The 56,390-nt window shown below is 59.2% G+C and carries 52 protein-coding genes and 2 pseudogenes (2 of these 54 running past the window's edge); 22 read left to right on the forward strand and 32 right to left on the reverse strand.

Annotation, left to right across the window (positions count from 1 at the left end):
- Nucleotides 1–771, forward strand: the 3' portion of a protein-coding gene (gene yghX / locus AACY07_RS14400) for a YghX family hydrolase (protein ID WP_339475552.1). The gene continues 114 nt to the left of window position 1, outside the view; the window shows 771 of its 885 coding nt (coding positions 115–885); its start codon lies off the left edge, out of view; the stop codon is at nucleotides 769–771.
- A gap of 4 nt (nucleotides 772–775) precedes the next feature.
- Here the strand turns inward: yghX and AACY07_RS14405 are convergent, their stop codons facing one another.
- Nucleotides 776–958, reverse strand: a complete 183-nt coding sequence (locus tag AACY07_RS14405; protein WP_048361010.1) for a DUF1289 domain-containing protein — start codon at nucleotides 956–958, stop codon at nucleotides 776–778.
- Between the two features lie 3 nt (nucleotides 959–961).
- Nucleotides 962–1,333, reverse strand: a complete 372-nt coding sequence (locus AACY07_RS14410; protein WP_133077635.1) for a hypothetical protein — start codon at nucleotides 1,331–1,333, stop codon at nucleotides 962–964.
- Between the two features lie 421 nt (nucleotides 1,334–1,754).
- Between AACY07_RS14410 and mqo the strand changes: the two genes are divergently transcribed.
- On the forward strand, nucleotides 1,755–3,401 hold the full coding sequence (mqo, locus tag AACY07_RS14415; RefSeq protein WP_133077636.1) for a malate dehydrogenase (quinone): 1,647 nt from the start codon (nucleotides 1,755–1,757) through the stop codon (nucleotides 3,399–3,401).
- A 101-nt stretch (nucleotides 3,402–3,502) separates the two neighbouring features.
- On the opposite strand, the gene AACY07_RS14420 is transcribed toward mqo, so the two are convergent.
- The 7 genes from AACY07_RS14420 to AACY07_RS14450 form a co-directional block, all read right to left on the reverse strand.
- On the reverse strand, nucleotides 3,503–4,354 hold the full coding sequence (locus tag AACY07_RS14420; protein ID WP_219261261.1) for a CAP domain-containing protein: 852 nt from the start codon (nucleotides 4,352–4,354) through the stop codon (nucleotides 3,503–3,505).
- A gap of 49 nt (nucleotides 4,355–4,403) precedes the next feature.
- The gene (locus AACY07_RS14425; RefSeq protein ID WP_339475493.1) at nucleotides 4,404–5,084 is read right to left on the reverse strand and encodes a GNAT family N-acetyltransferase; all 681 of its coding nucleotides are present in this window, start codon (nucleotides 5,082–5,084) and stop codon (nucleotides 4,404–4,406) included.
- A gap of 112 nt (nucleotides 5,085–5,196) precedes the next feature.
- The gene (locus tag AACY07_RS14430; RefSeq protein WP_219263166.1) at nucleotides 5,197–5,751 is read right to left on the reverse strand and encodes a UPF0149 family protein; all 555 of its coding nucleotides are present in this window, start codon (nucleotides 5,749–5,751) and stop codon (nucleotides 5,197–5,199) included.
- Between the two features lie 61 nt (nucleotides 5,752–5,812).
- Nucleotides 5,813–6,157: a hypothetical protein gene (locus AACY07_RS14435; protein WP_133077640.1), complete on the reverse strand. Its 345-nt coding sequence runs from the start codon at nucleotides 6,155–6,157 to the stop codon at nucleotides 5,813–5,815.
- Nucleotides 6,158–6,282: 125 nt separating this feature from the next.
- Entirely contained in the window at nucleotides 6,283–6,684 is a 402-nt protein-coding gene (locus tag AACY07_RS14440; protein ID WP_133077641.1) for a hypothetical protein, read from the reverse strand.
- A 26-nt stretch (nucleotides 6,685–6,710) separates the two neighbouring features.
- Nucleotides 6,711–7,166, reverse strand: coding sequence for a GNAT family N-acetyltransferase (locus AACY07_RS14445; protein ID WP_339475496.1), 456 nt, complete (start codon nucleotides 7,164–7,166; stop codon nucleotides 6,711–6,713).
- 23 nt (nucleotides 7,167–7,189) lie between these two features.
- A complete protein-coding gene (locus AACY07_RS14450) occupies nucleotides 7,190–8,161 on the reverse strand; it encodes a threonine dehydratase (protein WP_339475498.1) in 972 nt (323 codons plus the stop codon).
- Nucleotides 8,162–8,246: 85 nt separating this feature from the next.
- Between AACY07_RS14450 and AACY07_RS14455 the strand changes: the two genes are divergently transcribed.
- The gene (locus AACY07_RS14455) at nucleotides 8,247–9,584 is read left to right on the forward strand and encodes an aminotransferase-like domain-containing protein (protein ID WP_339475500.1); all 1,338 of its coding nucleotides are present in this window, start codon (nucleotides 8,247–8,249) and stop codon (nucleotides 9,582–9,584) included.
- Nucleotides 9,585–10,200: 616 nt separating this feature from the next.
- On the opposite strand, the gene AACY07_RS14460 is transcribed toward AACY07_RS14455, so the two are convergent.
- Nucleotides 10,201–10,425 carry a DUF7683 domain-containing protein gene (locus tag AACY07_RS14460; protein ID WP_133077645.1) on the reverse strand — a complete coding sequence of 75 codons (225 nt, stop codon included), beginning with the start codon at nucleotides 10,423–10,425 and terminating at the stop codon, nucleotides 10,201–10,203.
- Nucleotides 10,422–10,614 (reverse strand): annotated as a pseudogene (locus tag AACY07_RS14465) (colicin E3/pyocin S6 family cytotoxin). The gene AACY07_RS14460 and the pseudogene AACY07_RS14465 overlap by 4 nt, the downstream one beginning before the upstream one ends.
- 97 nt (nucleotides 10,615–10,711) lie before the next feature.
- Between AACY07_RS14465 and AACY07_RS14470 the strand changes: the two are divergent.
- Together AACY07_RS14470 and AACY07_RS14475 are read left to right on the forward strand one after the other, a co-directional pair.
- A complete protein-coding gene (locus AACY07_RS14470; RefSeq protein WP_339475501.1) occupies nucleotides 10,712–10,936 on the forward strand; it encodes a hypothetical protein in 225 nt (74 codons plus the stop codon).
- A 108-nt stretch (nucleotides 10,937–11,044) separates the two neighbouring features.
- On the forward strand, nucleotides 11,045–11,647 hold the full coding sequence (locus AACY07_RS14475; RefSeq protein ID WP_133077647.1) for a hypothetical protein: 603 nt from the start codon (nucleotides 11,045–11,047) through the stop codon (nucleotides 11,645–11,647).
- Nucleotides 11,648–11,692: 45 nt separating this feature from the next.
- Here the strand turns inward: AACY07_RS14475 and AACY07_RS14480 are convergent, their stop codons facing one another.
- From AACY07_RS14480 to AACY07_RS14500, 5 genes are all read right to left on the reverse strand, one after another.
- Nucleotides 11,693–12,370 (reverse strand): RES domain-containing protein, encoded by a 678-nt coding sequence (locus tag AACY07_RS14480; protein ID WP_133077648.1) that lies wholly within the window; start codon nucleotides 12,368–12,370, stop codon nucleotides 11,693–11,695.
- Nucleotides 12,370–12,771 carry an antitoxin Xre/MbcA/ParS toxin-binding domain-containing protein gene (locus AACY07_RS14485; protein WP_133077649.1) on the reverse strand — a complete coding sequence of 134 codons (402 nt, stop codon included), beginning with the start codon at nucleotides 12,769–12,771 and terminating at the stop codon, nucleotides 12,370–12,372. The genes AACY07_RS14480 and AACY07_RS14485 overlap by 1 nt, the downstream gene beginning before the upstream one ends.
- Before the next feature lie 151 nt (nucleotides 12,772–12,922).
- On the reverse strand, nucleotides 12,923–14,617 hold the full coding sequence (locus tag AACY07_RS14490; RefSeq protein ID WP_339475503.1) for a DUF262 domain-containing protein: 1,695 nt from the start codon (nucleotides 14,615–14,617) through the stop codon (nucleotides 12,923–12,925).
- A 57-nt stretch (nucleotides 14,618–14,674) separates the two neighbouring features.
- The gene (locus AACY07_RS14495; RefSeq protein WP_133077666.1) at nucleotides 14,675–15,751 is read right to left on the reverse strand and encodes a DUF1615 family protein; all 1,077 of its coding nucleotides are present in this window, start codon (nucleotides 15,749–15,751) and stop codon (nucleotides 14,675–14,677) included.
- Between the two features lie 65 nt (nucleotides 15,752–15,816).
- Nucleotides 15,817–16,158 carry an FKBP-type peptidyl-prolyl cis-trans isomerase gene (locus tag AACY07_RS14500; protein ID WP_133077650.1) on the reverse strand — a complete coding sequence of 114 codons (342 nt, stop codon included), beginning with the start codon at nucleotides 16,156–16,158 and terminating at the stop codon, nucleotides 15,817–15,819.
- A gap of 305 nt (nucleotides 16,159–16,463) precedes the next feature.
- Between AACY07_RS14500 and AACY07_RS14505 the strand changes: the two genes are divergently transcribed.
- The 4 genes from AACY07_RS14505 to AACY07_RS14520 all read left to right on the forward strand — a co-directional run bounded on the left by AACY07_RS14505 (nucleotide 16,464) and on the right by AACY07_RS14520 (nucleotide 21,016).
- The gene (locus tag AACY07_RS14505; RefSeq protein ID WP_339475505.1) at nucleotides 16,464–18,722 is read left to right on the forward strand and encodes a FepA family TonB-dependent siderophore receptor; all 2,259 of its coding nucleotides are present in this window, start codon (nucleotides 16,464–16,466) and stop codon (nucleotides 18,720–18,722) included.
- 128 nt (nucleotides 18,723–18,850) lie between these two features.
- Nucleotides 18,851–19,141, forward strand: coding sequence for an iron transporter (locus AACY07_RS14510; protein ID WP_133077652.1), 291 nt, complete (start codon nucleotides 18,851–18,853; stop codon nucleotides 19,139–19,141).
- Nucleotides 19,138–20,676 (forward strand): PepSY domain-containing protein, encoded by a 1,539-nt coding sequence (locus tag AACY07_RS14515; RefSeq protein ID WP_133077653.1) that lies wholly within the window; start codon nucleotides 19,138–19,140, stop codon nucleotides 20,674–20,676. Before AACY07_RS14510 ends, AACY07_RS14515 begins: the two co-directional genes overlap by 4 nt.
- 1 nt (nucleotide 20,677) lies before the next feature.
- Nucleotides 20,678–21,016, forward strand: coding sequence for a DUF3325 domain-containing protein (locus AACY07_RS14520; RefSeq protein WP_326427070.1), 339 nt, complete (start codon nucleotides 20,678–20,680; stop codon nucleotides 21,014–21,016).
- Between the two features lie 253 nt (nucleotides 21,017–21,269).
- Here the strand turns inward: AACY07_RS14520 and AACY07_RS14525 are convergent, their stop codons facing one another.
- The 8 genes from AACY07_RS14525 to AACY07_RS14560 all read right to left on the reverse strand — a co-directional run bounded on the left by AACY07_RS14525 (nucleotide 21,270) and on the right by AACY07_RS14560 (nucleotide 30,338).
- Nucleotides 21,270–21,938 carry an amino acid ABC transporter permease gene (locus AACY07_RS14525; protein WP_339475510.1) on the reverse strand — a complete coding sequence of 223 codons (669 nt, stop codon included), beginning with the start codon at nucleotides 21,936–21,938 and terminating at the stop codon, nucleotides 21,270–21,272.
- A gap of 3 nt (nucleotides 21,939–21,941) precedes the next feature.
- Nucleotides 21,942–22,670 carry an amino acid ABC transporter permease gene (locus AACY07_RS14530; protein WP_219263190.1) on the reverse strand — a complete coding sequence of 243 codons (729 nt, stop codon included), beginning with the start codon at nucleotides 22,668–22,670 and terminating at the stop codon, nucleotides 21,942–21,944.
- A 71-nt stretch (nucleotides 22,671–22,741) separates the two neighbouring features.
- Entirely contained in the window at nucleotides 22,742–23,548 is an 807-nt protein-coding gene (locus AACY07_RS14535; protein WP_133077657.1) for an ABC transporter substrate-binding protein, read from the reverse strand.
- Between the two features lie 706 nt (nucleotides 23,549–24,254).
- Entirely contained in the window at nucleotides 24,255–25,277 is a 1,023-nt protein-coding gene (locus AACY07_RS14540; RefSeq protein WP_339475516.1) for an ABC transporter permease, read from the reverse strand.
- Complete coding sequence (locus AACY07_RS14545; RefSeq protein ID WP_133078470.1) at nucleotides 25,277–26,347, reverse strand: microcin C ABC transporter permease YejB; 1,071 nt, start codon at nucleotides 26,345–26,347, stop codon at nucleotides 25,277–25,279. The genes AACY07_RS14540 and AACY07_RS14545 overlap by 1 nt, the downstream gene beginning before the upstream one ends.
- Before the next feature lies 1 nt (nucleotide 26,348).
- Complete coding sequence (locus tag AACY07_RS14550; protein ID WP_339475520.1) at nucleotides 26,349–28,223, reverse strand: extracellular solute-binding protein; 1,875 nt, start codon at nucleotides 28,221–28,223, stop codon at nucleotides 26,349–26,351.
- 65 nt (nucleotides 28,224–28,288) lie between these two features.
- Nucleotides 28,289–29,677, reverse strand: coding sequence for a sensor histidine kinase (locus AACY07_RS14555; RefSeq protein WP_339475522.1), 1,389 nt, complete (start codon nucleotides 29,675–29,677; stop codon nucleotides 28,289–28,291).
- Nucleotides 29,655–30,338, reverse strand: a complete 684-nt coding sequence (locus tag AACY07_RS14560; protein ID WP_133078473.1) for a winged helix-turn-helix domain-containing protein — start codon at nucleotides 30,336–30,338, stop codon at nucleotides 29,655–29,657. Before AACY07_RS14560 ends, AACY07_RS14555 begins: the two co-directional genes overlap by 23 nt.
- A 218-nt stretch (nucleotides 30,339–30,556) precedes the next feature.
- On the opposite strand from AACY07_RS14560, the gene AACY07_RS14565 reads away from it, so the two are divergent.
- Complete coding sequence (locus AACY07_RS14565) at nucleotides 30,557–31,912, forward strand: MATE family efflux transporter (RefSeq protein ID WP_339475525.1); 1,356 nt, start codon at nucleotides 30,557–30,559, stop codon at nucleotides 31,910–31,912.
- Between the two features lie 101 nt (nucleotides 31,913–32,013).
- Here the strand turns inward: AACY07_RS14565 and AACY07_RS14570 are convergent, their stop codons facing one another.
- The 3 genes and pseudogenes from AACY07_RS14570 to AACY07_RS24295 all read right to left on the reverse strand — a co-directional run.
- Nucleotides 32,014–32,913, reverse strand: a complete 900-nt coding sequence (locus AACY07_RS14570; RefSeq protein ID WP_339475526.1) for a hypothetical protein — start codon at nucleotides 32,911–32,913, stop codon at nucleotides 32,014–32,016.
- A 106-nt stretch (nucleotides 32,914–33,019) separates the two neighbouring features.
- On the reverse strand, nucleotides 33,020–35,083 hold the full coding sequence (locus AACY07_RS14575; RefSeq protein WP_339475529.1) for a YadA family autotransporter adhesin: 2,064 nt from the start codon (nucleotides 35,081–35,083) through the stop codon (nucleotides 33,020–33,022).
- A gap of 84 nt (nucleotides 35,084–35,167) precedes the next feature.
- A pseudogene (locus AACY07_RS24295) lies at nucleotides 35,168–35,290 on the reverse strand (ESPR-type extended signal peptide-containing protein); the annotation flags it as partial.
- 1,468 nt (nucleotides 35,291–36,758) lie between these two features.
- On the opposite strand from AACY07_RS24295, the gene AACY07_RS14580 reads away from it, so the two are divergent.
- The 8 genes from AACY07_RS14580 (at nucleotide 36,759) to AACY07_RS14615 (ending at nucleotide 46,844) form a co-directional block, all read left to right on the forward strand.
- Nucleotides 36,759–37,739 (forward strand): WD40/YVTN/BNR-like repeat-containing protein, encoded by a 981-nt coding sequence (locus AACY07_RS14580; RefSeq protein WP_339475532.1) that lies wholly within the window; start codon nucleotides 36,759–36,761, stop codon nucleotides 37,737–37,739.
- A complete protein-coding gene (locus AACY07_RS14585; RefSeq protein ID WP_339475533.1) occupies nucleotides 37,736–40,162 on the forward strand; it encodes an efflux RND transporter permease subunit in 2,427 nt (808 codons plus the stop codon). The genes AACY07_RS14580 and AACY07_RS14585 overlap by 4 nt, the downstream gene beginning before the upstream one ends.
- A gap of 157 nt (nucleotides 40,163–40,319) precedes the next feature.
- Complete coding sequence (locus tag AACY07_RS14590) at nucleotides 40,320–41,564, forward strand: helix-turn-helix transcriptional regulator (RefSeq protein ID WP_339475535.1); 1,245 nt, start codon at nucleotides 40,320–40,322, stop codon at nucleotides 41,562–41,564.
- 93 nt (nucleotides 41,565–41,657) lie between these two features.
- Nucleotides 41,658–42,425 carry an SDR family oxidoreductase gene (locus tag AACY07_RS14595; RefSeq protein ID WP_339475536.1) on the forward strand — a complete coding sequence of 256 codons (768 nt, stop codon included), beginning with the start codon at nucleotides 41,658–41,660 and terminating at the stop codon, nucleotides 42,423–42,425.
- 16 nt (nucleotides 42,426–42,441) lie between these two features.
- Nucleotides 42,442–43,275 carry an SDR family NAD(P)-dependent oxidoreductase gene (locus AACY07_RS14600; RefSeq protein ID WP_339475538.1) on the forward strand — a complete coding sequence of 278 codons (834 nt, stop codon included), beginning with the start codon at nucleotides 42,442–42,444 and terminating at the stop codon, nucleotides 43,273–43,275.
- A gap of 232 nt (nucleotides 43,276–43,507) precedes the next feature.
- On the forward strand, nucleotides 43,508–44,545 hold the full coding sequence (locus AACY07_RS14605) for a Rieske 2Fe-2S domain-containing protein (RefSeq protein WP_339475540.1): 1,038 nt from the start codon (nucleotides 43,508–43,510) through the stop codon (nucleotides 44,543–44,545).
- A 28-nt stretch (nucleotides 44,546–44,573) separates the two neighbouring features.
- Nucleotides 44,574–45,749 (forward strand): MFS transporter, encoded by a 1,176-nt coding sequence (locus AACY07_RS14610; RefSeq protein ID WP_133078481.1) that lies wholly within the window; start codon nucleotides 44,574–44,576, stop codon nucleotides 45,747–45,749.
- Nucleotides 45,750–45,830: 81 nt separating this feature from the next.
- Nucleotides 45,831–46,844: an AraC family transcriptional regulator ligand-binding domain-containing protein gene (locus AACY07_RS14615; RefSeq protein ID WP_133078482.1), complete on the forward strand. Its 1,014-nt coding sequence runs from the start codon at nucleotides 45,831–45,833 to the stop codon at nucleotides 46,842–46,844.
- Here the strand turns inward: AACY07_RS14615 and AACY07_RS14620 are convergent.
- The 3 genes from AACY07_RS14620 to AACY07_RS14630 form a co-directional block, all read right to left on the reverse strand.
- Complete coding sequence (locus AACY07_RS14620; protein WP_133078483.1) at nucleotides 46,830–48,359, reverse strand: SulP family inorganic anion transporter; 1,530 nt, start codon at nucleotides 48,357–48,359, stop codon at nucleotides 46,830–46,832. The genes AACY07_RS14615 and AACY07_RS14620 overlap by 15 nt on opposite strands.
- Nucleotides 48,360–48,441: 82 nt before the next feature.
- Entirely contained in the window at nucleotides 48,442–49,170 is a 729-nt protein-coding gene (locus AACY07_RS14625) for a carbonic anhydrase (RefSeq protein WP_219263203.1), read from the reverse strand.
- A gap of 1,526 nt (nucleotides 49,171–50,696) precedes the next feature.
- Nucleotides 50,697–51,473: an IclR family transcriptional regulator gene (locus AACY07_RS14630; protein ID WP_133078488.1), complete on the reverse strand. Its 777-nt coding sequence runs from the start codon at nucleotides 51,471–51,473 to the stop codon at nucleotides 50,697–50,699.
- 169 nt (nucleotides 51,474–51,642) lie between these two features.
- Between AACY07_RS14630 and AACY07_RS14635 the strand changes: the two genes are divergently transcribed.
- From AACY07_RS14635 to AACY07_RS14645, 3 genes are read left to right on the forward strand one after another with little or no spacing between them, the layout of a single operon-like run.
- The gene (locus AACY07_RS14635) at nucleotides 51,643–52,404 is read left to right on the forward strand and encodes an ABC transporter substrate-binding protein (RefSeq protein ID WP_133078489.1); all 762 of its coding nucleotides are present in this window, start codon (nucleotides 51,643–51,645) and stop codon (nucleotides 52,402–52,404) included.
- A 59-nt stretch (nucleotides 52,405–52,463) separates the two neighbouring features.
- Nucleotides 52,464–53,120 (forward strand): amino acid ABC transporter permease, encoded by a 657-nt coding sequence (locus AACY07_RS14640; RefSeq protein WP_133078490.1) that lies wholly within the window; start codon nucleotides 52,464–52,466, stop codon nucleotides 53,118–53,120.
- A complete protein-coding gene (locus AACY07_RS14645; protein WP_339475541.1) occupies nucleotides 53,117–54,409 on the forward strand; it encodes an NAD(P)/FAD-dependent oxidoreductase in 1,293 nt (430 codons plus the stop codon). The genes AACY07_RS14640 and AACY07_RS14645 overlap by 4 nt, the downstream gene beginning before the upstream one ends.
- 21 nt (nucleotides 54,410–54,430) lie before the next feature.
- Here AACY07_RS14645 and AACY07_RS14650 read toward each other — a convergent pair whose 3' ends face one another.
- The gene (locus AACY07_RS14650) at nucleotides 54,431–54,652 is read right to left on the reverse strand and encodes a YgdI/YgdR family lipoprotein (protein ID WP_133078492.1); all 222 of its coding nucleotides are present in this window, start codon (nucleotides 54,650–54,652) and stop codon (nucleotides 54,431–54,433) included.
- Nucleotides 54,649–55,587 (reverse strand): LysR substrate-binding domain-containing protein, encoded by a 939-nt coding sequence (locus tag AACY07_RS14655; protein WP_339475542.1) that lies wholly within the window; start codon nucleotides 55,585–55,587, stop codon nucleotides 54,649–54,651. The genes AACY07_RS14650 and AACY07_RS14655 overlap by 4 nt, the downstream gene beginning before the upstream one ends.
- A 137-nt stretch (nucleotides 55,588–55,724) precedes the next feature.
- Between AACY07_RS14655 and AACY07_RS14660 the strand changes: the two genes are divergently transcribed.
- Nucleotides 55,725–56,390, forward strand: the 5' portion of a protein-coding gene (locus AACY07_RS14660; RefSeq protein WP_339475543.1) for a DMT family transporter. Its footprint extends 273 nt past the window's final position; the window shows 666 of its 939 coding nt (coding positions 1–666); its start codon is at nucleotides 55,725–55,727; the stop codon falls past the right edge of the window.

A 56,390-nucleotide genomic window follows, 5' to 3' on the forward strand; every position in this document is an offset into this window, starting at 1 on the left:
CTCGGCGGGACGGCGCTTTCCGTGCTCACGGCCCTGAGCCCCAACTACGCGCTCGCCGAACAGGTTTCTTTTACCGACCCGGATATCGTGGCCGAGTACGTCATGTACCCTTCGCCCAAGGGCAACGGCCAGGTTCGCGGCTATCTCGTGCGCCCCGCCAAGGCGCAGGGCAAGTTGCCCGCCGTGGTGGTGGTTCATGAGAATCGCGGGCTCAATCCGTATATCGAAGATGTGGCCAGGCGCTTGGGCAAAGCGGGCTACATCGCCCTCGCGCCCGATGGCCTGACGTCAGTGGGCGGCTATCCCGGCAACGACGCGCAAGGCCTGGCGCTGCAACAAACGGTCGATCCGACCAAGTTGATGAACGACTTTTTTGCGGCGGTGGAATGGCTGATGCAGCACGACGCCAGTACCGGCAAAGTGGGGATTACCGGGTTCTGCTATGGCGGCGGGGTGGCCAATGCGGCTGCAGTGGCCTACCCGGAACTGGGGGCGGCGGTGTCGTTTTACGGACGCCAGCCCGCAGCCGATGAGGTCAGCCGTATCAAGGCACCGCTCATGCTGCAGTACGCCGGGCTGGATACGCGAATCAACGAAGGCTGGCCGGCCTTCGAGCAGGCGCTGAAGGCCAACGGCAAACGCTATGAGGCGCATATCTACCCGGGGGTCAATCACGGCTTTCATAACGACTCGACGCCGCGCTACGACGAAGCAGCGGCGACGCTGGCCTGGAACAGGACGCTGGACTGGTTTGGCAAGTACCTGGCGTAAGGGCTCAGCTGTTCTTTTTGCGCAAACTCTTGAGCCGCGTGCTGGCGCGTTGCACGGCGGCCATTTTTTCCGGGCGCTTCATGCTCCGCCACTTGCGGATGTCTTCCTTGGTACGGCCGCAACTCACGCAGAGCTCGCCACTTAACTGACAAACTGCAATGCACGGGTTTTCAATGTCTTTTGCCACAGATCAGCCACGCCCCGTTTGCTTCTGGGCCAGGCGTTTTGGCCAGTTTCCACCACAGCTGCGCTGGCATTCTTCTTCGGAATCGAAAAACACGTGGGCCGATCCATTGCGTACCTTCACCTGGGCATCCGCCAATGCCCGGGCCGTCAGTTCACCCATGAAGCTGGCCTCGCCATCTGCCAGGGCGAAGTCTTTGCTGGCTTGCGTGTCGAATACCCAGACCACTTTCAGGCTGGCCGGGAAGGCCTCGTAGTCGACCACGTGAGTCAGCCAGACAAACCCCGGGATCTGTGTTTTGGCTGTTTCACAGGCCTCGGTCAGGGTGGTGATCAGGCGACGTTCGATCTGTGCCTGGGTGCGCTTGCTTAAAGACATGGGTGAATCCTGTTGATGGGCGGAGCAAAAGCGCGATTATACCTGACACGGGCGCTTGGCCACTGCAACGACTGCCGCTTCGCCCAAAGTGCCACCTGAGGTAGAATGACGCGGTTAGTCGGCTGGCCGCAGTGGATCGTCGTGTCCACACCAGTTCCCCGGAAGGAGCTGCGAGCAGGTCGGACATCAAGGAGCCGCAAGTGCTGCACAAAAAATGTTACCCAAGTAGCTGAAGCCAAAACCAACAAGAGATCAGCGCCCAAGGTGCATAAAGTGAGGTCTGTAACGTGCACAGGCCTTATATATCTGCCCGTTCAAGGTTTGAGGGTCGGCTCGATTGCAGGCGACAAGCCTGTGGTGAGTCGAAGAATTTCATGCTCTGCGTGTCGGGTAGATGGCGTTTTATCTTAGGTACTACAACATGTTTAAAAAAGTGAACAAGGGGCTACTGGGCCTGGCGCTGACCATGGGGATTACCTCCGTGCACGCTGCCGAGCCTAAACACGTGGATGTACTGCTGATTGGCGGCGGCATCATGAGCGCTACTCTGGGTGTCTGGCTCAATGAGCTGGAGCCTGGCATGTCCATGGAGATGATCGAGCGTCTCGATGGCGTTGCCCTCGAAAGCTCCAATGGCTGGAACAACGCCGGTACCGGCCACTCTGCCCTGGCCGAGCTGAACTACACGCCAGAAGACAAGAACGGCAACGTTGAAATCCCGAAAGCCATTGAAATCAATGAAGCTTTCCAGGTTTCGCGTCAGTTCTGGTCGTGGCAGGTCAAGAACGGCGTATTGAAAGATCCGCGTTCGTTCATCAACTCCACTCCGCACATGAGCTTTGTGTGGGGCGATGACAACATCAAGTTCCTGAAGAAGCGCTACGAAGCCCTGCAGGCCAGCCCTCTGTTCGCCGGCATGGAGTACTCCGAAGACCCGGTGCAGATCAAGAAGTGGGTTCCGCTGATGATGGAAGGGCGTGACCCGGCTCAAAAAGTCGCGGCCACCTGGTCCCCTATCGGTACTGACGTAAACTTCGGCGAAATCACGCGCCAGTTCACGGCTTACCTGCAAACCAAGCCTAACTTCTCGCTCAAACTGTCGAGCGAAGTTGAAGACATCAAGCGCAATGAAGATGGTTCATGGCGTGTGGTGTACAAAAACCTGAAAGACGGCACTAAAACCGAGACTGATGCCAAGTTCGTATTCATCGGCGCAGGCGGCGGTGCACTGCACCTGCTGCAGAAGTCCGGCATTCCTGAAGCCAAGGAATACGCAGGCTTCCCGGTTGGCGGCTCGTTCCTGGTCACCGAAAACCCTACCGTTGCGCAGCAGCACCTGGCCAAGGCCTACGGTAAAGCTTCGGTTGGCGCACCACCGATGTCGGTTCCGCACCTGGACACCCGCGTACTGGATGGCAAGCGCGTAATCCTGTTTGGCCCGTTCGCGACCTTCTCCACCAAGTTCCTGAAGGAAGGCTCGTACTTCGACCTGCTGACCAGCACCACGACCCACAACATCTGGCCAATGACCAAAGTCGGCATCGAACAGTACCCACTGGTTGAGTACCTGGCCGGCCAACTGATGTTGTCTGATGAAGATCGCTTCAATGCGCTGAAAGAGTACTTCCCGAACGCAAAATCTGAAGACTGGCGCCTGTGGCAGGCCGGTCAGCGTGTTCAGATCATCAAGCGTGACGAAGAGAAAGGCGGCGTGCTGAAACTCGGTACCGAGATTGTCAGCGCCAAAGATGGCAGCATCGCAGGTCTGCTGGGCGCATCGCCTGGTGCATCCACCGCGGCGCCAATCATGCTGACCGTGCTCGAAACCGTGTTCAAGGACAAGGTTGCGACGCCAGAGTGGCAAGCCAAGCTGCACCAGATCGTGCCGAGCTATGGCACCAAGCTGAACGGTGATCCTGATCGCGTTGCTCAAGAGTGGGCCTACACGGCTGAAGTCCTGCAATTGACTCCGCCGCCGGCGATCCCGGCTGCAACTCACACGGCAACACCTGCTGCCGCGCCGGCCAAGCCTGCGCCAAGCAACCCAGCGGCTGACATGGCGCTGTAAAAAAAACGGCCCCACCCGACACTGTTCGGGTGGGGCTGCTTTACCTCGCTACACCCCCCCTAGAACATCCTCCCCACAGCCTCTTACTGCGTGTCGTGCTCTTACTGAGTACCGAACAGGGCCGTCCAGTAAATCCCTGCGTCACTTTTCGGGTCTACTGCATAGGCTGCGCCCAACTCGCGAAACTCCGGGTTCATCACATTGGCGCAATGGCCAGGACTGGCCAGCCAGCCGTCGACCAGCTTGCGCGTGGTGTCTTGTCCAGCCGCGATATTTTCGCCGATCTGCTGGGCGATATAGCCCGCCAGTTCTGCGCGATCGCCCGGGGTTGAACCGTCGCGACCCTTGTGGTCGAAATAATTGTTGTTGGCCATATCCCGCGAGTGGGTCTGGGCTGCGGTTGCCAGGGTGGCGTTCCAGGTCAGTGGCGCGGCGGGGCCAAAGGCCTGCGTGCCGCACTGACGGGGTTGGTTGCGGGCGCTGTTGAGCATCTCCAGGACTTTCTGCCCTTCGGCCTGCCAGTCGCCCAGGCGTGCTGTGAGCAGGGGGCGGGCCAGTACGATGCGCCATTCACGCTGGTCATGGCTGACGCCGATATCGACAAACTGGGGGTCCAGTACCACGCGGCAGAAGCTTTCCTGCACGGCTTTCATGGCGGCCTGCGCATCACGGGGGCCGGAGAGATTGATCGCCTGTACGTTGACCATCGGGTATGCCGCCCGCCCGAGCGCTTCCTGCAAGTCACCAAAGCTGCTGGCGGGCAATACCAGCCGGGTGTCAGCGGACAGCGGCGGCAGCTCTTGCGAGGCTTGCCCCGCACACCGCTGGATCTGGCTGCGATACGCGTTGATCGAGTCGATCAGCTGCGACTCTTCGCTGGCGAGGGCCGAAACGCTGAACGCCAGCCCCAGGGTCAAGGCGCCAGCACGGGCCAGGGTAAAGTGAGTACGCATACAGGTTCCCTCTCAACGTAAGGCGCCCATGATGCGTTATTTCAGCGACTTAGTCTTTTGCCTGGGCCACAAAGGCTTTTGCCCTGGCGGTCAGTTGATCGATCTGGCGATCGCGTTTCTTCTCGGCGTCCAGCATTGCCTTCTTGCCGTTGCGTTGCAGCAGGTAGGTGTGAATCTGGCGCACTTCGGTGGAGCTGTAGATCGCTGCAACATCGAGCACGCCCATCAGGCCGTCGGTGCTGTGATCGAGGGTATTCATCAACACTTGCGGGCCACGGGTGCCGATGACTTGCAGGCCCATCGCTGCAAATTCCCCCACCTTGGCCACGCTGCAGGTCAGCTCGGTATGGGGATGGCGCCGCACGACTTCCCCGACCAGTGCCCGGGTGACACCCAGGTGACGATGGCTGGCCAATTCGGCCATGTAGGCGATGCCGCAGGCTTGCGGATCATCCTTGACGGGCAGATACAGGGCGAAGCCGGTCACTTTTTCCGGGTCTTGAGCGTCAGTCGCCACAATCAGCTCAACCGCAATCCCCTTGGATCCGTCGAGTGCTTGCAGGTAAAGGTGCACTTCAAAGCCAATGGCATATTGGTAAATGCTGTACAGAAGATTGCTGGGCGCGATCTCCATGGCGCTGATGTCGGTGAGGTGGTCGACGACGATCTGCAGAATCTGGCTGTTGATCGGCTCGCTGACCGGAGTATCGAAATGGGTGAGGGTGGTCATGGGCGTCAAGTCTCTGTAGTCGCTGACGAGGAACGAGGGCTGCGAGCTTTTAAAAATCAAAAGCTCGCAGCCCTCGTTCCTCGTCAGCGACTACATGGGCAGTAGGTAGAATTCAGCGCTGGCTCAACCAGAAGTCATGCAGTGCACGCGCCGCCGGTGCAATGGCGGCAACGCTGTGCTGATGAGCCGCCACGTCCAGGTCTTCAGGCAGTTCAAAGTTGTCCTGCTCGGCGCACTCGGCAATGGCTTGCAGCAGGCTGGCCTGTGGCAGGGGCAATGCTGGCCAGTTGCAAATGGCAACGGCACGGGTGTAACCGAAGCACCATTCTTCAGCCAGCGTCACGTCTTGCCCCAGGTGCTCGGTCTGCTCGAAACGCGGTGCAAATGCAGCACTGTCTTCAGCCAGTTGCCGTGCCAGGGTGTTGATGTGGCGAACGCTCAGCTCGATGAACTGCTTGGCTTCTTCAGGGGTTTGCCAGGCCGGGTTCTGGCCGCCCCAGATTGCCGGGAACCATTCGGCGATGTCCACCCGAGTCGGACTTGAAACCAGAGCCGTGAAGTAGCCGTCCAGTTCTGAAGGGTTGAGCACTGAGTGATCGTCGCCGTATTTGAGCAGCGTGTTCTCGATCACTTCAAAGTCGCTGGCGTTCAGGGGTTGCGATTGCATGTACGGGCTCCTTGGATGGGGCGCTAAAGCGGGCGGTCAATGACTGACCGCCAGTGCGAAGTCAGTCCACTGAAACGATAGACTCAAGCTCGAAGTATTTGAAGCCAGCTTTGGCCAGGGCTTTTTTGGCCTCTTGCTCTGCGTTGAACCGGCTCAAATCCTTGGAATCGTGCACAAACTTTGTTTCATCACCGTCAAACACCTTGGTCACGCGCATGGTGACGCGAAGAATCGGGCCACTGCGCTTTTTCGGCGCAGGTGACTGAGCCTTTGCAGGTGCCGGGGCTTTCTTCACAGTGGGGGTGGTTTTTGCAGGGGCAGGTTCAACTTCAGGTTGAACAGGGGCAGCAGGTAGATCAAGGCCGAGCGCTCTGCGCATGTCGTCCTCGGTGAATCCGGCACTCATTGATAAGACTCTTGTAATATAAAAGACGCGCTTATAGGACAGCGATTCGGGTTATGGCAAGCAAATTTGTTCATAGGCTGAATATTATGGCCTTTTAATGGCTAAAAGTCCTTATCTGAACCGATTCAGGTGTCACGCAGCAAGTCGTGACCATCCAGTAGTTTGTAGGCAATTTCCGGTCGTTTTTCCAGGGCACGGCGGATGGCAGCCGGGATTGCCTGCCGGGTTTTTCGACACAAACCCGGTTGTTCGGCAAGGCGGATAGCAATGCCGCGCATGGTGCGAACCTCGGTAAACCCCGGGTCGATCTGCACTTCAATCCCCAGTTGCTCGCGCAGGCGGCGCTGCATGTGCTCCAGGTCACTGAGGCTCTGGATATTCTCCAGCCGTTCCAGCAGAACTTTCTCGGCCTGGCGGGTCAGGTTGAAGATGCGCAGGTCGCTGTCGGGGGTTGCCAACAGCTGTTCCCGCTCGCAGATGCAGGCGCCGGGTGGGCAGGGTGAGCGGGTCGCTGCTGTAGGAGTCATGGGGTTCAGCATAGCTGCGCTACGATTCAAGCGTCCAGACGCAGCGCCATGATCACCGTGTGTTCGGGGCCGTTAAATTCATCGCGCACTTTGTGAAAACCCAACTGCGCGTAGAACGATTCGGCTGTCAGCGAGGAGGGCACTCTCAACTCGTCGATCTGGGCGACAAGGGCGGCGTCCATGAGCCGTGCCATCAATTGCTGGCCGATACCGCGCCCCTGATGGCGCGGGCTCACGAAAACGCTGCGCACCACCGCCCGGTCCAGGCTGGCAGTGCCGACCACGTGTTGCTCAACCACGGCCACATACATCTGGCGTTGTTTCATCAACGCCAGGATCGAGTCCGGGCAGAAATTCTGTTCTACCTGGGCGATCACTTCAGGCGGATAGTCCCGGGCGTTGGATTCTTGCAGGGCGCCATTCACCACCTTGCTGATGGCGTGTGCATCGACCGGCATGGCACGACGAATCTGACACTGCATACAGGCTCCTTGCTCTTCCAGGGTCAGGCTGAGGGATCAGGGCCTTCGGCCAGAATCCCCGCATACAGCTGACGATCAATATTGGCCCCGCTCAGAATGAGCGCAACCCGACGACCTTGCTGGCTGGATTGCTCGCTGATCAACCCGGCCAGCGCGGCAGCTCCCGCACCTTCGGCGGTGTTGTGGGTGGTTTCATGGTAGACCCGAATGGCGTGTGAGATCTGCTGGTCAGATACCCGAATGACCCGTGCCGCACCTTTGGCGATAATGGCCAAAGCCTCGGGCTGCGGCTGACGACAGGCCAGACCGTCGGCGAAGGTGTGGGCCGAGTCTGTGCACACCACGCGGCCTTGCTCAACGCTTTGCGCATAGGCATCGGCATGGGATGACACGACCCCCACGATTTCTGTGTCCAGGCCCAGCAGATCACGGGTCTGGATCAGCCCGCAAATCCCCGAACCCATGCCGATGGGTACATACACCGTGTCCAGTTCCTCGATGGCTTCAAGCAGCTCAAGCGCATAAGTGGCGACCCCGCGAATCAGGTCGTGATGGAAGGCGGGGACCAGATGCCATTGATGGGTTGCGGCCAGTGTGGCGGCTTCGGCCCGCGCTTCATCGAAGTCCTTGCCGCATTCAATGACGGTTGCACCCAGCGCCCGCATGGCCGCGTTTTTTTCCAGGGAATTGCCTTCAGGCACCACGATACGGATTGGCAGCCCCATGCTCCGGGCCGCCAGGGTAAGGCTTTGCCCATGATTACCGCGGGTGGCCGTGACCAGGCCTCTGGTGTTCGGTTCCCGTGCCAGCAAGCCCTGCACATACAACAACCCCCCGCGCACTTTGAACGCGCCGGTGGGCATGTGGTTTTCATGCTTGACCCACACCGTGCAACCCAGGCGCTGAGTCAACAAGGGCCAGGCCAGTTGCGGTGTTGGCGCCAGGGTCTGGTATACGGTTTGTGCTGCAAGGCGAAGGTCGTTCAAGTCAAACATGGCGCACCGTCATCGAGGGGTTTGACTCGATTCTAGGCACAACGCATTGTATGGGCCGATCCTTATATTGCATGGCCAACAATAAATGTGGATACCGACGCTCAACGACACGGACCAGCCGCGCTACCTGGCGCTGGTCGATGCCATCACCCAGGCCATCGCCTGTGGCGAACTGCAACCCGGCGCACGCTTGCCGCCACAGCGGCGACTTGCCTGGGCATTGGGCTGGAACCCCAGCACGACCATGCAGGCCTATCGCGAGGCGGCGCGTCGGCATCTGGTCTCGGGCGAGGTGGGCCGTGGCACCTACGTGCTGGCGAGCAGTCAGGAAGCGACCCTGTTCAGGCTGCAGCACGCCGATGAGCACGCGCAACGCATCGACCTGCGAACCAACGTGCCCGCCATTGATCACGTGGGTGAGCATGATGGGCAGGCGTTGTCATGGGTACTCGACAGTCGCCAGGCCATCCGCTTGCAAGGCTACTTGAGTGCGGCGGACTTACTGCTGACGCGGGCTCAGGGCGCGGCCTGGTTCAAGGGGCGCGGGCTGGAGTTGACCGTGGAAAACATCATGCCGTGTACCGGCGCCCAGCAAGGGCTGTTCACCGTGCTCTTGTCGCTGTGCCAGGCCGGCGAGCCGGTGCTGGTCGAGGCGTTTACCGCTCCGGGGATCAAGGCTGCCTGCGCGCAACTGCGCCTGCCCATGCATGGCGTAGCGCTTGACCAGGAAGGCATCGTGGCGGAGGACTTCGACCGGATGATCCGCGCTACGGGGGCGCGGATTGCCGTACTGACGCCCACCCTGCAAAACCCCACGTCGGCCGTGATGAGCATTGAGCGCAAGCGGGCCATTGCCCACGTCGCCCGGCGCCACGGTGTCATGGTGATTGAAGATGACGTATACGGGGCACTCACCGACAGCCCGCCGTTGTACCGTTTCTTGCCCGAACTCACGGTGCTGGTCAGCAGTTTGTCCAAGACTGTTGCGGCGGGCGTGCGCGTGGGGTGGATCGTGGCGAGTCCGCAGTTGCTGGCACGTATTGATCCCTATGCCCAGTCGGCGCACTGGGGAGTATCGCCCCTGTGCATGGCGATTGCTTGCCGATGGATTGGCGACGGCACTGCGCAAACCCGTGTGCAGTGGCAAAGCCGGGAAGTTGCCCGACGCTGGCGGCTGGCAAAAAAGATCCTGGGCCCCGGGATGTACCAGACACAGACCCCTTCGCCCCATATCTGGCTGACGGTGGCCGAGGGTCAGAGCCCGCTTGCCGAGGCGTGCCGCGCAGCGGGGGTCGATGTGGTGCCTGCGGATGTATTTGCGGTCAAACCCACCGCGACCAATGCGGTGCGCATCAGCCTGACAGCGGCTGCCAGTGTCCAGGTTCTGAAAGTGGCGCTGGAGCGGACTGCGGGTAATTGCTAAGTGGTACTCGCGATCCGTAGCAGCTGACGAGTGGAACGAGGCTGCGTCCGGCTGCGTAGCAGTCGTAAAATCAGCTTGCACGGTTAATCAGGCAAACCGCGTGTTCCGGTTTTGCGACCGCTACGTCGCAGTGGCGCACCATCTCGATCGCAGCCTCGTTCCACTCGTCAGCGACTACAACGCGGAGTTGGTGGCGAACCTGTAGTCGCTGACGAGCCGTGCGAGGCTGCGTCAGCGCGTGTACCGGTTTTGCGCCCGCTACGTCGCAGTGGCGTACCATCTCGAACGCAGCCTCGTTCTACTCGTCAGCGACTACAACGCGTAGTTGACGACGAACCCGCTGCGAAGCGGCCCCCTTGTTGCTAACAGGCTGGCCGGGTACATATCCGGCATTTTGGTTTAGCTGGAATATGGTTTTCGCCTTTAAACCGAGGAACTTCTTCCAGCCGCCGAAAAAGTATCCAAAAAGGCATCAATATGCTGGGATGTTATTCTTTCGTGGTACCGGATGAGGTTGCCCATGGGGAGTTGCGGCCACTGCGTAATCCCGACGATGGCGCTTGATTCGCTTTGTACGTCTGTGGTGAGTGTTGGTACGGTTTGCGACCACCAGTTATCAGGCGTTACACGTTAGAAAAAGCTCCAGATCTCTGGGTAGCTCCAACGAACAAAGCTGCTCTATAGCGCTAATTTGCTCCGAAGTAAGCTGGTAGTCGTATACGTAGTCATCGTCTTTTTCCCAGCCCATTATCGGTTTAAGATCCGCGACAGAAACCGGAATCTCCTTTTCAAAGGATGCAAAGTCCTCACCTTCAGAAACGCCCATAATCACATGTTTCATGGTTCTACTGTCCTTGTCGGGTCTGCTGCTTTGTTTTGAGTGCCCGTTTCGTGATCGAACTCGCCGAGGTGCTTAGCGCGTTTATTTTTTTTCAACTGCACCATGCTGAGCATCCCATTCGGAGATTGTGCCGTCTCTGCTCTTCCAGCGTGGACGCAAGCTTGAACTGAAGTTTTTGATTTGGCTCATTCAGGTCTGCCAGCCAAGCCGAAGAAGCTTGTCTTGTGACCGCTGCGCCCAAAAGTCTTGTGTATCCTTTAACGCCCGCATTGTCCAAGGAACCCCCATGCGCAGAGAAATTGGCTACTGGCACCGAGAAGGTCGCGAGTTGTTCTATTACCTGGAATTCAAGCCCGACACTGCCGAGTTCTACCTCACTTGCGAGCACACGCCCAGTGAGGGCGAGGGCAGCGTGCGTTCGGTGTTGCTCAGCGAAGCTCGGGGCGAGCGCTACTACGAAGATGCCTTGTTGATCATCAAGGAGGAACTGTTCAGGCAATACACCCTCTGAGTGGTGTCGCGATCAATGATCTGGTTTGAGGCCAGGGCAAGATCTGTCGATAATGCCGCGGGCTCGGCAGGTGCCGGGCCAGGAAGTTGCAATTCAAAGGAGCTGTAGATGCGCGTGTTTTATATCTTTACCCTGCTGGGCACCTTGCTTTTGGCCGGTTGCGCAAGCAATCCAATGGACCCGGTAGCAGACCAGGCGGTGCAGCCACCTGCGCCAGGCATGGCACAAGTGGTGTTCATGCGCGATGCCTATACCGGCAAAGCCATTGTGTCCTCGCTGTATGACGTGACCGATGGCAAGACACAATTCATTGGTGTCATGGCCAACGGCACGAAAATCGCCCATCCCGCCACCCCTGGCAAGCACACCTACATGGTGGTGTCTGAAGCGGCCGACTTCATGGAAGCCGACCTTGTGGCAGGCAAAACCTACTACGCGCTGGTAACGCCGCGCATGGGTTTGTGGAAAGCACGCTTTTCACTGTGGCCGATCAGTAATGACCCTGAAGCCTCCCACAGCCTGAAGTCCAAGAACTTCAAAGGCTGGGTTGAAGACACGGACATGGTGACCAACTCACCAAAATCTTTGGCCTGGTACGAGCGGGTCAAAGCCAGCGTAGAGAAGAAACGCGCTGAATACTGGCCGGTCTGGCAGGAAAAAAGCGCTGACGCAGTGGCCGAGCGCACGCTCAAGCCTACTGATGGCTTGTAATATTTGAGCCGGGGGCAGGGTGGCGACAGTGACGTTGCCCTGCTCCTATCTCACCACTTCAGTGACCTGCAACACCCAGGCAATCGCCTGCGTCCTCTCATCCCACACATACCGAAAATGCTGGCCTTGCACCGGTAGCGAGAGCGCTGGTGGGCGGAACGCGGCAACGCATTCGTGTCCGTCAAGGCGCACGCTCTTGTAAAGCAGGCCCCAGGCGCCGTCTTCGCGCAATGGCCGGGCGAATGCCTGAGACAGGCCATAACCTGACGGCGAAGGTTGATGCAGCCCCGGGTCGCCACGAACATCGATCATCGGCTGCACGACGCGGTTGATATAGGTACGCATGGTGATTTCGATGCTGGGCTCCTGTGTCGCCCGCCAGAATTGCTCCTGATGAAAACAGGTTTCGGCGATTGCCGCCTCTACGCTGTTGGCGCAGTAGTACACGCCGTAGCTGCCATCGGTAAAACGACTGGCCCGCCCGATATGGGTAAAAGCAGCCATCACGGCGGTCGAGCCTTCGCCACACAGGCGGTCTTCTGGCCGGACCCTGTTGAGCACGCCTGCCTGATCGCGCAGCCGGTCATTGGTCAGGCTTTCGAGGACAAAGGCGATCTCCAGGTCGGCCGGGTCCAGGGTGTCTTCAAACACTGAAACGGGCGGGAACGCGCTGTTGATGATGCGATAAGCCTTGTTCCATTCAGGCAGCATTGCATCAGGCATCAGCCGCGCACTCCATCCAGATAGCGGCGCACATCTGCCAGGTCGACCACCTGGCCAGCGAGCATGTAACTCAAGGCGCTCTGGCCGTTAAAGGGCGCAGCGGTGTTGGGTTTGTGCACCCATTCATAGGCACGTTCAGGCTGGTTGCTGAACAGGATGCGCAATGCCTTGTGCACGCCCATCAAGTACGAAATGCGCTCCAGGGTGTCGTGGGGCAGGCGCACGTTCGGCAGTTTTTTGTACTTGAAGTAGGTGGTATTGCCGATGGAACCGAGCAATGTGCACTGCTGGTCCTTGGTGCAGCCCCAATGCTCCATGAGGCTGAAGAAAAAGGTCAGGGCAACCCGGCCCGCATCGCCACTGGTGATCTCGGGTTCGGGATGTTTGGCTACGAGGTGCATGGCGGCCTCCAGAGAGTTGATACTTCCAGCTTACTCCGGATGTGGCTCTTTTCAATAAATCAGTTCATATATGATTTATGAAAATGTAACGGCACGGGCTCGCACGTGCCGGGGCCGTTGGTCTGGCCCCGGCGAAGGTGCACATGGCGCCTTACAGCTGTTCCATCAGCACTTCAACGATCCGTTCATGCCTGCGGTCAATGGCTCGCTTGCCCCATAGCGGTTTGTCACCGCACAGTTCGGCGATTTCCCGTTGCTGGGTGGTGTGGGTGTAGCTGTCGAGTTTCTTAGAAAACACAACATTGCCCACGGTGCAGTTATGGGACTTGGACAGCAGCAGGTAATTGCCCAGGCAATTCAAGTAGCCAGACACAAAGCTTTCATCATATTTGCCGTAACCGTGGGGCTTGGTCTTGGGCTCGGTGGTTGGGGCAATGTGCTCCAGCTCAGGCAGTTTGATGTCATCGTAACGGGTCGGTTTGTAGCCGCGCTGGCCGCTGTTTTCGAGGTGGTTCTCATACTTCCACAGCAGGTACTTGGCGGTGGCGTGGTGGATGTCGTTGTTCAGCGCCGTTCTGAGGTTGTCGTTGTTCCAAAAACCCAACCAGGGGGCCTCCGCAATTTTCAGCTGATTGATGCGCTCTACAATGGGCTCGATCTGCGGATTTTGTGCAGTGAATTGCTCATACACGTGTCTGATGCGAGAGGTGATGTCCGCACGGGTTCCAATCAGTCGGTGGCGCACGATTAACCCTTCAAATGCGCGGCACAGTGATTCGATCTCGTGCATCTCGAGGTTGAAGCGATAGGCCTTGATGATAAAAGGCAGAACAATCCCGATACTCCCCAAGGTCACCAGTGCGTGAATCGCAAAGTGTTTTTTCTCGTCGGGGCCGAAAAAATTGCACAAGTGCAGAAAGCTGGCCGCCAACGCCTGGGTAAATTCTCGGATAAAGATCAGCGAGTCTGGCTGGCCGAGCAGTTTGTCGATTTTATCCAGGCTGTCGCTTTCCCATAGAGAGTTGAACTGAACCCTCAGGGTGTAGAGCAATACCTCGTCTTCGTTGATGCGATAGTCAATCGAGGCAATGGATTTGTAGATCTCCTCAAAGCGGTCCTTGATTTCGCTGATCAGCAATTGCTTGTGGTCATCATCGTCACCGCGCAGGTGTACGGCATACATGAACTGGGCCTTGACCACTTCCAGGTTTGAAGGGCGCTTGCCACGGTTGTTCTGGAAGATGAACATTTGAATCGCTTCGGCTTCGTCCTGAACCCTGTGCGTCGTGCAAGCGGCCTGACAGACGATATCCAGCATTCGGCACAGGTAGGTTTCCGGCTTGTTTTTCAGTTGTCCCGTGAAGTAGTCGAATGCGTCGACAATGCGTTGGGAAGAGGTAGTGCTCAGGCCCTTGTGGTCATTCTTGACCTGGTCAATCACGTAATCGATAAACACCCGGTTGTCATAGTCCACGGTGTTGAAGCGAATCACATGGGGCGTGCGAATCACGTTGGCATAGCATGCCTGTTCCGTCTCGCTCAACGGGCGCAGGGCCTTGAGGCATTTGAACAGGGCCGACAAGAACAGGGTCAGGGTTGTCAGCCGCTGCTGGCCGTCGATTACCTGATACTTGCCATCTTTTTCCTCAAACAAAAAATGCCCGAAGTAGTAAGGGCTCCGGGCACTGCTGGTGCGGTAGTCCTCAAGGTCCGAAAGGAATACGTCGGTCTGTGTGGTGCGCGTGCTGGTGGGGTTCGGCGTCTCCCATGAATAGGCGCGCTGATAGGCCGGTACGACGATTCGTTTGTTCGCCAGCATGTTTTGAACGGTGGTTGAGGGGTTCACGAGAAATCCTTGTCGATCGATACAAGACTAATGGCCATAAGCCATATTATGCCATGCTCATCCCTTGGGCAGTGACTGCGCCTTGTTGATGCACCGTGCCCGCCGTTCATCCACGCGCTTGGCAAACCAGGCGGTGGTCAGGTTGCGGGTGATCTTCGGACTTTGCAGGGTGATGCCCGGCAGCACGGCGCGGGGCAGGGGTTTGCCTTGCTGGCGGTCGGCAAGGGCGAAGACGCTCTGGTAAAGATCCGTGTCGTTAAATGCCAGGCTGTCGCCTTTTTCGAGTTGGCGGCGGATCGCGTTGTTGCTCAGGCCCACCTGTTTGCCAAGGGCGCGCACCGCCAATTCGGTGGAGCCGAGTGCGTAGGAGCCGGGGATGGTCAAGTCGCCATCCAGTGCCAGCGGAATGCCTGAAACGCGGCTGACGGCATTCTGAAACGCGGCATTACGGCTGGCATACCAACCCGCATTGAAGTCGGCAAAACGATACAGCGATTGCGTGTAGTCGACCGGGTAGCCCAGCAGATGGGCGATACCGAAGTACATGCCGCCCCGGCGCGTGAAGACTTCCTGGCGGATCGAGTGCGTCACGGGGTAGGGATAGTCCCGTGCCCGCTGTTCGGCAAAGGCGATGCTGACTTGCATCGGCCCGCCCGTGTGAACCGGGTTCAAACCGCCAAACAGACTTTTGCCCAACGGCACCATGCCGATGAAATCATCAAAAATGGCGCTCAACTGGCCTTCGGTGCGGGCGGTGTCCAGGCGTTGATTGTAGGTTTTGCCGTTGGGCGAGGTGATGCTCAGTGCGCTGCGCACCACAAACTCGGGGATATGCAGTTTGCCGGCGCGGCGGTTGATTTCCGAGCGGGCGATGGTGGCCAGCCCGGGCACCGGCGGGTCGGCTTGAAAGGTCGACTCCTGCTCGGTCACCGCCAGCACGGAGCACAGGTTCTCATCGGTGGGGGCCAGCCCTTGAGCGGTAAACGCGACCTGGATATCCGCCGCCCAGCCCTGGCGATCCGCGGTTTTCACCGGGAGCAATTGCACAATGCGGGCACGTGCCTGGTCGGGGGTGATATCCGGGGTTGTCCGCGACCCCTGGGTACCGCAACCCGCCACTACCACCAGGGGCATCACCGATAAAAAACACCTGAAGAATCGATTCACCCGATACAACTCCTTTAAATATGCCCTGCCAATCAATCGTCGCGCGTCAGCACTTCCAGCAGTTCGATCTCGAAACGCAGGTTGGAGTTCGGTGTGATGTGCGCGCCCATGCTTCTTTCACCATAGGCCAGGTGAGCAGGCACCTGCAGTGCGCGTTTGCCGCCGACCTTCATGCCCATCAGGCCGATGTCCCAGCCCTTGATCACCCGTCCGGTGCCGATCACGCACTGGAACGGTTTGCCACGTTGATGGGAAGAGTCGAATACCGTGCCGTCTTCGAGCCAGCCGGTGTAGTGCGTGGTAATCAGGGCGCCCTTGACCACGGTTTTGCCGTCGCCCGGTAACAGGTCAGTGATGTGCAGTTCGTCAGTCATGGCGATGGAACTCAAAAAGTAGGTTTAACGATTGTTCTGGGTAGGGTTTCTCTCAATTCGAAGACGGTTTGGCAATGCATTTTGATTTTTTTTACGTAGGAGAAGGCTCTAAAACAAAGGGATTGGGGAACTTTGTAATGAGGATGATTGTCAATTGCGCTTTACTCTCAACTGAGAATGTTTATCATTGCAGCCCTGGCAGTGCCGGGGAACGCTAATCACGTAGGTCCTTTCAAGGTCGTGCGTCAGCAATTTCCAGCCCTTGGCCTGCTGAGCACACTCCATTGTTAAGGGATCAACTGGACATGTCGTCTCGATACAAACGCAGTCATCTTTCACTGGCTCTCATGGCCGCTCTGGCTTCGCCTACCTTGCTCGCCGATGCACTTGAGCGCGAGCGTGACGAAGTACCCGTAGAGGCCACCGATTTGCCGGTGGATGGCACTCGCCAGGCGTTGCAGCTCGAAGAAACCCGCGTACTGGGCACTGCTGCACAGGAGTTGAAGCAGGCTCCGGGTGTCTCGATCATCACCGCCGAAGACATCAAAAAGCGTCCGCCTGCCAACGACCTGTCCGACATCATTCGTCGTGAGCCCGGGGTTAACCTCACCGGCAACAGTTCCAGCGGCGCCCGCGGCAACAACCGCCAGATCGACCTGCGCGGCATGGGCCCGGAAAACACCCTGATCCTGATTGACGGCAAGCCGTCTTCTTCACGCAACGCACAGCGCTATGGCTGGAGCGGCGACCGTGACACCCGTGGCGAAACCAACTGGGTCCCGGCCGAAGAAGTCGAACGCATCGAAATCCTGCGTGGCCCGGCTGCGGCCCGCTACGGTTCCGGCGCAATGGGCGGGGTGGTCAATATCATCACCAAGCGTCCTTCGGACAAACTCAGCGGTTCGATGACGGCGTACTACCTGTCCCCTGAAGACGATTCTGAAGGCGTCAGCAAACGCACTAACTTCAACCTCAGCGGACCGATCACGGACGATCTGGTGTTTCGTGTGTATGGCGGCCTGAACAAGACCGATGCCGATGATCCGGGCATCAACACCGCCGCCCAGGCGTCCCCCGACAGCGTCGTGGCAGGTCGTGAAGGCGTGCGCAACAAAGACGTCAATGGCTTGCTCAGCTGGCAGTTCACCCCGGAGCAGAGCCTGGACCTGGAAGCCAGCTACAGCCGTCAGGGCAATATCTTTGCCGGTGACACCATGCTCAACAGCGGCGGTGATTTCGTTAACAGCCTGACCGGCAAAGAAACCAGCGTGCTGCAGCGCAGCAGCTTCTCGGCGACCCACAATGGCTCGTTCGACTGGGGCACCACCATGGCCTCCCTGACCCATGACCTGACCCGTAACGCCCGCCTCAACGAAGGCCTGGCCGGTTATGGCGAAGGTGCACCGTCTGAAAGCGCGGGCAGGTTCGAATCGCGGTTGCGCAACACCCGTGCCACCGGCGAGGTCAACCTGCCGTTGACCATGGGCACCGCCCAGGTGCTGACCCTGGGCGGTGAATACCTCTACGAGTCGCTCAATGACCCGGGCTCGTTGCGTCCGCAGAGCTGGGATCCAGGTGCCGGCGGTACGCCGGGAATTCCGGGTACGGACCGTACGCAAACCAAGTCAACGGCCAACAGCTATGCGTTCTATGTTGAAGACAACATCGAAGCCGGCGCCAAGACCATCGTCACCCCCGGCGTGCGCTTTGATCACCACAGCGAGTTTGGCGGCAACTGGAGCCCGAGCCTCAACGCGTCCCACCAGATCACCGATGAGCTGAGCATCAAGGGCGGTATTGCCCGGGCCTACAAAACCCCGAACCTCTACCAGTCCAACCCCAACTACCTGCTGTATAGCCGCGGTGCGGGTTGCAGCTCGGTCGAGGTGAACATCGGTGGCTGCTACCTGGTGGGTAACCCGGACCTGAAGCCTGAAATCAGCGTCAACAAAGAAATCGGCCTGGCGTTCGACAAGGGCACATGGCGCACCAGCGCCACGTATTTCCGCAACGACTACCAGAACAAGATCAATGCCAGCAACGAATCGGCATTCCGCCTGCCGAACGGGCGTCGCGTGCTGCAATGGGAAAACAGCGGCAAGGCCATTGTGCAAGGGGTTGAGGGCAACCTGTTTGTCAGCCTGCGCGACGATCTGGACTGGAACACCAACCTGACCTACATGATCGAAAGCAAGGACAAGGAAACCGGCGATCCGCTGAGCATCATTCCCAAGTACACCCTCAACACCATGCTGGACTGGTATGCCACTGAAAAACTGTCGTTCCAGGTCAGCGGTACTTACTACGGCAAGCAGGAAGCGCCCAAGCGCAACAACCGCGCCAACGAAGCACTGGACAAATCGGTACAACAGCCGGTTGACCCTTATGGCCTGGTGGGCCTGAGCAGTGGGTATGAGTTCAATAAACACTTCAGCGTGCGGGTGGGCATCAACAACCTGTTCGACAAGCAGCTCTACCGCAAAGGCAACGCTGACGAAGCGGGCGCGCAAACCTACAACGAAGCAGGCCGTGCCTACTTTGCGTCGGTGACCAGCTCGTTCTGATAAAAACCCGGGCCTGACCGCTGTTACCCGTGCAGGCACTTAAAGGCGCGACATCCGTGAAAACGGGTGCCGCGCCGTTGTCGCATCTGGTGCAGGCAAAATGCAGAGCTCGATGAGGAATTGAAAACATGAAACTTGCAACGTCGGCCTGGGCGCCGATTGTGTCCCGCACCCTGGCTGCACTGGTCGGCGGCTATGTCTTTACCTACGCCTTTACCGCTGCATTGGCGCGGCTGCTGCCGCTGGACAATGTGGACTCGCTGATCGTCGCCAGTTTGCTGTCGTTTGTGATCTACACCTTCGCCATCCTGTGGGCGTTTGCCGCCCGTCATCAGTGGTCGGCCTGGATGGGCGCGGTACTCGCCGTGCCTTTGGCGGCCATCGGCTTTTGGCCACAACTGCTGGAGCAACTGGGATGAAACAGACCCTGACCCAATCCATGGCCTGGCTGCATACATGGGGCGGCCTGATTGTCGGCTGGTTGTTGTTCGTGATTTTCTTGACCGGCAGCCTGGCGGTATTCGATCAGGAGATCGACAACTGGATGACCCCCGAACTGCCTGCGCACCACTTGACGGATGAGCAGGCCGCGCAACGGGCGCTGGATTACTTGCAAGCCAACAAGGCCGACGCCAGGCAATGGGGCATCAGCCTGCCTTATGAGCGTTCGCCGCAACTGCAGGCCTCGACCGGCGGGCGCCGTGACGGGGTGTCGGTGACACTCGACCCCAACACGGGTGAGGTAATGCCGGTGCGCGAGTCGGTGGGGGGACGGTTTTTCTTCCTGTTTCACTTCACCCTGCATATGCCGCGCATGATCGGGATCTACCTGGTGGGCGCACTGGCCATGGGCATGCTCGCGGCGCTGGTCAGCGGTATCGTGATTCACAAAAAGTTCTTCAAGGAATTCTTCACCTTTCGCCCAGCCAAGGGCCAGCGGTCATGGCTGGACGCGCACAACGCCAGTGCCGTTCTGCTATTGCCGTTTCACCTGATGATCACCTACACCGGGCTGGCGATTTTCCTGGTGATCTACATGCCTGCGGCGATGGATGCCTTGTTCGATGGCGACCGCGAGGCCTTTTTCAAGGCACAGGACACGGCACCCGCAGGCGTTGAAGCCATGCGCCCGGCGACTGTAGAGCCAGCGCCGCTGGTGGCCCTGGGGCCGTTACTGAGCAAGGCCCGCGAAGTGATGGGGCCGTTGGGCGGGGTAAGTATCAGCAATCCCGGGCAGAGCAATGCCCAGATCCAGATTCGACCGATTCTGGGTAATCGCATTGCCCTGACCAAGGGGCAGGGCATGCGTTTTGACGGGGTCACGGGGGAGCAGATCTCCGGGCCGACCGAAATGCGCCCCACCGTGCTGACCCATCGGGTGATTTCGGGGCTGCACTTTGCCCAGTTCGGGGGGTATCCGATGCGCTGGCTGTACTTTGTCTGTGGCTTGATCAGCAGTGCCATGATCGCCAGCGGCCTGGTGCTGTTCACCGTCAAACGGCGGCGTAAATATGCCAGCGAAAGCCGTGTTGCCCAGGTGCTCTACCGTCTGGTCGAGGCGATCAACGTGACCGTCATGGCGGGCTTGAGCCTGGCCTGTATCAGCCTGCTGTGGGGCAATCGCCTGTTGCCGTCGGGGATGAACGAACGGGCCGATGCTGAGCTGAACGTATTCTTCGGTGTGTGGGCGCTGAGCTTTATTCATGCAGTGATCCGACCGCGCATGCAGGCCTGGCGCGAGCAGCTTGGGTTGGCAGGGATGATGTGCATGGCCTTGCCACTGCTGAGCGTGTTCACGGTCAGCCGGCCTTGGGCGTTGCATACCAGCATGGGCGTGGAACTGACCGCGATGGCGCTGGGTGCCTTGTTGCTGTGGGCGTGCTGGAAAGTATCGCAACCGGCCGTTGAGCGAGTACCGCGTAAAAAGACCGCCGTCATGGCCGAGGTGAATTGAGATGCTGGCTGATTTTTTTGCGGGTCTGGGATTCGCCTACCTCGGCATGCTGGCGCTGTGTCAGGGGTTGGACCGTCATTACAAGCAGGTGTGGGGCAAAGCCCCGTCGGCCCGACTGAGCCGTTTGCTGCGGGTTGCGGGCTGGGTGAGCCTGGCGCTGAGCTTCTGGTTTTGCGGGCAGGCCTGGGGCTGGGCGATGGGGCCGGTGGGCTGGTTGGGCATGCTCTCGCTGAGTGGTTTTGGTCTGCTGATGCTGTTGCCGTACCGGCCTCGCCTGGCCGTGTGGTTGCCGATGGGTTTTGTGCCGGTTTGGGCGGTGATCGAAACCCTGACCCTGTAGATACTCTGTTGCCGGTCAACCGAACTCCTCTATGGGGTTCGCCCTTACGGCGAGGGAGGTGGTACTCGCGATCCGTAGCAGCTGACGAGTCGTGCGAGGCTGCGTCAGGTTTGGCGCACCATCTCGATCGCAGCCTCGTTCTACTCGTCAGCGACTACACGAGGGATGGGGGTCGAAACCTGTAGTCGCTGCCGAAGGCTGCGATGGGCTGCGCAGCAGCCCCGCTTTCAACGTCGCGAGCGAAGGCCAGGTTCTAGCGTTTCACCAGACGATTGGCAATTACATCCAGACTGCTGCAAAACACAAAGTACACCAGGGCCACAAACAGGAATATTTCAGTCGGGTGCACCATCACCCGATTGCTCACTTGAGTGGCGACAAACGACAACTCGCCCACCCCGATCACATACGCCAGCGAAGTGTCCTTGATCAGTGAAATCCATTGATTGAGAAAGGAGGGCAGCATCATCGGCAACGCCTGCGGCAGGATGATCAGGCGCAGCACTTGCCAGGTGCCGAAACCCAGTGCCTTGCCCGCAGCCCATTGCCCAGACGGCAAGCTGCTGATCCCGGCATACACCGAGTGCGCCAGATAGGCGCCACCAATCAACGACAGCGCGCACACCACGGTGGCCAGTGCGGGGACATCGACCTTGAACACGATGGGCAGCAGGAAGTAACTCCAGAAAATCAGCATCACCACCGGGATCGCCCGCAAGAAGCCCAGCACGCCGAGCAACAGCCAGCGCACCTTGCCGCGAATCATCACCAGCGCAATACCCAGCACCAGCCCCAGCACTGCCGAGATGATCCCCGACAACAGGCTCAGCACCAGCGTCAGTGCCGCGCCGCCCAGAGGTCCGTTGGGCCAGGCGCCGAGCATGAAGTACGAAAAATTGTCGCTAATAACCGAAAAATCCATGACTCACACCACTCCCTGGCGATACCACTTGCTGCGTGCAATCCCTTGGCCGATCACTTCGATCAAGGCAATGCTGAGCACATACAGGAGCGTGGCAAAACCGAAGGCCTGGAACGTCTTGAAGGTTTCGGTCTCGACTTGTCTCGAGGCATACGACAGTTCGGCCAAGCCGATGGCCATGGTCAGCGACGAGTTCTTCAGGGCATTCATGTATTGCCCCAGCAATGGACCCAACGCCGTGCGCAACGCCTGCGGGAACACGATGTAGCGCCACACCTGGGCAGGCTTGAAGCCCAGTGCCAGGCCGGCAGCCCGTTGCTCGATGCGCACCGAACTGATGCCTGCGCGAAACTCTTCGCAAATGAAGGCTGCCGTGTAGAGCATCAGGCCCCAGAACCCGGCAATGAATTCAAAGGACGGCCATTCAATCTCAAGCACACCCAGAGACAGGCTGCGCGGCTGGTTGAGCCACATCACCAGCCCTTCGGGCAGCATCGCCGTGACCCCGAAGTACCAGAAAAACAACTGCACCAGCAGCGGCGTGTTGCGAAACAGGGCCAGGTAGGCCCGTGCAGGCCACGACCACAGGCGCGAAGGCGAAATGCGCGCCAGGCACAGCAAAAATCCCAGCCCGGTAGCCACCAGGCAGGTCAGCAGGGAAAGGATCAGGGTCAGAACAAAACCATCGAGCAGCCAGTGCAGGTAGAGCGGGGCCAGCAGTTCACCGAACATAAAAAACGTCCATCCAGAAACGAGCAAAACCCGCCCGGTTGACCGGGACGGGCTTTCAAAGGTGTTGCGAGTTAGCTCTTGTCGCCGATTTTGTACAGACGGGTCAGCGGGGTCTTGGTGGTCGGGCCGAACCAGGCGTCATAAATGCCCTGAGCCTTGCCCTGGGCTTCCAGGTCGGTGAGGGTCTGGTTAACCACTTCGGTCAGGCGCGCTTCGCCTTTTGGAATGCCGACACCGATCAGGTCATTGGAAATGGTGAACGGCGGCACTTCATATTTGTCCTTGTCCGGCACATTGGCCAGCAGGCCGATCAGCTTCGGGCCGTCCTGGGTGATGGCTTGTACGTTGCCGTTGCGCAGGGCAGTGAACGCGAACGGGGTGTCATCGTAGGCAACCACTTTGGCACCGGGGAATTTCTCGCGCAGCACGCCTTCGTTGACGGTGCCCTTGTCCACGCCCACACGCCACTTGTTCAGTTCATCCGGGGATTTGAGGGTGCCTTTCTTGACGATAAATTGCTGGCCCGAAGCGAAATACGGAATGCTGAAATTCACCTGCTCGGCGCGCTCAGGGGTAATGGTGAAGTTGGCCAGCACCAGATCCACCTTGTTTGCGACCAGCAGCGGCACACGGTTGGCCGGGTTGGTCGGCTGCAACTGCAACTTCACGCCCAGCTTGTCGGCAATGGCCTTGGCATAGTCCACGTCCAGACCTTCAATCTGCTTGCTCTTGGCATCGACAAAACCAAACGGCGGGTTGCTGTCAAAGGACGCTACACGCAGCACACCGGATTTTTTGATGTCATCCAGACGATCAGCGTGGGCCAGGCCAGACAAGACAGCCAGGGTCAAAGCGGTGAGGGCAGTGAGTTTTTTCATTTCGTTCTCATCATGAGTTGGAAGAGTTATGACGAGAGTCTTGCAGGAAATTTAGCTTTTAAAAAAGAATATAAAACGATTTAAATATTCCTTTAAGGAATATGAGATTTCGATGATCGCTGTGGGAGCGGGCTTGCTCGCGAGGGTATCCACGGGGTTTGCCTGACAAACCTCGCCGCCTCAATCGCGAGCAAGCCCGCTCCCACAAAAAGGGGGGGCTCAGCAAATTTTTACCGCACTCGACTCATCGCCACTGCAATGCATTCTGCTGAAGCCACGCAAATGTCCAGACGACGCGAATGCCCATCACAGAAGGCCGAACGCAGGTGCTGTTATGGGGGTGGCGCGGCAGGACGCCGCGCCAGCCGCGATGGGCCATGGATGGCCCGTCGCGGCGTGCCCTCATAACAGTGCCGGAGTGAGGGAACCGCCGAGCCTGGGGCGAGGCGGCCGTATGGTAGGGCAAGCCTTTTTGGTTACTTTTTCGGCGTCTGGAAAAAGTGACCCGCCGTAAGGGCGGAACCCGTAGAAAGTCGTGACACATCGAATGGATATGTACTCGTCTACTTCCACGGTTTATCAGATATGCCATGCGTACCGGTTTTACGACCGCTGCGCCGCTGCTGCGCAGTGGCGCACTCTCTCAAACGTAGCCTCGTTCTACTCGTCAACTGCTACGCAACGGTGTGCGAGGCTGCGCTCAGGTTTACGCCCGTGGATCAAAAGCATCACGGCAGGCCTCGCCGATAAACACCAGCAGCGAAAGAATCAGCGCCAATGCACAGAACGCGGTCAGGCCCAGCCAGGGGGCTTGCAGGTTGCGTTTGGCCTGGCCGATCAGCTCGCCCAGCGACGCGGTACCCGGCGGCATGCCAAATCCCAGAAAATCCAGGGCGGTAAGGGTGGCAATCGCGCCCGTCAAAATAAACGGCAGGTAGGTGAGGGTTGAGGTCATGGCGTTGGGGAGGATGTGCCGTCGCATCAGCTCGATATCGCTCAGACCCAGTGCCCGCGCTGCCTTGACGTATTCCAGGTTGCGACCGCGCATGAACTCGGCGCGCACCACGTCCACCAGTGCCAGCCAGCTGAACAGCGCCATGATCCCCAGTAACCACCAGAAGCTTGGCGCCACAAAGCCCGACAAGATGATCAACAGGTACAGCACCGGCAGCCCGGACCATACCTCTTGCAGGCGCTGGCCCAGCAAATCCACCAGCCCGCCATAATACCCTTGCAGGGCGCCAGCACAGACGCCCACCACCACGCTGATGGCGGTCAGGATCAAGGCAAACAGAATCGAAATCCGGGCGCCGAAAATCACCCGCGCCAGTACGTCCCGGGCCTGATCGTCGGTGCCCAGCCAGTTTTGCCTGCCGGGTGGACTGGGAGCGGGTTCCTTGAGGTCGTAATTGACCGTGTCGTAGCTGAACGGGATGGGCGCAAACAGCATCCAGCCTCCCTGATCGTCAATCAGTTTGCGCACGTAGTCACTTCGGTAATCGGGCTCGAACGGCAGTTCGCCGCCAAACTCGGTTTCGACGTAGCGGGTCGCCACCGGGAAGTACCACTGGTCTTTGTAGTGAATGGCCAGCGGCTTGTCGTTGGCGATCAGTTCACCGCACAGGCACAGGACGAACAGCGCGATAAAGAGCCACAGTGACCACCAGCCCCGGCGGTTGGCCTTGAAACGGGCCAGGCGCCGACGGCCCAGGGGGGAAAGGTTGAGCATCAAGCCTCCTTCGCCGAGAAGTCGATGCGGGGGTCGAGCAGGGTGTAGCACAGATCGCCGATCAGTTTGATCAACAGGCCGAACAGGGTGAACAGGAACAGCGTGCCGAACACCACCGGGTAATCCCGTGACACGGCTGCTTCGTAGCTCATGCGCCCGATACCGTCGAGGTTGAAGATGGTTTCAATCAACAGTGAACCGGCGAAGAACACTTCGATCAGGGCCTGGGGAATCCCGGCCACCACCAGCAGCATGGCGTTGCGCATGACATGGCCGTACAGCACCCGGCGCTCGGTCAGGCCTTTGGCCCGTGCCGTGACCACATACTGGCGGCTGATTTCGTTGAGAAAGCTGTTTTTGGTGAGGATGGTCAGGGTGGCAAAGCCGCCAATCACCAACGCCGAGACAGGCAGCACCATGTGCCACAGGTAATCGCCGATTTTGGCGAAAAACCCCAGGCTGTCGAAGTTTTCCGAGACCAGGCCTTGCACCGGAAACCAGCTCACATAACTGCCACCGGCAAAGACCACAATCAGCAAAATGGCAAACAGAAACGCCGGCATGGCGTAGCCGATGATGATCGCGGTGCTGGTCCACACATCGAACGCGCTGCCATTGTGGATGGCCTTGCGTATGCCCAGCGGGATGGAGATCAGGTAAGTAATCAGCGTCGCCCACAGCCCCAGTGAAATAGTCACCGGCAGTTTTTGCAGGATCAGGTCCGTGACCTTGGCGCCTCGAAAGAAACTGTTGCCAAAATCCAGTTGCGCGTAGTTTTTGAGCATCAGCCACAAGCGCTCGTGCATGGGTTTGTCGAAGCCATAGTGGCGGGTGATTTCTTCGACAAGTGCCGGGTCCAGGCCACGGCTGCTGCGGCTGGCAACGCCAGTGCCGCCTGCCATGTCGCGGGCTCCGCCAGCCACGGCCGTACTGCTCACACCCTGCAGGCGGGCAATGGCCTGCTCCACCGGGCCACCGGGGGCGGCCTGCACGATCAGGAAGTTGACCACCAGAATGCACAGCAGGGTGGGGATGATCAGCAACAAGCGTCGACTGATGTAATGCAGCATCTCAGTGCCCCTCCGGCGATGTGCCGGTTGCTTGCATGGCTGCATTGGTCAGTGCGGTTTTGCTGACCTCCCACCAGGTGTCCAGCCCCTCGTCATACTTGGGCTCCAGCGCCGGGCGGGCGAAGCGGTTCTGGTACACGGTCGGGGTGCCCACCGAGTAATAGTTGGGAATCATGTAGTAGCCCCACTGCAGGACGCGGTCGAGGGCGCGGGCGTAGTGCACCATTTCGTCACGGGTATTGGCCTGTACCAATCCGTCGAGCAGTGTGTCCACGGCCGGGTCGCGCAGCACAAAGGCGTTGGAGGCACCGGGCTGGGTGGCACTGCGTGAGCCATACATGTCGTACAGTTCCCGGCCCGGGGAGACGATGGGGACGCCACTGCGCGGGAAACCCACCACGATCATGTCGTAGTCACGGGCATTGAGCCGGTTGACGTATTGCGCCGAGTCTATCTTGCGGATGTCCATGTGGATGCCGATCTGCGCCAGGGTCCGCTTGTACGGCAGGATCATGCGGTCGAATCCGCCCTGGCCATCGAGAAAGGTGAAGCTCAGCGGCTCGCCCTGTGCGTTGACCAGCGTGTTGTCTTTCGCGCTCCAGCCTGCCTCCTTGAGCAGCGCCAGGGCTTGCAGCTGTTTGTCGCGAATGTAGCCGCTGCCATCGGTTTTCGGCGCTTGATAGACCTGGGTGAACACCTCATCAGGCACCTTGCCGCGCAGGGGTTCGAGGATCTCCCGTTCACGGGCGTCGGGCAGTGCAGTGGCAGCCATTTCGCTTTTGGGGAAGTAGCTCTGCTGGCGCACATAAAAACTGCGCATCATCTGCTTGTTGGTCCATTCAAAATCCCATAGCAGGCTCAGCGCCTGGCGTACCCGGCGGTCCTGGAAAAACGGATTCTGCAGGTTGAAGGCAAAGCCCTGGGCAGCGCCCGGCTTTTGCCTGGCAAATACGCCTTTTTGCAAGCGGCCATCGGTCAGCTTGGGGCTGTCATAGCCGATGCTGAACCCTGTGGCCGAGAATTCGCGGTTGTAATCGAAAGCTCCACCCTTGAGCAGTTCGCGGGCCACATCCGTGTCGCCGTAAAAATTCACGGTCAGGCGGTCAAAGTTGTACAGCCCCTTGCTGACCGGCAAGTCCCTGGCCCACCAGTTTTTGTTGCGCTCAAAGCTGATGCTGCGCCCCGGATCGACTTGCGACACTGAATACGGGCCGCTGCCCAAGGGCGGCTCAAAACCGCCGCCATTGCTGAAGTCGCGGGTCTGCCACCAGTGCTGCGGCAGGATGCGCATGCTCGCCAGATCCAGTGCCAGGGTACGGTTCTGGTTGCTCTTGAAGTCGAAGCGCACCTGCAGCGGGCCTTCGATCTCCACGGCCTTGACCTCGCCATAGAGCATGCGAAAGCCCAGGCTGCCTTGGGTCATCAGCAGGTTGTAGGTGTAGGCGACGTCCTGGGCGGTGATCGGTGTGTCGTCGGCAAAGCGTGCCTTGGGGTTCAGGTAAAACCGTACCCAAAGACCGTCCGGGTCGCGCTCCATTGTTTGCGCCACCAGACCGTAGACCGTGTAGGGCTCATCCAGTGAGCGAAAGGCCAGTGGCGAGTACACCCAGTCATCCACTTGCGTGACCCCCGTGCCTTGGTCGACGTAGGGGGTGATGTAGTTGAACTGGCCTATTTCCATTGCCGCCCGGCTCAGCGATCCGCCCTTGGGTGCATCCGGATTTACAAAATCGAAGTGCTGGAAACCGGCCGGGTATTTGGGTGCTTCACCATAGACTGTCATGGCCTCGCCGGGCGCTGCGCTCACGCTCAGGCACAGGCACGCCAGCACAGGGGCCAGCAGGAAGCGGAGCAGGGGCAGGAGTGGTAGAGGCATGCGGGAGTTCCTTGTGCCGCGTGTTGAAAAAGCCACTCCCACAGTATTGATGATTAAAAAGCGGATTACCCGGGGTTAATCAGGCTTTGTCGACAGTGCAGGGTCAACCGGGCGCCGCCGCTTTCGCGGTTGCTGACGTCCAGGGTGAAGCCGTGCAGGTTGACGATGGCGGCGACGATGGACAGGCCCAGGCCAAAACCGCCGTGGCTGTCATCGCAGCGGTAAAAGCGCTTGAACACGGCCTCCCGCTCGGCCTCGGGGATACCGGGGCCTGTGTCGAGGACCTCAATGCGCGGGCTGCCGTTGTCGTCAGTTGCCCGCAAAATCACTTCACCGCCGGGCGGGGTGAATTTGATGGAGTTGCTGAGCAGATTGGCCAGCGCCTCAAACAGCAATGCACGATCGCCCGTCAGGCTGGGCAATGCGGGCGGCGTGTCGAGCATCAGAGTGACCTGGCCTTCTTCCGCAAGCGGCAGGTAAAAATCGTACAGCTCCTGCAGCAGGGGCAGCGGATCGAGTTGCAGGAAGCCCGAGCGTCGTTGATGGTCTTCCAGCTCGGAAATGCGCAGCAAGCCGCGAAAACGTGCCATCAGGGTGTCGGTTTCACCGATGACTTCGTCCAGTTGCAGGGCTTCGGGGGAGCCTTCGACAGCATGCTGGCGCATCCGGTAGAGCTGGGCCCGCAAGCGGGTGAGGGGGGTACGCAGGTCGTGGGCGATGTTGTCGCACACCCCCTTGACCTCGTGCATCAGCAGTTCGATACGATCGAGCATGGCGTTGACGATGGCCGCCAGCATATCCAGCTCGTCACGCCGATTGGACAGCGGCAGGCGGTAAGTCAAATCCCCCGCGACAATCGCTTCGGCGCTGGCCTGGATCGCCCGAATGCGTTGCAAGGGGCGTCTGCGCAGCAAATGCCAACCGGCAATGCCCGGGATGATGGTCAGCGACAGGCCCCAGAACAATGCATGCAAAATGATCCGGGTGACGGCAAACAGCGAGCCGTTGTCGCGCACCAGCACCAGCCAGCGCCCGTCGTTGGTTTGTGTGGCGATGGCATCGCAGCTGTCCTGGGGCAGGTTGGGGTCATCGGAGTCGATGCAGGTGCTCAAGGCGTGGATCCGGCCATCCAGCGGCAAGCCCGGAGGGAGCGCCTGGATAGGGCCGCTCAGGGGGTTGTGTTGGGCATCGAACAGGCCATAGGCATCCACTGCGCGCATGTCGAAGGTCATGCTGGTGGCAAGTGCTTCGTCCAGTTGCTCGCCTTCAAAGCGGGCAAACAGGTGCTGGCGCTGCATCAGCGAGTGCCTGGCCAGGTTGCCCAGGTAATCCGACACCTCGTAATAGAGCACCCCCATCAGGATGCAGCTCCAGGCCACGAACAGAAAACTGTACAGCGCCAGCAACCGGCTGCTGGAAGAACGCCAGCCCTTAGAGGGGTTCGGCAATGACATAACCCGAGCCTCGGACAGTGCGAATCAGAGGCACTTGGCCCGGCGGATCGATTTTTTTGCGCAGACGGCCGATATGCACGTCGATCAGGTTGGTGCCAGGGTCGAAGTGATAGCCCCAGACTTCCTCGAAAATCATCATGCGCGAGAGGATTTGCCCGGTGTTGCGCATCAGGAACTCCAGCAACTTGTACTCGGTGGGCAGCAGGCTCAGCTGTTGTTCGCTGCGGCTGGCTTCACGGGTGATCAAGTTGAGTTCAAGGTCCGAGACGCGCAATGAAGTCTCGTATTTGTCGACCGGACTTTTACGCCGCAACAGGACTTCAACCCGGGCCGCCATCTCGTCGCTGGCAAAGGGTTTGGTCAGGTAGTCATCGCCCCCGGCGCGCAGGCCGCGAACCCGCTCGTCGACATCGGACAGGGCGCTGATCATCAGAATGGGCGTACTGACACCAATGGTGCGCAAGGTGGTCACAATCGCCAGACCGTCCAGCTCAGGGAGCATGCGGTCAAGGGTGATCAAGTCGTAGTCGCCGCTGACAGCGCGTACCAGACCTTCGCGACCATTGGCTACCCAATCGACCTCAAGGCCGTGGCTGGTCAATTCAGCCACGATTTCTTTCGCCGTCACGGCATCGTCTTCAATGGTCAAAATACGGGTCATACCGTCACCTGATGGGCTCTTTCAGCGTTGAGCACATTTTGCCCGCAAAAAGCTGAAACGTTTCTGAATATTTCTTCATGTTCAGCAAGTCGTCAGAAAGCGTAGTCCAAATGTCCATGACCAGGCTCGGTAGCCGGTTCGTTGATGATGCTCGACAGGAACATCTGGATACATTTGCGGTATAACTTCCGTTGGTTATTTTTTCAGGCCCTTTGTTCATGCAAACCCCTTCGCAACGGCCGTTGTGGCTGATCTACCTGATTTTTCTTGCGCCGATGGTGCTGTCCAACTTCCTTCAGAGTTTCTCCGGCACCCTCAACGGGATCTATGTCGGGCAATTGCTGGGTACGCAAGCGCTGGCCGCGGTGTCGGGGATGTTTCCCATCGTGTTCTTTTTTATTGCGCTGGTGATTGGTCTGGGGGCGGGCGCTTCCGTGCTGATCGGTCAGGCCTGGGGGGCGCGGGAAACAACGATGGTCAAGCAGATCACCGGGGCGACCCTGACCCTTGGGGCGCTGATCGGTCTGATTGCAGCGGTGTTGGGCAGCCTGTTGGCGCGGCCCGCCTTGCAGGCGCTGGGCACGCCGGTTGACGTGCTGGAGGAGGCCGTCGGTTATGCCAGGGTCATGATGCTGATCATGCCGTTGCTGCTGGTGTTTATTTTGTTCACGCAAATCCTGCGTGGGGTCAGTGACACGATTTCGCCGTTGCTGGCACTGATGGTGTCCACGGCGGTGGGCTTGCTGTTGACCCCGGCGTTGATCCTGGGCTGGACCGGCTTGCCGCCGATGGGTATTCAAAGTGCGGCCTATGCGGGGCTGGTGGGTAACGTGCTGGCCATGCTGTTTCTGGTGCTGCGCTTGCGCCACAAAAACCATGTGATGGCTCCGGACCGCGAACTCTGGGCTGCGCTGCGCCTGAACCGGGAGATTCTGGGCAAGGTCCTGCGTATCGGTTTGCCCACGGGCGTGCAGATGGTGGTGCTGTCGCTGTCGGAGCTGGTGATCCTGGCGCTGGTCAACAGTCACGGCTCCCAGGCCACGGCGGCCTATGGAGCCGTGACCCAGATCGTCAACTACGTGCAGTTTCCGGCGCTGTCGATTGCCATTACGGCCTCGATTCTGGGGGCACAGGCCATTGGCGCCGGTCGCATTGAGCGTATCGGGTTGATATTGCGCACCGGTTTGCTGATCAACCTGTGCCTGACCGGTGCCCTGGTCGTGCTCGGTTATGGGCTGTCGCACTGGTTGCTGGGACTGTTCATCACCGATGTCGAGGCGCGGGTCAGGGCTGAGCACCTGCTGCATATCATGCTGTGGAGCGTGCTTGTATTTGGCTTCCAGGCGGTTATTGGCGGGATCATGCGGGCCAGCGGCGTGGTGCTGGTGCCTATGGGGATCACGATCTTCTGCGTGCTGTGCATTGAGTTGCCGGTGGCTTATGCACTGGATGCGCATTTTGGTTTGCAAGGCGTGTGGATGGCGTTCCCGGTGACTTATATCGCCATGCTGGTGTTGCAGACTGCCTATTACCGGCTGGTCTGGCGGCACAAGCAGATTCAGCGGCTGGTTTGAGGTTTGCGCTGCCAGGCCGGGTACCGGGTACATATCCGGCTCTGCGACAACGTGCGGTGCCGCACTGCACACGTGTGCAAGGGCGACAGTCTGCGATGGGTTCAAGGCCTGACGGAGTTGGTTTTGCCTGGGACCGCTTGCAACGCCGTTACCAGTGCCGGATCGAAATACGCCACATCCAGCCAGTAGGTTTTACCCAGCAACTGGCCAGACCCGTACCAGGGGATGCGGTTGAAGGTCAGGTTCAGGCCGTTGTAGTCGTATTCAAAAAGAAGGCCGCTACTGCTCACGAACTTGAAGCCGTTCTGCGAATAATCCCTTAAGGCAAACAGGGTATTTTTATCGCTGGCATACAGTTCCTTGACCCGCTGCAAGTATCGGGGGGCAATGGTTGCAAACAGGCTTTTGGCCCGCTGATTGTATTGATCCAGGGTCAAGCCCGGAGTCTGTGCCAATTGGGTCGCAATCATGGCAAATACGTCTGCATCAGACTTGGCGATTGCCAATTGCACCCGCATGAAGTTATTCAGTTTTTGCGGGTCGACAGTCAGTGTCTTCGACTGTTTTCCCTGTGGGTGTTCGGTGATCGTTTGCACCATAAACTCACTGGTTTTGGGCAGTACCATTGTCGACGTGGCGATGTAGGCTGCGCATGCGGTCTCGCGGTGAGACATGTCCGGATCCACCAGCAATGACAATGGATCGCCCTGTTGAGGCGTTTTGCTCAAATCAATCCCCTGTTTTTTCAAGGTTTCGGCAACTTGTTTGGCTGTGCTTTCGCCCCGTGCCATTGCGCAGACATGGTGCATCATCACATCGTTGCGTTGCCCTTCGACCATAGGCACTAACCCCATGACCGCTCCCTGGATGATTGGCAGCGCCGGGATCATGACTCCGTTCGGCTCCTTATGGGTGAGGTTGGCGAGAACTTGTGGAGCGCCGTCGCAGCCGGCCATCAGCGCCAATGAGAAAACCAATCCGCTTGTTTTGAGCAATGACATGGTATCCGTCCTGATTTTTGAGATTAATGCCCCGGCACCCATAGAACCGTGCCGGGGCAGCAGTGACGGGGGTAGACCGTCGTTTGTAGAGCGCTTCAGTTAAGGTTCACCACTGGTAGCCCACACCGACCCCTACCCCCAAATAGCTCTGGGTAGTGGTACTGGCCTGGAGCTTGCCCACCCAGTGGCCGTTATCAGAAACTCTCGACACCCCGAGCGACAGTCCCTGTTGCCCGCGATAGGTGGCGGCCGCTATGGCTGTCATGCTGGCACCTGCAACGTAAGGCTGTGGCAGGCTGGCCATGGCCATGGCCCCGGCGATCCCCGCGCTCAAGACACGATCCTGTTTGTTCAGGTCGCTTTTTAGCTGGGAAAAACGTTGGTCGGTGTAGGTGTTGGCATTGTTGGTGGTGTTTGCCGTAGCGCTGTTGAGTTGGTCGAAGTTCACCGCATCGGTGCCTTGAGTTGCGGCTGCAACATGGGTGATCTGCCGTTCGCTGCCGGGGGCTCCTACCGAAACGCTGTTGTCGCGAGTGGCTGTCGAGTTGACACCCAATGCCACGCTGTTCGTTCCTGTAGCGGTTGCTCCGTGCCCGACCGCGACTGTGTTTTCTGCGCTGGCAATGGCATTGCTACCCACGGCCGTACTGTTGTTGCCGGAAGCTTGCGCGCCGCCACCGCCTGCGACCGTGTCGGTACCGGTTGCCGCAGGATTGGGCAATGCACTGGTGTTCTTGACCTGGAACATGCCTTCCGTGCCGTTCTGGATGTTGGTAATAGCGGTTGAATTGGTGGTGACCTGTTGATTGGTCGCATTGAGTTGCGAGCCATTCACTGCGTCGGTGCTGGTGGCGCTTATTTGGCCAGCCGCAACGTTGGTGATCTGCCGTTCTGCCCCCACGCTGCCGACGCTCACCACGCTGGCCGGAGTGGTCCCGGCAAAGGTGTAAGCGACACCGCCAATGGTTGCCCCGCTGGTGCCGACCGCGGCAGCGGTGGTGCTGCCAGCGCCGAGCGCAACGGCGCCAGCGTTGTTGGAGGTTGCACCGGAACCCAGTGCCAGGCCCTGGGTCGCACCGACCGCCACGATGGCTGCATCGCCGAGGGCAACAGAGCCTGCCTCGTTGGCTTGGGAGACATTGCCCAGTGCCACCGCTCCCTGGCCCGTTGCCGTATTGGTGTGGCCCAGCGCTACGCTGCCCTGGCCATTGGCGGTGTTTTCGTCGCCCATGGCGACTGCGCCGGTACCTGTTGCGGTATTGGGGTCACCGATGGCCACTGCGCCGTTGCCGGTGGCGATATTGCCTGCACCGATGGACACGGCTTTACCGCCTGTAGCCTGTGCCGAGGTGCCTATGGCTACGGCATCTGCTGAGTTGGCTTGCGAGCCGTTACCCAGGGACACTGCTCCGGCACCGCTGGCAGTAGCTCCCGAACCGGCCGCCAGGGAGTTGCCGCCGCTGGCAATGGAATTGGCGCCGATTGCTGTGTCCGAGGCATTCAGAGACTGGGCATTGGGCCCGACCGCTGTTGCATCAAGGCCTGCCGCCGATGAATCGTCCAGTATCGAGTTGGTGTGGAAGTATTTAATCCCGGCGCCATTGTTCATGTTGGTAATAGCGGTTGAATTGTTGGTGACCTGTTGATTGGTTGCATTGAGTTGCGAGCCGTTCACTGCGTCGGTGCTGGTGGTACTTATTCGGCCAGCCGCGACATTGGTGATCTCCCGTTCTGTACCCACGTTGCCGACGCTGACCACGCTATTCGGAGTGGTCCCGGCAAAGGTGTAGGCGACACCGCCAATGGTTGCCCCGCTGGTGCCGACCGCGGCAGCGGTGGTGCTGTTGGAGCCAAGTGCAACGGCGCCGGAGTTACTGGCGTTTGCACCGGTGCCCAGTGCCAACGCTTGGTTAGCAGCGGCGCTCACGACAGCCAAGCGGCCTATGGCAATCGCATCAAAACCTTGGGCATTGCTGCTTAATCCGATCGCAACAGAATCAGTGCCGGTGGCATTGGCAAGGCGCCCGTAAGCCGAAGAGCTGTCGCCTGTTGCATTTGCGGCTTCACCGATTGCAACAGCTCTGTTTCTGGCCGTGGCCCCGGTACCGCCACCAATGGCGATGGAAAAGCCGTCTACGGTTGCGGCTGTCGAGGCCCCGGTACCTAGCACAGAAGTATCGCTAACGGCCCCTCCCTGCATTGCCGTACCTGCAAGCGCGAGCGTGGACACCAGCCCGAAAGAGAGCCCGACAGCCACGGCCACTAATGTTTTAATGCCCTTGCAAGGCCCGGTTTTGGATGTTTTTTGCGCCAATTCGCTAGTTACCACCCAACCGCTCAAGGAGTAACTCCACACCACAGAAAAGATCTTGTTCATAATTTTTTATGGCGTGATGTACGCCAGCCTCTGATGAAGGAATATTAAGTGCGCCAGGAACTACCGCCTTTGCATACGGTGTTTAAGTACGGGTTAAAGTTTGCGGCACCAGAGTGGAACGGGCAGGGGCTTTATTGCAAGCCAAGTGCTGGTTGCTCCGGCATAAGATAAAGCGCGCATATTATCTGGGGCCTCTTGGGGTCGTGGTGGGGTGTCGTTATCAAACAGTATTGTTGGTTCCGGGTTTCAATAGTGCGAGCGCGCAATTGATGTGTTCGCCCTAAAGCGCAAACGGAACGAGTGCGGCCGGACAGCGGGCAGGTAGTGTTCGTGGTGCATAATCAAAAGTAGTACGGTTGTAGAGCATTGCAAGTTTTCGGAATTATAGTCGGATGTGTTTAATGTTTAGTGTGTGGAGGGCGTGCTGATTGATTTCAATAAGGTTAACAGCGAAGTAATAGGTTGAGCGCCCTGTGCTGGAAGGCTTGTGGCGGGGTAAGTTTAAAACGCGGGTGTGGAAGCCCAACCTATTGAAAATATAATTTTTATTTACGTTAATCAGTTTCAGTGGGGCTTGCGCCTGATGTGTCTCAGTGGCAAAGAGCAGGCTGCTTGACTGTCCCTGAACTAGAGCGTTCATGTAAAAGAGGTTAAACATCAATTTGAACTTGTGGTTATGATATTTCAGATGCTGGCCCGCGGGCGGGCGTGAGCTTTACAGTGATGCTTATACACTTTGTTTAAGGTAATAAGTTCTTGTGTGAGTGGCGGCAAGTTATGGGGTTTTGTTGGTGGTTGTGCAGGTCTGGTGGTGTGTTTTATCGGTTTTAATATGTCAGCTTTAATATGATTTATCTATAAATTGGCGCTTGGTAAGTTGCCGTGTTGTTATGATGGTTGACCGTAATATAATAAATATGGCAGTGCGAAAATCACGTGGCGTATTGTTTGTTTGCGAGGGCTTTTACTTCTGTAAGCCGGTCTGGCGGTCAATGTGTTTTGTACGGGTTATGCGTGCGCTTGTATTGAAGTCGCGGTGTCATGACAGTTATAGGTGTCGCAGACTGCGTATTACCGGCTGGTATGGCGCACCCTCTCGATCGCAGCCTCGTTCCACTCGTCAGCGACTACAGCGCGGGTAAACGTGAGTCTGTAGTCGCTGACGAGCCGTGCGAGGCTGCGTCCGGCGACGTCGCCGTCGTGAAATCAGCTTCCTCGATTAATCAGGTACTGCGCGTGTACCGGTGTCAGCGGATACAGGCGCAAAACCATTCTCTATCGCCGTTTTTTCACTCCTCCATCCGGGCTAGGCCATTTGGACGATGTGCCTGTGACTGACCAGTCCGATGATCGAAGCCAGGTTCTGGATACCTCGCCGAGGAGCAAGCCAGAGCATCCAAGATAATAAAAAGAGGACTGGCTGCATGAACTCTGCCCAGCAATTGAATTGTGCAGCGAGGCATCTACCATGCGCTCAATGATCGGCTATCTGGTTTGCCTGATTGTCGCTGCAACCATCGCATTCACTTTCTCCCCCCGTCCTGCCTCTACCGTCGCTTCTGCTCAATTGCGCCCGGACCGCCTGCAAATCAACGGCATGCTCTACCTCGATCAGCGTGTGGTCGCCGTGGGTGAGCGCGGCAATATTTTGCTCAGTGATGATCAGGGCCTCTCCTGGCAGGCCGCTGTGGTCAAGCCGCAACGGGATCTGACCCTCACCGCGCTGGTGGCCCTTGAAGACAAGAGCCTGCTGGCTGTCGGTCATGATGGCTGGATTCTGCGCTCTGAAGATGAAGGCGCGAACTGGTCCGAGGTCCGCTTTGATGGCGAAGTCGCCGAGCCGTTGCTGGGTGTCTGGAGTGCCGGTGGCAATCGCGTGCTGGCGTTCGGCAGCTTCGGCAAGTTTTACCAGTCCAATGATGACGGTCGCACCTGGCAAGCCCAACCCCTGGAAGTGGACAGTGCTCACCTCAACGGCATGGACGGCGGTGCCGACGGCCGGCGGATGGTGGTCGGAGAGCAGGGGCTGGTGTTGCGCAGTGATGATGCCGGTCTGAGCTGGAAGAAGCTGGAACCGTTCTACAACGGTTCTTTGTTTGGTGTGGTGCGCCTGAGCCCCGATCGCTGGGTTACGTACGGCATGCGCGGCCATGTGTTTGTCAGCCAGAACTTCGGCAACACCTGGGAGCCTGTGAAGGTAGGCAATCAGTTGCCGCTCTATGGGCATGCGCTGTTGCCCAATGGCGGTGGCCTGCTGATTGTCGGCGCGGGCAGTTCTCTGGTGCGCCTGGACGGCAATGGTCGTCTGGTCAGTGCTACGCGCCTGCCTGGGCTGGGTACGCTGACCTCGGCGGTATTGATCGGCGCCCATCGCTTGCTGGTGGGCGGTGAGCGCGGCGTGTTTCAAGGTGCCGATGGCGGTGTTGCCGCGCTTGGAGGTGCTCAGTGAGCAGCGAAAAAACTGCAGTAAACCGCGTGGTCGAGCGGGTTGCCGATCGGTTGATTATCTGGCGCAAAGGCTTGCTGGCACTGTTTGTACTGCTGACGCTGGCCCTGGGTTACAGCGCCACCCACACTCAGCTGGACCCGGGCTTCAACAAGCAGATCCCGGTGCGCAACGGGTTCATGGTCAACTTCCTCAATTTCAGCCAGTACTTCACCGGCGCCAACCGTTTTCTGGTCAGCGTGAAGTGGAAGGGCGAGGGAGATATTTATAACCGTCAATACCTCGAAACCCTGAGCAAGGTCACGGATGACGTGTTCTTCATCAATGGCGTCAGCCGCACCAGTGTGACGTCGCTGTTTACGGCCAATGTGCGGTATATCGAAATCACCGAAGACGGCTTTTTTGGCGATGTGGTCGTGCCGCCGCGCTTTACCGGCTCGGCCGAAGACCTGTCCCAGGTACGCAACAACGTCGCCCGTTCGGGGCAGGTCGGGCGCCTGGTGGCCAATGACCTGACCTCGTCGATGGTGCGCGCCGACCTGCAGGATCTCGACCCGCAAACCGGCAAGTCGGTGTCGTATGCCGAGGTGGCCAAGCGGCTTGAAGATATCCGCGCCAAGTACAGCAATGACGATATCGAGATCAATATCGTCGGCTTTGCCAAGCTGGTGGGCGATGTGGTTGACGGGCTGACCACGGTGATCGGCTTCTTTGTGATTGCCTTTGTCATCACCGCCTTGATGCTATGGGTGTATTCACGCTCATGGCGCCTGACGGTCGTGGCCTTGGCGGTGGCGTTGCTGCCGGTCGTCTGGTTGCTGGGGCTGTTGCCTTTGCTGGGGCTGGGGATCGACCCGATGTCGATTCTGGTGCCGTTCCTGATTTTCTCGATTGGCGTGTCCCATGCGGTGCAGATGACCAATGCCTGGAAGCAGGACGTGCTGCGCGGCAGCTCTTCGGTGCAGGCCGCGCAGGGGGCCTTTTGCAAGATTTTCATTCCCGGCTCCCTGGCGTTGCTGATGAACGCCCTGGGTTTTGGCGTGATCATGCTGATCGACATTCCCATCGTCCATGAACTGGGTGTGACCGCCTGTATTGGCGTGATGCTGATGATCATCACCAACAAGTTGATGCTGCCGATCATCCTGTCGTATTTGAAACTCGAACCGGGCGCGTTGGCCCAGGGCCTCAAGGTGCAGGGCAGGCACGCTTTGTGGTGGCGCCTGTCGGCGCTGGCCGAGCCGAAACCGGCACTGGCGGTGTTTGTGGTCAGCCTGTTGCTGCTCGGTGTGGGGGCCTGGAAGGCCCGGGACCTGGCGGTAGGCGACATCGGCGTCGGCGCGCCGGAGCTGCGGGCGGATTCGCGTTACAACCAGGACAACCAGAAGATCATCAACAGCTATTCCATCGGTCTGGATGTGATGTCGGTGTTTGTTCAGGTCAAAGGCATTGAAGAGGGTTGCCTGGCCCCCCAGGTGATGCGCGCGATCGAGTCGTTCGACTTTCAGATCCGCAGTGTCGAGGGGGTGCAGTCGGTGCAGAGCGTGGCGGGCATGGGTAAAACCGTGATTGCCGGCAACAACGAGGGCAATCCGCGCTGGTCGGCAATCCCGGGTTCCGAACGTGGCTTGAGTCAGGGCTCCCGGGCTTACATGCCCGATGACGGGCTGGTGACCGAAGGCTGTCAGCGGATGCAGATCCTGGTATTCCTCACCGACCACGAAGGGGCGACGGTGAGCCATGTGGTCAACGAAACCCAGCGCATCATTGCCGGTTTGCAAGGGCCGAATGTTGAGTTCCTGATGGCGGGCGGCAACGTGGGCGTGATGGCGGCGTCCAACGAAGCGGTGAAGCAGGCCGAGGTGGTGATGCTGGCGGCCCTGTTCGGTTCGGTGGCGCTGTTCTGCTGGCTGACCTTCGGTTCATTGCGGGCCGTGCTGTGCATCCTGGTGCCATTGGCGATTGTTGCCATTCTGTGTAACGCCTTGATGGCAACCCTGGGCATCGGCCTGAAAGTCGCGACGTTGCCGGTGATGGCGTTGGGTGTGGGCGTCGGGGTCGATTACGGGATCTATCTGTACGAGCGTATTGCCCATGAGATGGCCGACGGCAAAGACCTGCGCACCGCGTTTTACGAGGCCATGTGCCAACGGGGCACGGCGGCGGTGTTTACCGCGCTGACCATGTCCATCGGTGTGTGTACCTGGGCCTTTGCACCGTTGAAGTTCCAGGCGGACATGGGCGTACTGCTGTCGTTCATGTTCCTGGTCAACGTGCTGGGGGCGATCTTCCTGCTCCCTGCGCTGGCGGCCTGGTTCAATCTGGGACGACCGCTGGTCAAGGTGAAAACCCGGGCACAGGACGCACCTGCCGGGCATTACCCGCTCAAGCAGAGCGTGGCGGCCAAGGACTCCACAAACCGCTGAACAGACAGCCTGCCGGGCTTGAATGACGGCCAGCATAAAGAGACACTGAGTCGTTTTTGCGCAGTTGCAGTTGCAGGGGCTGCGCACAAACAACCGCTGGTAATAAGAACAATAAAAAGGGCAGGTCCCGAACCTGACCCAACGCGAGGAAACATCCGTGGATACAGTGACCCTGAACCACCAAACCCTGGCCAGTCTGGGGCTCGAATTGGCCGATTACGATCAAATGGTCGGCAGCTTCTACGACGGTGCGCTGGACCCGAAAGCGATGGGCCGTACCTTGTGTGCCGTACGCAGCATGTTCAAGGCCAACTACGCGACCCTGATTTTGCGGGTTCCGGACCAGCCAGACCTGGGCCTGATGATTGTGGCCGGCGATATCGAAGGCGAGGGTGAGCTGACGTATCAAACTTACCCGCAAGCCAATACCCCGTTCGCAGGACAGGCCCTTGACCAGGTGTTTACGGTTGAAGACCTGATGAGCGAATCCGAGTGGGTGCAATCGCCGTACTTCAAGGCCTACTGCGCCAAGCAGGATGTCTTCCACGTCATGGGTGCCGATATATCGACCCCCGACGGTGGCAAGCTGCGTTTTCGTCTGACCCGGCCCAAAACCTCACCTGCCTTCTCCAGTGCCGAGCGCGCGTTGTGCAGCAGCTTCCTGCCGCATTTGCGCCGGGCCCTGCACCTGCACAACCTGCTCGATCGCAGCGAGTCCATGAGCGAGCTTTACGCCCAGGCCATCAGTCGCCTGTCCGTGGCCACCATCGTGCTCGACGAAACCGGCAAGGTGCTGCGCCTCAACCCGGTGGCCGAAGAAATCCTCAAGAATGCCGATGGCTTGAAGCTGGTGGGCGGCAGGCTGGAGGCCACATACCCCAGCGATAACCGTGAGCTGCAGCGTCTGGTCAAGCACGCCTTCAGCCAGGAAGTGCGCGACGGCGGGGTGACGGCCGACGCGATGTCCGTTACCCGGCCATCGGGGCAGGTCAGCCTGGGGTTGGTGGTCGAGGCGATTCCTTCCCTCGAATGGGCGGAAGGCAAGAGCAAGCCTGCGGCGGTGATTTATATCCGTGACTCGGTCGGCAAGTCCCTGGCCAGTGAAGTGGTGACCAAGCAGCTGTTCAACCTGACCAAGGCCGAAACCGCATTGGCGATGGAGCTGGCAAACGGTTTGTCCCTGGAAGAAGCCGCCGAAAACCTGAACATCAGGCGCAACACTGCGCGGGCGCACCTGCGTTCGATCTTCTCCAAGACCGGTGTGCGCCGTCAGACCGAACTGGTAAGGATTTTGCTAAACAGCGTGGTTGCCTTGGGAAAGCCCAAGTGCGCCTTGCGAGCGGCTGAATCCGTGATAGTGCCGGCGCCACAGTTGGCGCGACCCATTCGCAAAAGCGCTTGAGTTTTGATTCCAGGCCGGCAGTGGCGATTGAACGTCACTGCCAGCTGCCCTTCAGACAGGCCAACCAGGGCCTGAATCATCAAGGAAAGTCTTATGCCAGTTACAGCTGTCAGTGGTTCCGCTTCCGGGATCGGCGCCGCCGTGTGCGCGGTATTACGGGCTGCGGGGCACCGCATTATCGGGATTGATCGGGCCAGTGCCGAGGTGGTTGCCGACCTGTCGACCCGTGCCGGGCGTCAGGCGGCCGTGGCGCAGGTGCTTGAACAGTCAGACGGCGTACTCGACGGCCTGGTGTGCTGCGCCGGGCTCGGGGTAACGGCGTCTTCCAGCAGCCTGGTGCTGGCGGTGAACTACTTCGGCGTCAGCGAGTTGCTGGACGGCCTGGCCGATGCACTGGCCAAGGGGCAACATCCGGCCGCGCTGGTCATAGGCTCGGTGGCAGCCACCCAGCCGGGTGCCGATCAACAGCCGATGGTCGCGGCCATGCTGGCCGGTGACGAAAACCTGGCGCTGGAGCTGGCCAATACACTGGGCCAGCCCCACATCGCCTATGCCAGCTCCAAGTACGCCGTGACCTGTGAAGCGCGGCGCAAGTCGGTGCAGTGGGCGGCGCAAGGCATTCGCCTGAACGTGGTTGCGCCGGGTGCGGTCGAGACTCCGCTGCATCAGGCTGCCAAGGAAGATGAGCGGTTTGGCAAGGCAGTACGTGAGTTTGTTGCGCCATTGGGCCGAGCGGGCAGCCCGGCAGAAATCGCCCGGGTTGTCGCTTTTCTGCAATCGAGCCAGGCCAGCTTTGTGACCGGCAGCGTCGTGTTTGTCGATGGTGGCATGGACGCAATGGTGCGTGCCCAGCGCTTCTGACCTTTAAGGAATCCTGATGAACAAAGTGGCATTTATAACAGGCGCCAGCCGCGGTATCGGTCGTGAAACAGCGCTGGCGTTTGCCCGCGCAGGTTTTGATCTGGCCATCAGCGCACGCAGCCTGGATGAAGGTGAAAGTCATACCCACGGCTTGCGTAACCCCGACGGCACGGCGCTGCCCGGCAGTCTGAACGCAACGGCCGCAGCGATCCGCGAACTGGGCCGCAAGGCGCTGGTGGTGCGGATGGACCTGCTCGACAGCGAGTCGGTGCTGGCCGCCAGCCAGGCGGTATTTGCCGAATATGGCCGGGTGGATGTGCTGGTCAATAACGCGATCTATCAGGGCAGCGACCTCAACGCACCCTTTATGGACTTGCAGCCTGAGACCCTGGCGCGGGTGTTTCAGGGTTACATGATGACTCCGTTTCTACTGACTCGGGCCGTGGTCAGCCAGATGCTGGAGCAGGGTGGCGGGGTGGTGATCAATGTCACCTCAGGCGCGGGTGAAACCGATCCTCCGGTGGCGGCGGGCAAGGGCGGCTGGGGGTATGCCTATGGGGCGGGCAAGGCAGCGGTGTCGCGGCTGTCGGGCATTTTGTCGGTGGAGTTTGGCGAACAGGGGATTCGCGCCTACACCCTCAACCCCGGGGTGGTGACCACTGACGCCTTGCGAGCCACCATCGGTGACAAGGGCGTGATTGCCTTGCGTGCAGGCTCGGCGCCGCCTGAGGTGCCGGCAGCGGTGATGCTGTGGCTGGCGACCAATGATGCAGCAGTCGATCACCAGCGCAAGACCATCCAGTGCCAGCCATTTGCCCGGGAACACGGGATTGTTGAGGATTGGCGTTAATAAGGATTTTGAACACTCAAATCCTGTAGTCGCTGTCGAGGCGCGAGGCTGCGATGGGCTGCGCAGCGGCCCCGGTTTTTTGAAGGTCCTGCGGCCCTTATCGCAGCCTCGTGCCTCGACAGCGACTACAACACCTCTGTGTTCTAGTCCATCTGAACGATGAGCCTGCCTCTCACCTCGGTGAAGATCTCTCGGTAAAGCGCCCTGGCCCTTAACCTGAGGAATAATAAAAATGACTAAACTCGCTGAAATTCACGTCGAGAACGCTTTGTCGCCGCGCTTTGGCCGTGGTTGGCATTGTCTGGGCGAAGCGGATGAGTACCGTGATGGCAAGCTGCATACCCTGAATGTGTTCGGCTCGCGACTGCTGGCGTTTGCCACCTCCAAGGGCGAGATCAGTGTACTGGACGCCCATTGTCCGCACATGGGCGCCGACCTGTCCCAGGGCACTATCGAGAATGACCGCGTAGTCTGCCCCTTCCACCACTGGCAGTACGAAGCCAGCGGCAAATGTGTCGAGATCCCGTATTGCAAACGCATTCCGCCAAAGGCCAAAACCCGCGCCTGGCAGACTTGCGAAGTGAACAGTCTGCTGTTTGTGTGGAACAACCCTGAAGGCAAGCCGCCTGCCGAAGACGTGGTGATTCCCCATCTGCCCGAAATGGACAGCGATGAGTGGCTGCACAGCTGGCACATGGACAAGCTGGTCATCAACACCAACCCTCGTGAATTGGTCGACAACCTGGTGGATGCCCAGCATTTCGGGCCGGTGCATGGCACCCCGACCAAGTATTTCCATAACGTTTTTGAAGGGCATATCGCTCAACAGATCTTCCACGGCGACTCCGAGCGTCTGGGGGGGGATCTGGTGGCAGAGTCGGCCTACTACGGCCCTGCGACCCACCTGACCCGTATGCGCGCGGTGTTCGAAGGGCTGGAAATCAAGTCCATTCTGCTCAATTGCCATGTGCCGATCGGCCCCAACAGCTTTGAGCTGCGCTTTGGCTGCATGGTGAAAAAAGTGCCGGGCTGGACCGAAGAGCAGAACGAAGCGCTGGCCATGGATTACGTGCAACGCAACCGCGACTCCTTCTATCAGGACGTTGATATCTGGACCCACAAGGTTCGGGTCAATAACCCGGTATTGGCCGAAGGTGATGGCCCGGTGTATCAGCTGCGCGAGTGGTATCAGCAGTTCTTCACGGACGAGGCCAGTGTGCCGGCGAGCATGGCCGAACGCCGTGAAATCACCACTGTTGATCACCGCTGATTGATGGCTTGAGCGAAGGGCACTGCCGATGACGCTGAACCAACGTAGAACCCTGACCTTTATGTTGGCTGCGAGCCTGGCCTCGACCATCGGCGGTTTGCCCTTCAACACGCTGCCTATTTTGCTCGGCTCACTGGCGGACAGTTTCGGCTTTGCACCGACGCAAATCGGTCTGCTCGGGTCGGTGTGTTTCAGTGGCTACCTGGTGGGAACGCTGGTTGCTGTGGGCTTTATAGACCGTTGCAACTGGCGTGCCCTGACCTTGGGTTGTGCAGTGGGCGCGGCCCTGGCGTTGTTGGCGTCCTCCCAACTGCCAGCGGCTGCACAGTTGCCGTTGTGGGCCCTTATCGGCTTTTTTGCCGCGCTGATGACGTGCCTGGGCCTGCGGATCATGGCCGAGATGCCCAACAAGGAACGGGCGTTCGGCATGCGTCAAGGGATTGAACTGGGTCTGGTGGCGTTGGTGCTGTTTGTATTGCCTTCGCTGGTGATCAGCAACTTTCACTATGCCGGTGCTGCGCTGGTGCTGGCGGCAATGATTCTGTTACTGAGCCTGAGCGCGTTCGCGTTGCCCCGGCGCAGTGATTTCACCGTGCATGCAGATCTGGCTGGAGACAGCTCCCTTCAAGGCCGTTTTCGCTTCCCGGTGCCTGCCTATTGGGCACTGGGGTTTTTCTTCGTGTTTGGCGCCGGGCAGATTGGGCTGTGGGCATTTCTTGAGCGGCTAGGGCACGGACTGGACGTCGCCCCGGCGCAAATGGGCGTGGTCTTTGCGGTGCTCAAACTGCTGGGTGGCGGCGCGGCCCTGACCCTGGCGCTGATCGGCGATCGCCTGGGTTCGCGCTGGCCCCATCTGCTGGTACTGGCGGTGATCGGCACGGGCTTGCTGCTGTTAGCCTATGCCCAAGGGTTTGTGATGTATGCCCTGGGCGCCTGGATCTGGGAGGTGGGTTTCTGCTGGGGCTGCATCTACCAGACCGCCGCCGTGGCCCGGCTCGACCCAAGCGGGCGTTCGATCATGCTGATTCCTGCCGCGTTTGCCTTGAGCTCAATGGTCGGCCCGGCCCTGGCGGGGCAGTTGGTGGCAGACGGTTTTGCCGGGCTGCTGTGGCTGGCCCTGGCGACGGCTGTGGTACCGGTGGTGGCCTTTGCCGGACTCTTGGCCAGACGCTTGGCATCACCGCCGCTGGCGTTGCCCGTATAAGGCTAAGGTACTGCTGGCTTTTTGATCCGTGCTGCTTAAGATGGCCGTCAATCAAATGTCATCGGGCTCGGAACACGGCCAATGTTGAACAAGGACACCATCTCCATTCATCTAGTGCGCGAGGCGTTGCTGCAGAGCTGTGCGCCCGGTAGCGCCACAGATGAAGTGCTGCATAAGGTCGGCATTGCCCCCGGGTTGCTCAACGAACCGGATGGCCGTGTGCCTGCGCTGGTCTATGCACGGATGTGGCGACTGCTGGCGCGACGTCTGGATGACGAATTTTTTGCCATGGACCCGCGCAAGCTGCGCTCTGGCAGCCTGGCGTTCATGTGCCGCACCGCAATGGCTCAGCCGACCCTGGCCCAGGGGCTGGAGGTGGTGCTGGGATTTCTGTCGTTGATGCTGGAACGCTTGCCGGCGCAACTGGTGCGCCAGCAAAGCCTGGCGGAAATCGTCTTGCACGAACCTGAGCAACCGGCGAGTCGTGGCTTTACCTACTTCACTTATTGGATGATCGTGCACGGCGTTGCCTGCTGGCTGGCCGGGCGGCGAATTCCTATTCTGGCCATTGAGTTGCGCTGTGCGGCGCCCGATTACTGCGAAGACTACGAAGTGATGTTCTCCGAGAACCTGCGCTTTGAGCGGCCACGCACACGGATGATCTTTGCTGCCGATTGCCTGGATGCACCGATCAAGCGCAATGCTCAGGAACTGAAGCGCTTTCTGGCCGAGGCACCTGCCAATATCCTGGTCAAATACCGGGATCCCGAGAGTCTGGCCAGCCAGATCAAACAGCATCTGCGCCAGTTGCCTGCCGAACAGTGGCCTGAAACCCCGGGCCTGGCGCAAAGCCTGTGCATGTCGGCATCGACCTTGCGCCGTCGCTTGGCGGACGAAGGGCACACCTTCCAGGGGATAAAGGACGGCGTGCGCAAGGAACTGGCGATTGGCTGGTTGGCCGAGCCGGACCACAGCTTTGCCGACATCGCCCTGCGCCTGGGCTTTGCCGACACCAGCTCGTTTTACAAGGCTTTTCGCAAGTGGTCGGGAACCAATCCGGGGCATTACCGCAGTTTGATTCTAGGCGGTGGCTGAACCCAGGCCGCGGGTCGTGCGCAGTCGGCCTTCCAGGCGTCGTTTCAACCCCTGGGGTTCAATGATCAGCTTCGAACCCTTGGCCGCATTGGCCCGTCCCCACTCTTCGAACAGCTCCAGGCAGGAGTGGTCGATGTAGCTCAGGTTGCTGAGGGGGACATGCACGATGCTACCGGCCGGTACCCGAGCCAGAACCTGAGTCAATGCCGGTACTTTGAGAAAGGTTGCCGAGCCATTGAGCCGCAACTCCATTTCACCGCTGCGGGGCAGATCAATCAGGCTGATTTTCAGGCGCGCTGCCTTCCAGGCCAGATTGGCCAGGGTGAGGCCGAACCCCAGCAGTACCCCGGTCAGCAAGTCAGTGAAGATGATTGACAGGGCGGTTGCCCCATAGGTCAGCATCGGTATGCGGCCATAGCGTGCCAGGCCGCGAAACGCCTTGATGTCCACCAGTTTGATCCCGGTATACACCAGCACACCCGCCAGGCTCGCCACCGGAATGCTTTGCAGCACACTGGACAGCAACAGCACAAAAGCCAGCAGCCAAAGGCCGTGGAACATTGTCGAAAGCCGGGTGGTGGCACCTGCCTGAACATTGGCCGAACTGCGCACGATCACACCGGTCATTGGCAGCGCGCCCAGCACGCCACAGAGCATGTTGCCGACCCCTTGCGCGGTCAGTTCCTTGTCAAAATCCGAGCGCTGGCCGTTGTGCATGCGGTCGACGGCTGCGGCGGACAACAGGGTTTCTGCGCTGGCAATAAACGCCACTGCAAACGCCGCGATCAACAGAGCGGGATCGGCAAAGTTCAGCAGGTCGGCCGGACGCAGCCAGTCGATAGCGTCCGCCAGATTGTCCGGGACTTCCACGCGCTTGACCTGTAACGCCATGACCAGGCTGACGGCCGTGGTCAAGCCCACACCGAGCAGGGCGCCGGGGACAAAACGCAGCTTTTGCGGGCGTAATTTATCCCACGACCACATCACCCCGATGGTTGCCAGGCCCAGCAGGCCCGCCTGCCAGCCAAGGGTTGGAATGGCTTGCGCCACTGCCTGCGGGAAGCCGGCAAGGTTATCAAGGCCCGAGGGTTTGGGGGTGCCGTCGAGCATTACATGCAGTTGCGACAACACAATCAGCACCCCGATTCCGGCAAGCATGCCGTAGACCACAGCCGGGGCGGTGACGCGGAACCAGCAACCCAAACGCAAACGGCCGGCCACCAGTTGTAAAAAACCTGCCAGGAGCAGGATCGGCCCCAGCATGGCCATGCCATGCTGGCGTACCACTTCGAACACCAGCACTGCCAGCCCGGCTGCCGGGCCACTGACCTGCAGCGGCGATCCGGCCATCCAGCCCACGACCAGGCCGCCGATGATACCGGTGATCAAGCCTTTGGCCGGGGGCATTCCGGAAGCGATGGCGATGCCCATGCACAAGGGCAGGGCGACCAGAAACACAACCACAGAGGCCAATAGCTCCCGTGGCAATACTGCTTTTAATTGCGCAGTACGCATGATGATTCTCCCTGGGGATTCTTGGGGCGTGGCAAAGCCCGGCGTCGTGCCTGGTTGCCACGGCTACCTCATTGGGACATGTTCAGAAACGCGCTTTGGGTGTCGCGCAAGGGATTGTCTGGAGGTTGTCCAGTGGCAGAAAACTGCCGGATTCAGCGTCGTAGGCTTTGATTTGGCTGGTTTCGATGTTGTAGACCCAGCCATGGATAAACAACTGGCCGCTGGCCATGCGCGAAGCGACGGAGGGATGGGTACGCAAGTGCTGCAACTGAGCGATCACGTTTTCTTCGGTGAGCACGTGCATGCCTTCAGCTTCATTGGCGCACGCACAGTTCTCCTGAACCATGGTCCTGGCCACTTCGGCATGGCGCAGCCAGGCTTTGACCGTGGGCATTTTTTCAAGGCTTTGCGGGTTGAGCACGGCGCGCATCGCGCCACAGTCGGAGTGCCCGCAGACGATGATGTGCTGTACGCCCAGTGCCAGGTTGGCGTACTCGATCGCCGTGCTGACCCCGCCATTCATCTCGCCATAAGGCGGTACGACGTTGCCGACATTGCGGGTGACGAACAGATCGCCAGGAGCGCTTTGGGTAATCAATTCGGGGACGATTCGAGAATCGGCGCAAGCGATAAACATCGCCCTTGGGCGTTGAGCGGTGGCCAGTTTTTTGAACAGGTCTTTCTGTTGTGGAAAGACCTCACGATGGAAATGCAGAAAACCTTCAACAATGAGCTGCAGTGCTGCGTCAGCCTGTTCCGTTTCAGGAGGGGCAGTAGCTGCAGCCGAGCGCTGTGTGACCTTGATATCCATCGTTCATCCTCTGTGGTAGAGCAGGGGAAAAGCTAATGCGAGTCATTTGTGACTCGTCGGTCACGTTAGCGCCCGAAACTTAACTGAACCTTAATTGAATGCTCTAGCACGGGGTTTATATGAGGATGCTACCTATTGCGGGAGGGGGTTTTGTTGCCATGCAACGACAGCGGCGGTGGTGATTCAGGGGACCACGATCACCGATTCTACGACTGCTTCGCAGCCTCGTTCCTTCGACAGCTACTTGTAGGTTGGCGCTAAAACGTTTTGCGCAAGGTTCTGTGGCGTCTGCGATGCATTTTGCTTTTGCTGGAGCCACACGTATGTCCAGACGACGCGAATGCCCATAACAGTGCCGGAGTGAGGGAACCACCAAGCCTGGGCGAGGCGGCCGTAAGGGCGGAACCCGTAGAGAGCCGTGACACATCGAATGGATATGGACTCGGCATAGCTGCGGGCGCTTCGCAAAACAACTGGAACACGGGGTACATATCCGGCATTCGCGGTTAACTGAAATGATGGTTTCGCTCTTACAGCGAGTCACTTTGCAAAAGCGGCAAAGTAACCAAAGCGCTTTCGCCCCTGCGTACGGCCCTCGCTGCGCTCAGGTGTCCCTCACTCCGGTCCCGCTCCGTGGGCCCGCCGTGACGGGCCATCCCTGGCCCAACACGGCTCTCCCGGCATCCATGCCGGTCGACCCACTACGCAGAACCTACTCTCGGCCTCCCGAAGGGGCGGGCAGATCAAAAGCACTGCCCGCCGAGGCGGCCGACCGGCCGGCCTGGTTGGTGGATTGCATTCACGATCTGTAGTCGCTGACGAGCCGTGCGAGGCTGCGATCGGCGGCGTAGCCGTCGTAAAATCAGCCTCCCAGGTTTATCAGGTAAACCGCGTATTCCGGTTTTGCGACCGCTGCGTGATCGAACGTAGCCTCGCACTACTCGTCAGCGGCTTGTATGTTGGCGCTAAAACGTTTTGCGCAAGGTTCTGTGGCGTCTGCGATGGATTTTGCTTTTGCTTTTGCTGGAGCCACACCCATGTCCAGACGACGGGAATGCCCATCACAGAAGGCCGAACGCAGGTGCTGTTATGGGGGTGGCGCGGCAGGACGCCGCGCCAGCCGCGATGGGCCATGGATGGCCCGTCGCGGCGTGCCCCCATGACAGTGCCGGAGTGAGGGCACCACCGAGCCTTGGCGAGGCGGCCGTATGGTAGGGCAAGCCTTTTTGGTTACTTTTTCGGCGTCTGGAAAAAGTGACCCGCCGTAAGGGCGGAACCCGTAGAGAGCCGTGACACATCGAATGGATATGTACTCGGCATCGCTGCGGGCGCATCGCAAAATAACTGGCACAAACAAGATCAACTGCCCGCCGAGGCGGCCTACAGGCCGACCTGTTTAGCGAAGCACATTGCTCTAAACAGGCCAGCTGGCAACAGAGTATCTACAAGGAATACGTAGCAGTTGACGAGCTGTGCGAGGCTACGTCCGGCTGCATCGCGAGCAGGCTAGCTCCTACCGGGGACCGCTACAAAGTTCTGATCGAATTGCTGATCCCGCGGGCACACTGGATAACGGTCGAGGCCAATTTATCTTCGGCTTCTTCCATGCTCCAGCGACTGCTCGGCACTACCACATGCACGGCCGCAACCGGCAGGCCGTTGCTGTTGAATATCGGTGCGGCAATGGTCATGTCCCCCAGGAACATTTCTTCCTTGTTGGTGGCATAGCCCTGATTGCGGCTGGTGATCACACGCTCAAAAATGGCGGTGGCATCCGTCAGGGTGTAGCGGGTCAGCTCAGCCAGCGTGCTGTCTTGCAGCACACGGCGAATTTCGTCATCCCCCAGGCCACTCAGATAGGCTCGACCGCCCCCGGTGCAATACATCGGGATTCGACTGCCGATGGGCATGTGGATCGGGATAAATTTAGGCGCCACAAAACGGGACACATAGACCATGTCCAGGCCGTCCGGCTCCGTCAGGTTGACCGTCTCGCCCGTGATCTGGTTGAGCTCGGCCAGGTAGGGGTTTGCGACATCGACCAATATGTCGGCGGCTAAATAGTTGTAGCCGATTTCCATAACCTTGGGCGTTAACTGGAAACGTCGGCTTTGCGGGTGCTTACGCACATAGCCGAGTTCTTCAAGGGTATGCACCATGCGCTGGGCCGAGCTTTTGCTGATGCCCGCAACCTGCGCGATATCCGCCAGAGTCATGGTGCGCCGCGCTGCCCCGAAGCCGCGAAGTACGGCCAGGCCCTTTTCCAGTGACTGGTTGAAAAGAGGGTTGTTGCTGTCGCTCATGGCGCATCCTTGGCTTTTTTCGACCTATAAATATCGATATGCGATATTTATAAATCTCTTTACGATTTAAGTAAATTGGTTATAGTCGATGGCGGCATTTTGTACCAGAGGGTGCAAGGGTGTTAAATGCTGCCCCGCAACAATAAAAGCGACCACAGGGAGATTCGCTATGCACAAACCTTTTCAAGTACTGACGCTTGTATGCGCAATGGCAGCCGGACTGATTGGATCAGCCAGTGCTGTTGCAGAGCCTGTCTATAAAGTCGGTGCAACGGCGACAGGTATCCCGTTCACCTTCCTCGATATCAAGAGCGGAAAAATCCAGGGCATGATGGTCGACGCCGCTGAAGCCGTCGGCAAAGCAGGGGGGTTTGACACCGAGATCCAGCAAACCACGTTTGCCGCGCTGATCCCTTCGCTGACCACCAACAAAATTGACCTGATTTCCGCCGCCATGCTCAAAACCCCTGAGCGTGAAAAGGTTGTGCAGTATTCCGATCCGATTTTCAGCTATGGCGAAGGCCTGATCGTCCAGACTGACGATCCCAAAGAATACAAAACCATGGATGACCTGGCCGGTGAAGTGGTCGGTGCTCAAGTGGGCACGGTATTCCTCGACGCCCTGAACAAGCACGGCGGCTTCAAGGAAGTGCGCAGCTACGACTCTATTCCTGACCTGATGCGTGACCTGAAGCTGGGTCGCATCAAGGCTGCTTTCGGCGATCGTCCGATCATCGCTTACCAGTTGGCCCAGGGCAAAAACCCGGAAGTGAAACTGTCGAGCACCTATGTGCCGGTCGTGATGGGTGATGTATGCCTGGTGATGCGTCAAGGCGACGCCGAGAAACTGGCGCAGGTCAACAAGGGCATTGCCGCCATCAAGGCTGACGGCTCGCTGCAGCGCATCATCGAGAAGTGGAAGCTGAACTGATGATTCTGTGGCCCCCGCTCTGCGGTGGGCCACTTCTTGTAGCGGTGTGCAGGTAGTTTATGTTTCTCCAGGACGCGTTGGACTTTCTTCCGATTCTGCTCAAAGGCGCAGTGGTCACTGTGCAGGTCACGGCGGGTTCGTTCCTGCTCAGTTCAGTGATTGGCCTGATGTTCGCGCTGATGATGGTTTCCAAAATCCGTGCCGTCGCCTTGTTCGCCATTGGCGTGGTCAATGTGATTCGCGGGTTGCCGATCATCGTGCAACTGTTCTACATCTATTTCGTCTTGCCCGACTTTGGCATCCAGCTCAGCGCCATGCAGGCCGGTGTGATCGGTCTGGGGATTGCCTATTCGGCCTATCAGGCCGAGAACTTTCGGGCCGGCATTCAAGCCATCGATATTGGCCAGATCGAGGCAGCTGAATCCTTTGGCATGCGCGGCCTGATGATCATGCGCCGCATTGTGCTGCCCCAGGCGTTTCGCATTGCCTTGCCGCCTTATGGCAACACGTTGGTGATGATGCTCAAGGACTCCTCGCTGGTGTCGACCATCACCGTGGCCGAGATGACGCGCCAAGGCCAACTGATCGCCTCTTCGACCTTCGAAAACATGACGGTCTACACCCTGGTTGCGTTGCTCTATCTGTCGATGAGTTTGCCGCTGTCTTATGGCTTGCGTCGTCTGGAAGGACGTTTTGCGCTGCGGAGGCGTACATGAAAGCAACGTCAAAACTCACCTTGCCGCCTTCGCTCTGGTCCGCCACGGCGCGCTCGGCTGCGATGACCCAGGCGCTCGCCGAAAACAAGCGCGTGGACGTGGCCATTGTCGGCGCCGGTTACACGGGGCTTGTGACCGCGCTGCGCCTGGCCGAGTCGGGTGTCAGCGTGTGTGTGCTGGATGCCGGGGAGCCAGGCTGGGGCGCTTCGGGGCGCAATGGCGGGCAGGTCATTCCCGGTCTCAAATACGATCCGGATCAACTGATCGAGCGTTTTGGTGCGGCCCGCGGCGAGAAGATTATTGAGGCGTGCGGCGGGGCGGCAGACGAAGTGTTTTCGCTGATTCGCGAGTACGGCATTGCGTGCGATGCAACCCGCAAGGGCTGGATTCAACCCGCGTACTCCAGTGCCACGATGAAGACCCTGGAACACCGTGCCCGGCAATGGCAACAGCGTGGTGTGGCGGCTGAGTTGCTGGACGCCAGTGCCGTTTGCCAGCGCATCGGCACGCAAAATTACGTGGGCGGCTGGGTTGACCCCCGTGCGGGAAGCCTGCATCCACTCAATTACGCCCGGGGGCTGGCCAGATCGGCGCTGGGCCGTGGAGCGATGATTCACAGCGATAGTCGGGTGACCGATCTACGGCGCATCGGCACGCAGTGGCAACTGACCACCGCCCAGGGCCACAGCGTCACGGCTGAACGGGTGGTGCTGGCCACCAATGGCTACACCGACGGTTTATGGCCCGGCTTGCGGCAAACCGTGCTGGCGGCCAACAGCTTCATGATTGCAACGCGACCGCTTTCGCCGGAGCTGCGCAAAACCATTTTGCCTGGTGGGGAAGTGTGTTCGGATGCGCGGCGCCTGTTGCTGTACTTCAAGCAGGATGCCCAGGGGCGGGTGCTGCTGGGTGGTCGCGGGCCGTTTGCCGAGCCGGGTCGCAATGAAGACTGGGCGCACCTGGAACGCTCGCTGATCAGCGTGTTCCCGCAGCTGGCGGGCGTCGCGATTGAGTACCGCTGGAGCGGTCGTGTGGCGCTCAACCATAGCGTGCTGCCACAACTGCATGAGCCGCAACCGGGCCTGTCAATTCTGATGGGCTATAACGGGCGCGGCATTGCGATGTCCAGCACCCTGGGCAAGCACCTCGCGGCCCGTGTTTCGGGAGCCAGCGATGACTTCCCGTTCCCGGTGACGCCGATTCGCAGAATTCCCTTCCATAGCCTTCAGCGCTTGTATGTGGCCGCAGGCATCAGCTATTACCGGCTGCTGGATGCGTTGAACGGGTGAGGGGTGGGCTGGCGCCGATCTTCAATCAGACTTGATGCTGGAGACGTCAGCAGCCCTGACCTTGATGTGTTTGCCTGCAATGTCCACAAACTCGTACAGGCCGTCCTTGTTCGTGGTAACCGGCAGGTCTTTGGTCAGGTATTGCGTGCCGTTTTGCAGGGTCACAACGCTCGGGGTTGCGCAGCCTGCCAGTCCCAGCAAGGCAACCACAAGCAGGGGTAAACCGATAGCGTTGATTTTCATGGGTGTACCTTGAGCTCTTGGCAAAGTGGAGAGTGTTCGCGCCGGGCGTCGTCGAGCAGCCAGCGCTGGAAAGTAATTGCTGCATCTGACAGCGTTTTATGGCGAGAGTGCGCCAGGTAGTCCGCATTCGTGCTTAAAAATTCAAAGGGCCCCACGCGTCGCAGTTCGCCCTTGTCGATTTTGTCCCTGACCATAAAGTCCCAACCCAGCCCCACCCCCATGCCCTGCACGATTGCCTGATAGGCGAGCGTGACCTGATTGAAGGTCGGTCGCTTGGCATCGGCTTTGTGTTCCAGGCCGAAATGCTTGAACCAGTCGTGCCAGTCCATGCAGTTCCATCCCGAGGCGTCGAGTTCGATCAGGGGCAATGTTTGAAGGTCGGCAGGTTCATCGACGCTGGCCAATACCAGGTCAGTGCGGGCGACAGGGTAGACCTTTTCGGCAAACAGTGGCTCGACATTCAATGATGACCAGTGACCGGCGCCGTATAAAATCGTGAAGTCGTAATCGGCAACGCTGGATTCATGGATGTCGTTGCTGGCGTGAATATTGACCGTGATTGACGGATGCTCGGTATTGAACGCAAGCAATCGCGCAAACAGCCAGAACTGCGCGACCGCATGGGTACAGAGCACAGTGACGGAGTTGGGGGCATGGGCTGCCTTGATCCGATTGACGCTGTGCTGCAGGCGTTCGAGCAGGGTGGTGACTTCGCTGAACAGGCTTGCTCCGGCCTGGGTCAGGCAAATGCCCCGCGCCTGGCGCTCAAACAAGGTGAGCTTGAGGTTGTCTTCCAGGGCCCGGATCTGTTTGCTGATCGCACTTTGAGTCAAACACAGTTCGCTCGCTGCACGGGTAAAGCTGCCATTGCGCGCGACGGCTTCGAAGGTGATCAGACTGTCCAGAGGGGGCAGGTTTTTCGAGTAGCGATTCACAGAGACCTTAAAGCAGGTTGTGGGGGGGGACGGTATAAGGCATTCCTGCACGGAATGCCAGCATGCCAAATGATCTTTTGTGCCAAATCGCAGGGCCGCTTACGCTCACTCGACATTGATCAGTTTGAGAGTCTTGAATGAAACGCGGGATAGTCTATGCCGGCATGGCCGGTGCCGTGTGGGGGCTGGTGTTTCTGGTGCCCAAGCTGTTGCCGGAGTTCAGCCCGCTGTTGCTCAGTTGCGGGCGTTTTATCGTGTACGGGGCTGTGTCGCTGATTGTGTTGCTGCCCAACGCCCGGCGTTTGCTGGGCCAGCTGACTCGGCGCGATGTGCTGACACTGGTCAAGTTCGCGCTGCTGGGCAACCTGATTTATTACATGCTGCTGGCGGCATCGATTCAGTGGGTGGGTATCGCCGCCGCTTCCTTGATTGTGGGGGTGTTGCCCCTGAGCATTACCTGGCTGGGGCGCCGCGATGCTGCAGCGGTGCCACTGGCAAGGCTGGCGTGGCCGTTGCTGCTGGTGCTGGGCGGCGTGCTTTGCATAAATCTCGAGGCCTTGTTCGGCAGCACGTCGCAGCAGCCACTGGGGGACAAGGTGCTGGGCGTGCTGTGCGGGATCGGTGCCTTGCTGTGCTGGAGCTGGTTTGCGATCGAGAATGCGCGGTATTTGAAGCACAGTCAGTTTGACAGTGGGCAGTGGTCGACCCTGTGGGGCGTCACCACCGGTGTGCTGGGCTTGTTGATCTGGGGCGTAGCCCAGGGACTGTCCCTGGACGCGGTGACGGTCGAGGTCAGTGATCAG

This window comes from Pseudomonas sp. RL_5y_Pfl2_69 (assembly GCF_963970465.1).
Lineage (GTDB): Bacteria > Pseudomonadota > Gammaproteobacteria > Pseudomonadales > Pseudomonadaceae > Aquipseudomonas.

Coding starts and splice junctions, on each gene's coding strand:
- AACY07_RS14410 (WP_133077635.1), bottom strand. CDS start 1,333: ATGTCTTTAAGCAAGCGCACCCAGGCACAGATCGAACGTCGCCTGATC.
- mqo (WP_133077636.1), top strand. CDS start 1,755: ATGTTTAAAAAAGTGAACAAGGGGCTACTGGGCCTGGCGCTGACCATG.
- AACY07_RS14420 (WP_219261261.1), bottom strand. CDS start 4,354: ATGCGTACTCACTTTACCCTGGCCCGTGCTGGCGCCTTGACCCTGGGG.
- AACY07_RS14425 (WP_339475493.1), bottom strand. CDS start 5,084: ATGACCACCCTCACCCATTTCGATACTCCGGTCAGCGAGCCGATCAAC.
- AACY07_RS14430 (WP_219263166.1), bottom strand. CDS start 5,751: ATGCAATCGCAACCCCTGAACGCCAGCGACTTTGAAGTGATCGAGAAC.
- AACY07_RS14435 (WP_133077640.1), bottom strand. CDS start 6,157: ATGAGTGCCGGATTCACCGAGGACGACATGCGCAGAGCGCTCGGCCTT.
- AACY07_RS14440 (WP_133077641.1), bottom strand. CDS start 6,684: ATGACTCCTACAGCAGCGACCCGCTCACCCTGCCCACCCGGCGCCTGC.
- AACY07_RS14445 (WP_339475496.1), bottom strand. CDS start 7,166: ATGCAGTGTCAGATTCGTCGTGCCATGCCGGTCGATGCACACGCCATC.
- AACY07_RS14450 (WP_339475498.1), bottom strand. CDS start 8,161: ATGTTTGACTTGAACGACCTTCGCCTTGCAGCACAAACCGTATACCAG.
- AACY07_RS14455 (WP_339475500.1), top strand. CDS start 8,247: ATGTGGATACCGACGCTCAACGACACGGACCAGCCGCGCTACCTGGCG.
- AACY07_RS14460 (WP_133077645.1), bottom strand. CDS start 10,425: ATGAAACATGTGATTATGGGCGTTTCTGAAGGTGAGGACTTTGCATCC.
- AACY07_RS14470 (WP_339475501.1), top strand. CDS start 10,712: ATGCGCAGAGAAATTGGCTACTGGCACCGAGAAGGTCGCGAGTTGTTC.
- AACY07_RS14475 (WP_133077647.1), top strand. CDS start 11,045: ATGCGCGTGTTTTATATCTTTACCCTGCTGGGCACCTTGCTTTTGGCC.
- AACY07_RS14480 (WP_133077648.1), bottom strand. CDS start 12,370: ATGCCTGATGCAATGCTGCCTGAATGGAACAAGGCTTATCGCATCATC.
- AACY07_RS14485 (WP_133077649.1), bottom strand. CDS start 12,771: ATGCACCTCGTAGCCAAACATCCCGAACCCGAGATCACCAGTGGCGAT.
- AACY07_RS14495 (WP_133077666.1), bottom strand. CDS start 15,751: ATGCCCCTGGTGGTAGTGGCGGGTTGCGGTACCCAGGGGTCGCGGACA.
- AACY07_RS14500 (WP_133077650.1), bottom strand. CDS start 16,158: ATGACTGACGAACTGCACATCACTGACCTGTTACCGGGCGACGGCAAA.
- AACY07_RS14505 (WP_339475505.1), top strand. CDS start 16,464: ATGTCGTCTCGATACAAACGCAGTCATCTTTCACTGGCTCTCATGGCC.
- AACY07_RS14510 (WP_133077652.1), top strand. CDS start 18,851: ATGAAACTTGCAACGTCGGCCTGGGCGCCGATTGTGTCCCGCACCCTG.
- AACY07_RS14515 (WP_133077653.1), top strand. CDS start 19,138: ATGAAACAGACCCTGACCCAATCCATGGCCTGGCTGCATACATGGGGC.
- AACY07_RS14520 (WP_326427070.1), top strand. CDS start 20,678: ATGCTGGCTGATTTTTTTGCGGGTCTGGGATTCGCCTACCTCGGCATG.
- AACY07_RS14525 (WP_339475510.1), bottom strand. CDS start 21,938: ATGGATTTTTCGGTTATTAGCGACAATTTTTCGTACTTCATGCTCGGC.
- AACY07_RS14530 (WP_219263190.1), bottom strand. CDS start 22,670: ATGTTCGGTGAACTGCTGGCCCCGCTCTACCTGCACTGGCTGCTCGAT.
- AACY07_RS14535 (WP_133077657.1), bottom strand. CDS start 23,548: ATGAAAAAACTCACTGCCCTCACCGCTTTGACCCTGGCTGTCTTGTCT.
- AACY07_RS14540 (WP_339475516.1), bottom strand. CDS start 25,277: ATGCTCAACCTTTCCCCCCTGGGCCGTCGGCGCCTGGCCCGTTTCAAG.
- AACY07_RS14545 (WP_133078470.1), bottom strand. CDS start 26,347: ATGCTGCATTACATCAGTCGACGCTTGTTGCTGATCATCCCCACCCTG.
- AACY07_RS14550 (WP_339475520.1), bottom strand. CDS start 28,223: ATGCCTCTACCACTCCTGCCCCTGCTCCGCTTCCTGCTGGCCCCTGTG.
- AACY07_RS14555 (WP_339475522.1), bottom strand. CDS start 29,677: ATGTCATTGCCGAACCCCTCTAAGGGCTGGCGTTCTTCCAGCAGCCGG.
- AACY07_RS14560 (WP_133078473.1), bottom strand. CDS start 30,338: ATGACCCGTATTTTGACCATTGAAGACGATGCCGTGACGGCGAAAGAA.
- AACY07_RS14565 (WP_339475525.1), top strand. CDS start 30,557: ATGCAAACCCCTTCGCAACGGCCGTTGTGGCTGATCTACCTGATTTTT.
- AACY07_RS14570 (WP_339475526.1), bottom strand. CDS start 32,913: ATGTCATTGCTCAAAACAAGCGGATTGGTTTTCTCATTGGCGCTGATG.
- AACY07_RS14580 (WP_339475532.1), top strand. CDS start 36,759: ATGCGCTCAATGATCGGCTATCTGGTTTGCCTGATTGTCGCTGCAACC.
- AACY07_RS14595 (WP_339475536.1), top strand. CDS start 41,658: ATGCCAGTTACAGCTGTCAGTGGTTCCGCTTCCGGGATCGGCGCCGCC.
- AACY07_RS14600 (WP_339475538.1), top strand. CDS start 42,442: ATGAACAAAGTGGCATTTATAACAGGCGCCAGCCGCGGTATCGGTCGT.
- AACY07_RS14605 (WP_339475540.1), top strand. CDS start 43,508: ATGACTAAACTCGCTGAAATTCACGTCGAGAACGCTTTGTCGCCGCGC.
- AACY07_RS14610 (WP_133078481.1), top strand. CDS start 44,574: ATGACGCTGAACCAACGTAGAACCCTGACCTTTATGTTGGCTGCGAGC.
- AACY07_RS14615 (WP_133078482.1), top strand. CDS start 45,831: ATGTTGAACAAGGACACCATCTCCATTCATCTAGTGCGCGAGGCGTTG.
- AACY07_RS14620 (WP_133078483.1), bottom strand. CDS start 48,359: ATGCGTACTGCGCAATTAAAAGCAGTATTGCCACGGGAGCTATTGGCC.
- AACY07_RS14625 (WP_219263203.1), bottom strand. CDS start 49,170: ATGGATATCAAGGTCACACAGCGCTCGGCTGCAGCTACTGCCCCTCCT.
- AACY07_RS14630 (WP_133078488.1), bottom strand. CDS start 51,473: ATGAGCGACAGCAACAACCCTCTTTTCAACCAGTCACTGGAAAAGGGC.
- AACY07_RS14635 (WP_133078489.1), top strand. CDS start 51,643: ATGCACAAACCTTTTCAAGTACTGACGCTTGTATGCGCAATGGCAGCC.
- AACY07_RS14640 (WP_133078490.1), top strand. CDS start 52,464: ATGTTTCTCCAGGACGCGTTGGACTTTCTTCCGATTCTGCTCAAAGGC.
- AACY07_RS14645 (WP_339475541.1), top strand. CDS start 53,117: ATGAAAGCAACGTCAAAACTCACCTTGCCGCCTTCGCTCTGGTCCGCC.
- AACY07_RS14650 (WP_133078492.1), bottom strand. CDS start 54,652: ATGAAAATCAACGCTATCGGTTTACCCCTGCTTGTGGTTGCCTTGCTG.